The sequence below is a fragment of the Vibrio sp. 10N.222.49.C12 genome (genome assembly GCF_041475025.1).
GTDB classification, from domain to species: Bacteria; Pseudomonadota; Gammaproteobacteria; order Enterobacterales; family Vibrionaceae; genus Vibrio; species Vibrio crassostreae_C.
Genome location: NZ_JBFRVF010000024.1, coordinates 1 through 57,671 on the forward strand (window position 1 = coordinate 1; position 57,671 = coordinate 57,671).

At 44.3% G+C, this 57,671-nt stretch carries 46 protein-coding genes, 1 pseudogene and 1 other annotated feature (1 of these 48 running past the window's edge); of the genes and pseudogenes, 17 read left to right on the top strand and 30 right to left on the bottom strand.

Annotation, left to right across the window (positions count from 1 at the left end; translation table 11 throughout):
* Window positions 1-548: 548 nt before the first annotated feature.
* The 3 genes from clpB to rluD all read right to left on the bottom strand — a co-directional run bounded on the left by clpB (window position 549) and on the right by rluD (window position 4,982).
* On the bottom strand, window positions 549-3,122 hold the full coding sequence (gene clpB, locus AB4583_RS08295; RefSeq protein ID WP_017062851.1) for an ATP-dependent chaperone ClpB: 2,574 nt from the start codon (window positions 3,120-3,122) through the stop codon (window positions 549-551).
* A 142-nt stretch (window positions 3,123-3,264) separates the two neighbouring features.
* Complete coding sequence (pgeF, locus tag AB4583_RS08300) at window positions 3,265-4,005, bottom strand: peptidoglycan editing factor PgeF (RefSeq protein WP_065584732.1); 741 nt, start codon at window positions 4,003-4,005, stop codon at window positions 3,265-3,267.
* A 2-nt stretch (window positions 4,006-4,007) separates the two neighbouring features.
* A complete protein-coding gene (gene rluD, locus AB4583_RS08305) occupies window positions 4,008-4,982 on the bottom strand; it encodes a 23S rRNA pseudouridine(1911/1915/1917) synthase RluD (RefSeq protein WP_017059364.1) in 975 nt (324 codons plus the stop codon).
* Window positions 4,983-5,119: 137 nt separating this feature from the next.
* Here rluD and AB4583_RS08310 point away from each other — a divergent pair, with 137 nt between their 5' ends.
* The 6 genes and pseudogenes from AB4583_RS08310 to yjjX all read left to right on the top strand — a co-directional run bounded on the left by AB4583_RS08310 (window position 5,120) and on the right by yjjX (window position 12,826).
* The gene (locus AB4583_RS08310) at window positions 5,120-5,848 is read left to right on the top strand and encodes an outer membrane protein assembly factor BamD (RefSeq protein ID WP_017059363.1); all 729 of its coding nucleotides are present in this window, start codon (window positions 5,120-5,122) and stop codon (window positions 5,846-5,848) included.
* A gap of 141 nt (window positions 5,849-5,989) precedes the next feature.
* Window positions 5,990-7,414 carry a lytic transglycosylase F gene (locus AB4583_RS08315; protein ID WP_346393666.1) on the top strand — a complete coding sequence of 475 codons (1,425 nt, stop codon included), beginning with the start codon at window positions 5,990-5,992 and terminating at the stop codon, window positions 7,412-7,414.
* A gap of 424 nt (window positions 7,415-7,838) precedes the next feature.
* Window positions 7,839-8,174: a ribosome hibernation-promoting factor, HPF/YfiA family gene (gene hpf / locus AB4583_RS08320; RefSeq protein WP_004735034.1), complete on the top strand. Its 336-nt coding sequence runs from the start codon at window positions 7,839-7,841 to the stop codon at window positions 8,172-8,174.
* Window positions 8,175-8,284: 110 nt separating this feature from the next.
* Window positions 8,285-8,406, top strand: a sequence feature (Phe leader region).
* 12 nt (window positions 8,407-8,418) lie between these two features.
* A complete protein-coding gene (gene pheA / locus AB4583_RS08325) occupies window positions 8,419-9,594 on the top strand; it encodes a prephenate dehydratase (protein ID WP_017059361.1) in 1,176 nt (391 codons plus the stop codon).
* A gap of 333 nt (window positions 9,595-9,927) precedes the next feature.
* Window positions 9,928-12,342: pseudogene (locus tag AB4583_RS08330) on the top strand (putative bifunctional diguanylate cyclase/phosphodiesterase).
* Window positions 12,305-12,826, top strand: coding sequence for an inosine/xanthosine triphosphatase (gene yjjX / locus AB4583_RS08335; RefSeq protein WP_372117009.1), 522 nt, complete (start codon window positions 12,305-12,307; stop codon window positions 12,824-12,826). The pseudogene AB4583_RS08330 and the gene yjjX overlap by 38 nt, the downstream one beginning before the upstream one ends.
* 126 nt (window positions 12,827-12,952) lie before the next feature.
* Here the strand turns inward: yjjX and trpR are convergent, their stop codons facing one another.
* On the bottom strand, window positions 12,953-13,246 hold the full coding sequence (gene trpR / locus AB4583_RS08340) for a trp operon repressor (RefSeq protein ID WP_372117010.1): 294 nt from the start codon (window positions 13,244-13,246) through the stop codon (window positions 12,953-12,955).
* Between the two features lie 170 nt (window positions 13,247-13,416).
* A complete protein-coding gene (gene sltY / locus AB4583_RS08345) occupies window positions 13,417-15,366 on the bottom strand; it encodes a murein transglycosylase (protein WP_372117012.1) in 1,950 nt (649 codons plus the stop codon).
* A gap of 263 nt (window positions 15,367-15,629) precedes the next feature.
* Here sltY and ettA point away from each other — a divergent pair, with 263 nt between their 5' ends.
* The 3 genes from ettA to AB4583_RS08360 all read left to right on the top strand — a co-directional run bounded on the left by ettA (window position 15,630) and on the right by AB4583_RS08360 (window position 18,837).
* On the top strand, window positions 15,630-17,297 hold the full coding sequence (ettA, locus tag AB4583_RS08350) for an energy-dependent translational throttle protein EttA (RefSeq protein ID WP_017056147.1): 1,668 nt from the start codon (window positions 15,630-15,632) through the stop codon (window positions 17,295-17,297).
* A 90-nt stretch (window positions 17,298-17,387) separates the two neighbouring features.
* The gene (locus AB4583_RS08355; RefSeq protein ID WP_372117014.1) at window positions 17,388-17,756 is read left to right on the top strand and encodes a PilZ domain-containing protein; all 369 of its coding nucleotides are present in this window, start codon (window positions 17,388-17,390) and stop codon (window positions 17,754-17,756) included.
* A gap of 49 nt (window positions 17,757-17,805) precedes the next feature.
* Window positions 17,806-18,837, top strand: a complete 1,032-nt coding sequence (locus tag AB4583_RS08360; RefSeq protein ID WP_029235755.1) for a M23 family metallopeptidase — start codon at window positions 17,806-17,808, stop codon at window positions 18,835-18,837.
* A gap of 129 nt (window positions 18,838-18,966) precedes the next feature.
* On the opposite strand, the gene tyrA is transcribed toward AB4583_RS08360, so the two are convergent.
* The 3 genes from tyrA to nagZ all read right to left on the bottom strand — a co-directional run bounded on the left by tyrA (window position 18,967) and on the right by nagZ (window position 22,521).
* On the bottom strand, window positions 18,967-20,094 hold the full coding sequence (gene tyrA, locus AB4583_RS08365) for a bifunctional chorismate mutase/prephenate dehydrogenase (RefSeq protein WP_017062859.1): 1,128 nt from the start codon (window positions 20,092-20,094) through the stop codon (window positions 18,967-18,969).
* A gap of 117 nt (window positions 20,095-20,211) precedes the next feature.
* Window positions 20,212-21,285, bottom strand: coding sequence for a 3-deoxy-7-phosphoheptulonate synthase (locus AB4583_RS08370; RefSeq protein ID WP_017059354.1), 1,074 nt, complete (start codon window positions 21,283-21,285; stop codon window positions 20,212-20,214).
* A gap of 246 nt (window positions 21,286-21,531) precedes the next feature.
* Window positions 21,532-22,521: a beta-N-acetylhexosaminidase gene (gene nagZ / locus AB4583_RS08375; protein ID WP_372117015.1), complete on the bottom strand. Its 990-nt coding sequence runs from the start codon at window positions 22,519-22,521 to the stop codon at window positions 21,532-21,534.
* 121 nt (window positions 22,522-22,642) lie between these two features.
* Between nagZ and AB4583_RS08380 the strand changes: the two genes are divergently transcribed.
* Together AB4583_RS08380 and murQ are read left to right on the top strand one after the other, a co-directional pair.
* Window positions 22,643-23,758, top strand: a complete 1,116-nt coding sequence (locus AB4583_RS08380) for an anhydro-N-acetylmuramic acid kinase (protein WP_017070059.1) — start codon at window positions 22,643-22,645, stop codon at window positions 23,756-23,758.
* Window positions 23,759-23,803: 45 nt separating this feature from the next.
* Window positions 23,804-24,724, top strand: coding sequence for an N-acetylmuramic acid 6-phosphate etherase (gene murQ, locus AB4583_RS08385; protein WP_050651903.1), 921 nt, complete (start codon window positions 23,804-23,806; stop codon window positions 24,722-24,724).
* 117 nt (window positions 24,725-24,841) lie between these two features.
* On the opposite strand, the gene AB4583_RS08390 is transcribed toward murQ, so the two are convergent.
* Window positions 24,842-25,192, bottom strand: coding sequence for a DUF2799 domain-containing protein (locus tag AB4583_RS08390; RefSeq protein ID WP_017059350.1), 351 nt, complete (start codon window positions 25,190-25,192; stop codon window positions 24,842-24,844).
* A 354-nt stretch (window positions 25,193-25,546) separates the two neighbouring features.
* Between AB4583_RS08390 and AB4583_RS08395 the strand changes: the two genes are divergently transcribed.
* The 3 genes from AB4583_RS08395 to btsR all read left to right on the top strand — a co-directional run bounded on the left by AB4583_RS08395 (window position 25,547) and on the right by btsR (window position 29,809).
* Window positions 25,547-27,037 (top strand): carbon starvation protein A, encoded by a 1,491-nt coding sequence (locus AB4583_RS08395; protein WP_017062863.1) that lies wholly within the window; start codon window positions 25,547-25,549, stop codon window positions 27,035-27,037.
* Between the two features lie 264 nt (window positions 27,038-27,301).
* Window positions 27,302-28,972 carry a sensor histidine kinase gene (locus AB4583_RS08400; protein WP_017070062.1) on the top strand — a complete coding sequence of 557 codons (1,671 nt, stop codon included), beginning with the start codon at window positions 27,302-27,304 and terminating at the stop codon, window positions 28,970-28,972.
* 105 nt (window positions 28,973-29,077) lie between these two features.
* Window positions 29,078-29,809 carry a two-component system response regulator BtsR gene (gene btsR / locus AB4583_RS08405; protein WP_017070063.1) on the top strand — a complete coding sequence of 244 codons (732 nt, stop codon included), beginning with the start codon at window positions 29,078-29,080 and terminating at the stop codon, window positions 29,807-29,809.
* Between the two features lie 90 nt (window positions 29,810-29,899).
* Here btsR and ispH read toward each other — a convergent pair whose 3' ends face one another.
* From ispH to murJ, 6 genes are all read right to left on the bottom strand, one after another.
* Entirely contained in the window at window positions 29,900-30,856 is a 957-nt protein-coding gene (ispH, locus tag AB4583_RS08410; protein ID WP_171731860.1) for a 4-hydroxy-3-methylbut-2-enyl diphosphate reductase, read from the bottom strand.
* 156 nt (window positions 30,857-31,012) lie between these two features.
* A complete protein-coding gene (gene fkpB / locus AB4583_RS08415) occupies window positions 31,013-31,444 on the bottom strand; it encodes an FKBP-type peptidyl-prolyl cis-trans isomerase (RefSeq protein ID WP_004739519.1) in 432 nt (143 codons plus the stop codon).
* A 149-nt stretch (window positions 31,445-31,593) separates the two neighbouring features.
* Window positions 31,594-32,094 carry a signal peptidase II gene (lspA, locus tag AB4583_RS08420; protein WP_004739521.1) on the bottom strand — a complete coding sequence of 167 codons (501 nt, stop codon included), beginning with the start codon at window positions 32,092-32,094 and terminating at the stop codon, window positions 31,594-31,596.
* 157 nt (window positions 32,095-32,251) lie between these two features.
* Entirely contained in the window at window positions 32,252-35,128 is a 2,877-nt protein-coding gene (gene ileS, locus AB4583_RS08425; RefSeq protein ID WP_017059344.1) for an isoleucine--tRNA ligase, read from the bottom strand.
* A 63-nt stretch (window positions 35,129-35,191) separates the two neighbouring features.
* On the bottom strand, window positions 35,192-36,127 hold the full coding sequence (ribF, locus tag AB4583_RS08430) for a bifunctional riboflavin kinase/FAD synthetase (RefSeq protein ID WP_017062867.1): 936 nt from the start codon (window positions 36,125-36,127) through the stop codon (window positions 35,192-35,194).
* Between the two features lie 70 nt (window positions 36,128-36,197).
* Window positions 36,198-37,760: a murein biosynthesis integral membrane protein MurJ gene (murJ, locus tag AB4583_RS08435; protein WP_032545655.1), complete on the bottom strand. Its 1,563-nt coding sequence runs from the start codon at window positions 37,758-37,760 to the stop codon at window positions 36,198-36,200.
* A gap of 251 nt (window positions 37,761-38,011) precedes the next feature.
* Between murJ and rpsT the strand changes: the two genes are divergently transcribed.
* Window positions 38,012-38,272 (top strand): 30S ribosomal protein S20, encoded by a 261-nt coding sequence (gene rpsT, locus AB4583_RS08440; protein ID WP_004739529.1) that lies wholly within the window; start codon window positions 38,012-38,014, stop codon window positions 38,270-38,272.
* A gap of 277 nt (window positions 38,273-38,549) precedes the next feature.
* On the opposite strand, the gene AB4583_RS08445 is transcribed toward rpsT, so the two are convergent.
* Together AB4583_RS08445 and nhaR are read right to left on the bottom strand one after the other, a co-directional pair.
* Window positions 38,550-38,843 carry a metalloregulator ArsR/SmtB family transcription factor gene (locus AB4583_RS08445; RefSeq protein WP_004735028.1) on the bottom strand — a complete coding sequence of 98 codons (294 nt, stop codon included), beginning with the start codon at window positions 38,841-38,843 and terminating at the stop codon, window positions 38,550-38,552.
* Between the two features lie 100 nt (window positions 38,844-38,943).
* Window positions 38,944-39,834: a transcriptional activator NhaR gene (gene nhaR, locus AB4583_RS08450; protein WP_017070067.1), complete on the bottom strand. Its 891-nt coding sequence runs from the start codon at window positions 39,832-39,834 to the stop codon at window positions 38,944-38,946.
* 388 nt (window positions 39,835-40,222) lie between these two features.
* Between nhaR and AB4583_RS08455 the strand changes: the two genes are divergently transcribed.
* Window positions 40,223-41,368 carry a Na/Pi symporter gene (locus tag AB4583_RS08455; protein ID WP_017059340.1) on the top strand — a complete coding sequence of 382 codons (1,146 nt, stop codon included), beginning with the start codon at window positions 40,223-40,225 and terminating at the stop codon, window positions 41,366-41,368.
* Window positions 41,369-41,923: 555 nt separating this feature from the next.
* Here AB4583_RS08455 and AB4583_RS08460 read toward each other — a convergent pair.
* Genes AB4583_RS08460 through rppH form a run of 5 tightly spaced genes read right to left on the bottom strand, consistent with a single transcriptional unit; the run spans window position 41,924 to window position 47,234 of the window.
* Entirely contained in the window at window positions 41,924-42,775 is an 852-nt protein-coding gene (locus AB4583_RS08460) for a thymidylate synthase (protein ID WP_017059339.1), read from the bottom strand.
* A gap of 9 nt (window positions 42,776-42,784) precedes the next feature.
* The gene (gene lgt / locus AB4583_RS08465; protein WP_017059338.1) at window positions 42,785-43,606 is read right to left on the bottom strand and encodes a prolipoprotein diacylglyceryl transferase; all 822 of its coding nucleotides are present in this window, start codon (window positions 43,604-43,606) and stop codon (window positions 42,785-42,787) included.
* A gap of 57 nt (window positions 43,607-43,663) precedes the next feature.
* A complete protein-coding gene (locus AB4583_RS08470) occupies window positions 43,664-44,455 on the bottom strand; it encodes a sulfite exporter TauE/SafE family protein (protein WP_017059337.1) in 792 nt (263 codons plus the stop codon).
* 8 nt (window positions 44,456-44,463) lie between these two features.
* Window positions 44,464-46,713, bottom strand: coding sequence for a phosphoenolpyruvate--protein phosphotransferase (gene ptsP, locus AB4583_RS08475; RefSeq protein WP_017059336.1), 2,250 nt, complete (start codon window positions 46,711-46,713; stop codon window positions 44,464-44,466).
* Between the two features lie 2 nt (window positions 46,714-46,715).
* Entirely contained in the window at window positions 46,716-47,234 is a 519-nt protein-coding gene (gene rppH / locus AB4583_RS08480) for an RNA pyrophosphohydrolase (protein WP_017059335.1), read from the bottom strand.
* Between the two features lie 616 nt (window positions 47,235-47,850).
* On the opposite strand from rppH, the gene mutH reads away from it, so the two are divergent.
* Window positions 47,851-48,516 carry a DNA mismatch repair endonuclease MutH gene (mutH, locus tag AB4583_RS08485; RefSeq protein ID WP_032546406.1) on the top strand — a complete coding sequence of 222 codons (666 nt, stop codon included), beginning with the start codon at window positions 47,851-47,853 and terminating at the stop codon, window positions 48,514-48,516.
* Window positions 48,517-48,604: 88 nt separating this feature from the next.
* Here the strand turns inward: mutH and AB4583_RS08490 are convergent, their stop codons facing one another.
* The 8 genes from AB4583_RS08490 to xerD all read right to left on the bottom strand — a co-directional run.
* The gene (locus tag AB4583_RS08490) at window positions 48,605-48,916 is read right to left on the bottom strand and encodes a DUF6482 family protein (RefSeq protein ID WP_004735016.1); all 312 of its coding nucleotides are present in this window, start codon (window positions 48,914-48,916) and stop codon (window positions 48,605-48,607) included.
* 204 nt (window positions 48,917-49,120) lie between these two features.
* Entirely contained in the window at window positions 49,121-49,372 is a 252-nt protein-coding gene (locus AB4583_RS08495; RefSeq protein WP_008224444.1) for a hypothetical protein, read from the bottom strand.
* A gap of 567 nt (window positions 49,373-49,939) precedes the next feature.
* Window positions 49,940-51,274 (bottom strand): cyclic-di-GMP-binding transcriptional regulator VpsR, encoded by a 1,335-nt coding sequence (gene vpsR, locus AB4583_RS08500; RefSeq protein WP_017062873.1) that lies wholly within the window; start codon window positions 51,272-51,274, stop codon window positions 49,940-49,942.
* Between the two features lie 271 nt (window positions 51,275-51,545).
* Complete coding sequence (gene lysS / locus AB4583_RS08505) at window positions 51,546-53,078, bottom strand: lysine--tRNA ligase (RefSeq protein WP_372117017.1); 1,533 nt, start codon at window positions 53,076-53,078, stop codon at window positions 51,546-51,548.
* A 98-nt stretch (window positions 53,079-53,176) separates the two neighbouring features.
* Window positions 53,177-54,275, bottom strand: a protein-coding gene (prfB, locus tag AB4583_RS08510) for a peptide chain release factor 2 (protein WP_100208942.1) whose coding sequence is annotated in 2 segments (ribosomal slippage) — window positions 53,177-54,199 and window positions 54,201-54,275 — 1,098 coding nt in all. Because the reading frame shifts where the segments join, the coding sequence is not laid out codon by codon here.
* A 235-nt stretch (window positions 54,276-54,510) separates the two neighbouring features.
* Entirely contained in the window at window positions 54,511-56,247 is a 1,737-nt protein-coding gene (gene recJ, locus AB4583_RS08515) for a single-stranded-DNA-specific exonuclease RecJ (RefSeq protein ID WP_017059329.1), read from the bottom strand.
* An 80-nt stretch (window positions 56,248-56,327) separates the two neighbouring features.
* Entirely contained in the window at window positions 56,328-57,107 is a 780-nt protein-coding gene (locus AB4583_RS08520; protein WP_017062874.1) for a thioredoxin fold domain-containing protein, read from the bottom strand.
* A 26-nt stretch (window positions 57,108-57,133) separates the two neighbouring features.
* Window positions 57,134-57,671, bottom strand: partial view of a site-specific tyrosine recombinase XerD gene (gene xerD, locus AB4583_RS08525; RefSeq protein WP_017059327.1) — the 3' portion only. 377 nt of this gene lie beyond the right edge of the window; the window shows 538 of its 915 coding nt (coding positions 378-915); the start codon falls outside the window, past its right edge; its stop codon occupies window positions 57,134-57,136.

The window sequence follows — 57,671 nt, forward strand, 5'->3', positions numbered from 1 at the left end:
AACATGTAATTCTAAAGCTATTACCCCTCTCTTCTTAAATAAATAGGAACAGAATGGTAATGAATTGACTGTGCCGAATAACTACAAGTAGTTAAACGTATTGGTCACTCAGTTCATTGAAATCAATTTTGATTCCGAAGAATCTATTTTATCTAACGATAAAACGTTTTGATATTCATCAACGAGTGCCCACACAGATTGATAGGTTTAAATTGTTAAAGAGCTTTACTTGTTGAGCCTTCCTTTTAGTAAGGAGCCTCTCGAAGTGGACGGCCATTCTAGCGGATTAGATTCCAGTGTCAAACACTTTTTCCAGCTAATTTTTCAAAGCATCTTAAATGCTTATCACCGTCTTGTTACTCAGTTCAAACCGCTTGGTTATCCTTGGCAACGGAGGCGCATTATAGAGAGAATAATCCTTTGTACAAGGCTAAAAACGAAAAAAAGCCGCCACCGGCGACCGTTCGAACACTATTCACACAAAGCGTTTAAAATAGGTACGATTAAGCCTTAATTTCGGCCAATCGTACCTACCGTTCTTACTTCAACTATTGGTGAGCAATAATGCGGTCGTTGTTTACTAATAGCTGCACTTTCTTATCTGGATTAATTTTTCCTGCCAGTATCGCTTTCGCTAACGGGTTCTCGACACTTTGTTGAATCGCTCTTTTCAAAGGTCGTGCACCATATACTGGATCAAAACCAACTTGAGAAATTAACTTGAGTGCTTTATCCGAAACTTCAAGCTCATAACCATTGTCTTCCATTCTCTTCTTAAGGTGCTCAAGCTGAATAGCGGCTATCGACTGAATGTGCTCTTGACCCAATGGATGGAACACCACGCTTTCATCAACTCGGTTCAAAAACTCAGGACGGAAATGTTTACCTACCACTTCCATCACTTCATTCTTTATTCCTTGGTAGTCGAGCGTATTGAAGTTCTCTTGAATTCTCGAAGAGCCAAGGTTGGATGTCATGATCACTACCGTGTTTCTAAAATCGACTGTACGACCTTGTCCATCAGTTAAGCGTCCATCATCAAGCACCTGCAATAAGATATTGAAAACATCAGGATGCGCTTTCTCTACTTCATCTAGCAAAATCACTGAATAAGGCTTGCGACGCACTGCTTCTGTTAAGTAACCACCTTCTTCATATCCAACGTAACCCGGAGGAGCACCAACCAAACGAGCAACAGAGTGTTTCTCCATAAACTCAGACATGTCGATACGCACCATTGCATCGTCACTATCAAACATGAAGTTCGCGAGTGTTTTACACAACTCCGTTTTACCAACGCCAGTTGGACCAAGGAATAAGAAAGATCCAATCGGCTTGTTTGGATCAGATAAACCTGCACGGCTACGACGAATCGCATTCGATACCACTTCGACTGCTTCCGCTTGGCCAATAACTCGCTTATGTAGAACACCTTCCATGTTAAGAAGCTTCTCTTTCTCGGCTTCTAGCATTTTAGAAACAGGGATGCCTGTTTGCTTCGATAACACATCTGCAATTTCTGCATCCGTGACCTTATTACGCAGCAGTGTCATTTCTTGCATTTCAGCTTGAGTCGCAAGATCTAACTGCTTCTCTAATTCTGGGATTCGACCGTATTGCAATTCAGACATTCGGTTAAGATCACCAGCACGTCTCGCAAAATCCATATCCATACGAGCCTGTTCTAGCTCTGACTTGATGTGTTGCGTGCCTGAAAGCGCGGCTTTCTCTGCATTCCACACTTCTTCAAGCTCTGCGAAATCGCGTTCTTTGTCAGAAAGCTCTTCTTGTAATGTTCGAAGACGTTTTTCACTGGCTTCATCATTTTCATTGGTAAGAGCTTGCTGCTCGATCTTCAATTGAATGATTTTACGCTCGAGTTTATCTAGCGACTCCGGTTTTGAGTCGATCTGCATACGGATACTCGAAGCCGCTTCATCAATCAGATCAATCGCTTTATCCGGCAGTTGACGATCAGAAACGTATCGATGAGATAGTGTTGCTGCAGCCACGATTGCTGGGTCGGTAATTTCTACATGATGATGAAGTTCATAGCGCTCTTTCAAACCACGAAGAATCGCCACCGTGTCTTCAACCGTTGGTTCATCGACAAGCACTTTTTGGAAGCGGCGCTCTAACGCTGGATCTTTCTCTATGTATTGACGGTATTCATCAAGAGTCGTTGCGCCAACACAGTGGAGTTCACCACGAGCCAACGCTGGTTTTAGCATGTTACCGGCATCCATAGAGCCTTCACCTTTACCAGCGCCGACCATAGTATGAATTTCATCGATGAAGAGAATGATATTGCCCTCTTCTTTAGACAATTCATTGAGGACTGACTTCAAACGCTCTTCAAACTCACCACGATATTTAGCGCCAGCTACCAAAGCACCCATGTCTAATGAAAGTACGCGTCGGCCTCTTAAACCTTCTGGCACTTCATTGTTAATAATGCGCTGAGCCAAACCTTCAACGATAGCTGTCTTACCAACACCAGGTTCACCGATAATGACTGGGTTGTTCTTAGTACGACGCTGAAGTACTTGGATAGTACGGCGGATTTCGTCATCTCGGCCAATTACCGGATCCAGCTTGCCTTGCTCCGCTCTTTCAGTCAGATCGATGGTGAACTTCTCTAACGCTTGGCGTCGGTCTTCGGCATTTGGGTCATCAACTTTTTGACCGCCACGAACCTGCTCGATAGCTTGAGATAATTTTTGCTCAGTAAGACCTAGCTCTTTAAGCAGGTTACCTAAAGGGCCTTTATCTTCAATTGCGGCAAGTAGGAAGACTTCCGAAGAAATGTATGTGTCTTGACGCTTTTGTGCGACCTTGTCACATAGGTTAAACAAAGTACCCATTGCATTCGACAGTTGAACATCACCACCGATACCACTTACTTTCGGTACACGGTCTAATATTTCGCTTAGCTTTGAACGCAACTGAACCACATCAATATTCAACATGGTAAGCAATGGACGAATCGCACTACCATCTTGATTTAATAGCGACACCATTAGGTGTACAGGCTCTATATATTGGTGATCACGACCTAATGCGAGCGACTGAGCATCAGATATCGCAATTTGAAATTTACTAGTGAATCGATCGAGACGCATGCCAACCTTCCTACTCTTAGATATGTTTATCTTATGGTTAGAAGATGGATACGGTAACGCGGATTTTCAAGGGATAGGAATGAAGAATAGAGTTTATATAAAAATATAGTTGTGCTGGATGACTGGTTGCACTAGTTAAAGGTTACTCTAACCAAATAAAAGTAGCTTGGCGTCCAGTAATACCATCACGACGATAAGAATAGAACGCATCGGCATCAGCGAAGGTACATAGATTAGAGTCTGTCACAGAAGTTACACCAACTTTGTTCAGTCGTTGCGTTGCAAGCTGAGACATATTCGCTAGCCATTTGCCTGGTTCAGCTTTGGCTTCAAATGCGAGCTTAGCTTGAGAGTCAAAACTAACGAAAGCTTCCAACACATCATCGCCTACTTCAAAAGCTTGTTTGCCTATTGCAGGACCAAGCCAAGCAATGATCTTATTCTCTGAACCTAAGTTTGAAAACTTTGCGACGGCATTTTCAAGAATGCCACCAGCAAGACCACGCCAACCAGCATGAACTGCAGCAACTTGAGTGCCTTTGGTATCAGTAAGGATTACAGGTAAGCAATCGGCTGTCATCGCAGAACAAACAACATCTTTAGCTGTGGTAAATGCACCGTCAGCATCAAGAATATCTGCCGTAGGGTGTAAAACCGTAACGACATCTGTTGAGTGAGTTTGATGTAGCCATACCGGAGCGGCAGGCATATTAGCGTGTTGCTTGAGCCAGGCTCTGTTGTTTTCAACAAGCGAAGCATCATCCCCAACATGCGTACCTAGGTTTAATCCTTGATACGCACCAGTAGAAAAACCATCAAAACGTGTCGAAGCAAATGCTTTCACGTTTTTTGGTGCATTCCAGTTAGGGATGATCATCGACATGATTAAATGTCGTCTTCCAAGTTTTCGCGCGCATCAACACGTAACGCTTCAGCCATCACGACCATGTCATTTGGCACAGGAGCGTGGAACTCAACTTCTTCACCTGTAATTGGGTGAACAAATTTAAGCATAACGGCGTGCAGTGCTTGGCGATCAAAAGAACGAATCATGGTTGTTAGTTCTTCAGATGCACCTTTTGGAATACGAGCACGACCACCGTATGCAACGTCACCTAGCAGCGGATGCTGAAGGTATGACATGTGAACACGAATTTGGTGAGTACGACCCGTTTCTAGGCGTAGACGAATACGAGTATGCTCGCGGAAGTGCTCAGCAACACGGTAGTGAGTTACCGCTGGCTTTCCTAATTCATTTACATCCATCAAGGTACGCTTAGTTGCATGACGGCTAATGCCTTTCTCTACCACACCACCAGCGGTCATTTTGCCAATTGCAATTGCTTCATATTCACGAGTAATACGACGCTTAGCAAGAGCACGCACAAGACGAGTTTGAGCTGGAACCGTTTTAGCCACAACCATAAGACCTGTTGTGTCTTTATCAAGACGGTGCACAATACCTGCACGAGGCACTTCTGCAATCTGTGGGTAATGGAAAAGCAATGCGTTTAGTATGGTTCCATCCGGTGTGCCTGCGCCTGGGTGTACAACCAGATCGCGAGGCTTATTGATAACCAATAAGTCATCATCTTCGTAGACAATGTTTAGAGGAATATCTTGTGCTTCCCAGCGCTCTTCATCTGCAAGTTCAGCTTGCAAGATGATCTCTTCACCGCCCAAAACCTTAACGCGCGGCTTTGTAATAACTTCGCCATCCACTTGGATTTTGCCGTCAAGAAGCCACTCTTTAATGCGAGAGCGAGAAAAATCGGTAAATAGTTCAGCGACAGCTTGGTCTAAACGTTGACCTAACTGGCTGCTTTTTACTGTGTCTGTTAATGTGATCTGCTGAGCCATATCGAACTTTTTTAAAAACCGTGAGACTAATACCCATTAGTATGGATAAAATAGAATAATTGCATCATTGTATCTGTTACTGGTTAGAAAGTAACGGAAGCTTACGAAATATTTAATTCAAGGAATCGACGCCTGACATGAAACACCTTACTTTATCGGGTCTATTAGCCGTATCACTCTTGGTTGGTTGTTCAAGTAGTGAAGAGATAGTGCCAGATGTACCACCATCGGTTCTCTACTCTGACGCTCAAGAATCACTGCAGAGCGGTAGCTGGCTTTCAGCAATAGAAAAGCTAGAAGCCCTAGACTCACGTTACCCATTCGGCGCCTATTCTGAGCAAGTACAGCTCGATCTGATTTACGCTTACTACAAAAATGATGACTTGGCACTTGGCCTCGCTACCATTTCACGTTTCCTACGTTTGAACCCAACGCATGAGAAACAAGACTGGGTTCTTTACATGCGCGGCTTAACGCACATGGCGCAAGACCGAAACTTCATGCACGATATTTTTAATATCGACCGTAGTGACCGAGATCCTGAACCAGTGAAACTTGCGTTTGCTGACTTCAAGCGACTACTCGAACGTTTCCCTAGTAGCCCTTATGCTGAAGATGCACAAAAACGCATGTTCGCACTTAAGAACCGCCTAGCAGAGTATGACTTAGCAACCGCTGATTTCTACCTACGCCGCGAAGCTTGGATTGCTGCGATCAACAGAACGCAAGAGCTGCAAAAAACTTACCCAGACACCATTGCTGCGCGTAAGTCTTTAGATATCCAGCTAAAAGCTTATCAACAACTCGGCCTAGATGACGCTGTGTTAAGAACAGAAAAGTTGATTGAGTTAAACCCACTACCTTAATCAAACCTCTTACATCTCAATCCTAAAAGCGCGCTAATTTACTAGCGCGCTTTTTTTTCATCTACATATCGCAAACTTGATGGATCGCATAATACACGGTATCTTCAAAAGATAACTTTTAACAAAACATCAACATGGAGTGTGGATGTGAGTAGGTTGTTATTATTTATCTGGATATCGCTATTTAGCCACTTATCCTACGCATTAGAACTGTCTCCATTAAGCAATAAGCCTTACATGGGTGACTTGGATGTGCTCAAAACCAAAGGAACGGTTAGAGTGCTAGTGTCTGCCGATCTTGGTTTCTATTACATCGAGGATGGCAAGCCAAAAGGCATCGTGGCAGAAATGCTCTACCACTTTGAGAAAAGCCTTCGTAAGAAACATCCCTATCTCAATGTTCAAATCATCCCCGTGCAACGAGATGATCTACTTCCCTCTTTAGAGTCTGGCTATGGTGATGTCGCTGTCGCTAACCTAACGATCACCGATAAACGATTACGAACCATCGATTTTTCGGATCCGATGATTAAAGATGGTAAAGAACTCATTATCACAGGGAAAAAGGCCGAACCTATCACCGAAATCAAGCAATTGAGTGGCAAAGAGGTGTGGATACGAGCAAGCTCGAGTTACTTCGAGAGTGTACAAAGAGTTAATAAGGAGCTTAACGAGCTAGGTTTACCACCACTGCATGTCCACTTTATCGAGGAGTCATTACAAGACTACGAGCTGATAGAACTGGTTAACCAAGGTTATATACAAGGCACAATTCTGGATAACCATAAAGCCAAGCTCTGGATCGATGTAATGGAAAACATTCAAGTCCATAACGACTTACCTTTACGAGAAAATGGTCGTATTGCTTGGGCTTTAAGAAAAGACAGCCCTCAACTGAAGAAAGAGATAAACAAATACGTCAAGACCGCACGAACAGGCACCCTGCTTGGGAATGTCATCTACCAGAAATACATCGACAATACTCGCTGGTTAGGCCGAGCACTCAACCCCAATAAAGTAGACCGAGTAGCTAAACTCTCAGATGTCTTTGAAAAGTATTCGAGCAAGTATGAATTTGATCCTTTGATGATGTCAGCTCAAGGTTTCCAAGAATCAGGACTGGATCAGAGCCGGATTTCTCATCGCGGGGCTATTGGTGTGATGCAGGTATTACCGAGTACCGCCAAAGATAAAAACGTCAACATCAAGAACATCCATAAGGTGGATAACAACATCCATGCGGGTGTGAAGTATATGCGCTTTATCAAAGACCGATATTTTGACGACCCGGCAATATCACCCGACAATCAAATCTACTTTACCTTGGCTTCTTACAACGCTGGTCCTGCTAAGATCAGAAAGATGAGGAGCATTGCCAAGCAGAAAGGTTACAACCCAAACATCTGGTTTAAAAACGTAGAAATCATCACTCGCAAATACGTGAGTAAAGAACCCGTAACCTATGTTGCCAACATCAATCGTTACTTCGTAATCTATAAACAATTACAAGCTATCAATGCTATCCGAGAGGACGGCACAGCGAGATTACTGAACACTAACGACTAGGATCGCCTCCATCCCAGAGCTGGGGAGCCAAAGGTATTAGGTAAAGCTAAAAAACACAAAAGCCGCATAAGAATACTTATGCGGCTTTTGTTTATCTAATTCTGAAGAAGCTTATGTAGCGACCTATATTACAAGACCTATATCACAAAACACTATTGAGTAAATTTCAATCAAGCACTTTCCATAGGCTGTAGGACGCCCCTAAAAACTGATTTAATTTTTAGCGAAGCCTTGCCTCCAAGTTATCGTTTTTCATAAGGATAACAAGCATTTTTCGCCAAAAAGATACTAAGACTTGCGTAAGATCACATTTGATTTTAATGCTTATCCCACCCAACCAAAACAAGATCTAGATCACATTCTTTATTCCTGAAAGTCGTAATCTGAAGTTAACCCATGAGGGATACAACAGAGGAAAACTTCTATGAAAATGAACATCACTGGTAAAAACATCGACATTACCTCTGCAATCCGTGATCACATAGAAAGCAAATTTAAAAAGCTAGATAAATGGCAAGTAGACATCATTGGCTGCCAAGCGAGCTTTAGCGAAGAACCAAACAAGAAGAAGAAATTTGAAGCGGTACTAACCGTACCAAAAGGCCAACTTGTTGCTTCATCCATCCATGACGACCTCTACGTAGCGATCAACGAAGTAGAACAAAAACTAGAGCGTCAACTCAACAAGCTACGCCATAAACCAGAAGCGCGCCGCGCTGAAAAGCCTGAAATCGAAGAGCTAGAAGCTGAAGTAGAATAAGGAAAGAGAACAGATTAAAAAATAGCGCCTCAGGGCGCTATTTTTTTGCTTGACGCTCGTAGCTCGCTTGCTTATTGTGTTTAAACATTCATAAAACAATCACTTTTTATGCACACTCAATCTTTGTTTATTTTTGACTTCTTTTTTCTTCCGTAAATCGGAGGCTAAGTCGTTTTAGAAAAACAAGTCAAAAACGAACAAGAAGCCTCCCACACTAGGGAGGCTTTTTTATAAGGACACATTTATGACTGACCGCTCAATTTCACTGGATGATATCCGCCTTCGTCTTAATGATTTAGACGACGAACTCCTGAAGTTACTTTCAGAGCGTCGCAAGCTAAGTATCGAAGTCGCTAAAAGCAAAGTAGAGACATCAAAACCAGTTCGTGATGCAGTACGAGAACAACAACTATTAGTTAAGCTGATCAACAACGGCAAAGATAAATACGAACTTGATGCGCAGTACATTACCAAGCTGTTTCACACCATCATCGAAGATTCCGTTTTACTACAACAGTCATACTTACAAAACCTAGCGAACCCGCAAAGCCGTAAACCATTGGCTCGCGTTGCATTCTTAGGTTCTAAGGGATCGTATTCTCACCTTGCGAGCCGCGAATACTTCAGCCGCAAGAATATGGAATTGATTGAGCTGAACTGTAATCACTTCAAAGAAGTCGCATCAACAGTAGAGTCTGGCCATGCCGACTACGGTGTCCTGCCGATTGAGAACACCAGTTCAGGGTCAATTAACGAGGTCTACGACCTGTTACAGCATACGACTCTATACATTGTTGGCGAACTTTCTCAACCGATTGAGCACTGCCTTGTTGCTAAAAGTGATATCCGTTTAGAAGACATCAAAACACTCTACTCGCACCCACAACCTCATCAACAATGCAGTGAGTTCTTGAGCCGCCTTAAGGGTGTCAACCTTGAGTCTTGCGCAAGCACCGCTGATGCAATGAAAAAAGTTAAAGAATTGGGTGGTAATGACGTAGCTGCTATTGGTAATGCATCGAGCGGTAAGCTTTATGGACTACAGCCAATCCAGAGCAATATTGCAAACCAAACAGAGAACCACACTCGTTTCATCGTTGTGGCGCGTAAGCCTGTTGAAGTATCGACTCAAATACCAGCGAAAACAACGCTCATCATGTCGACATCTCAAGAGGCGGGTTCTTTGGTAGAAACACTACTGATCCTGCAACGCTTAGGCATCAACATGACTAAGCTAGAATCTCGTCCTATCATGGGTAACCCTTGGGAAGAGATGTTCTATGTCGATTTAGAGGCGCATCTGGATTCAGATAATATGCAACAAGCGATAACGGAACTAACAGCCATTACTCGCCACCTTAAAGTGTTGGGTTGCTACCCAAGTGAGAACATCAAAGCGACTCAAGTTAAGTTGTCATAGCTGAAAGTGAGTATCAGCTTTTAGCTAACATAAGTATTTGGCCTACAGCAGGCCAAATACTTAAATCACCCTCTAGTCGAGTACTATTCTCGCTAAGAAAACTCACCCTAGCATGCCTGAAACACAATTCACTTGTTTCGCACATTCGGCACGCTTACTCTCTCCACTACTTGAGCCTTTCTAACAAAAACTCATTAGTGGCTTTTTTTATCAATAAAGACAAAACCTTACCCCCTTCACAGGAAATCATCGAACTACGTATAATTAATAGCGAGTAAGCATTAAGTAACATAAACTTATGCGCTTAATTTATAAATAGTGTTGTCATTAACTATGAAGCTAAGTACTAAAATCTTACTACTAATAGCCCCTGTGATACTGATCAGTACCGCGGCTTCTAGCTATATTATTTATTCGACGCAAAAAAGCAGTTTCATCAAACGCGAAGACAACGCACTTCAACTGAACATGGAAAAACTAGCCGGATACTTTCGCCAATCTCGTTCGTTCCTCAATAGCTACTCTTACACCTTGACCCAGAGTGATATGGTGAAGCGTTATTTTCTCACTGATCAAAATCTATCTCGCGATCTTGAACTGGTCAGTAATCTTCGAGAAGCCATTCATTTCCTGCAAGATGACGATGAAAGCTATACAGGTTTAGCGCTTCTTAATGGTGATCGAAAACTGCGTTATTACGCGGATAATAGCAATGACTCACGCACTCAGATTGACAGTAAGATATTGGAGTATGTTGACCTGCACTATCAAGACACCTTAGCAACATCGAGTACCAACTATATTCAAAACTCCCAAGGCGAAGGGATGTTGGTTCACTATGACAAGGTAGATAGAAAAGCGATTTTCCCAACCGTTAACAATCAACCCGACGATGTGTTCTTTGTTGTTGTCTCTGTCTCTCTCGACAAATTTAATGCGCTGAGAAAACAGATAGAGTTCGACTACCAAACCAGTTTATTCTTCACATCCATAGCGGTTTCTTTGGAAAATGATGTCACCCACTCAGTCAAGCTTGCTCCAGAACTGTACGCCACGGTCGACCCGGCGCAATTCCTGTTGGAAAACAAGCTCGATTCGATTTGGAACAAGCTGAGTTTGTCGTTTGCACTGTCTGCGTTTGTGACTGTCGCTCTGCTACTCATGCTTCTGTCTCGCACTGTGATTACTCCAATAACACGGCTCGATCGACAGCTACAGCAAGTCGAAAAAAAACAACGTAAGAACATTGAACGCTTAGGCACTCGTGATGAACTTGGCCGCTTATCACAGCGTTTTTATGACATGTACCAAGAGCTAGACAACACCTACCAGCAAACCAAGCTCTTGGCCGAAAATGATCAGTTAACCCAAATAGCCAATAGGCATCAGTTTCAAACCTTCGTTCAGCAATCGTTGCCAAAACCGAGTTCGAATACCGAAACCTGGGTTCTCTATTTTGACTTGGACAACTTCAAGTTTGTGAACGACAAATACGGGCATCAAATCGGCGACTCGATTCTGGTTTCTTTTGCTCAGCGTATTTCAGATATTTGTCGTCATTATAAAGAGGAATTCGACGCTCATTGTATGCCAGCCCGACTTTCTGGAGACGAGTTCGTTGTCTACATTAACGCTCCTAGTCACCGAGGAAATGTCGCGCATCGATTCTCGAACGATTTGCTCACTCCACTGCAAAAAGGCTTTGTCACCGAATCAGGCAGCTTTCCGATCACGGTCAGTATTGGTATTGCGACCTACCCTAATGATGGCAACTCAATCGAGAAGCTTCTGTCCAACGCGGATACCGCGATGTACCAAGCCAAGCGTGCCGGTAAAAACCAATTTGCTGACTATTCACGGGATTTAGACAAAGCCATTCAGCGCCAAGCAGATATTGAACGTGCGCTTAGAGGTAAGAACTTTGATGAAGAGTTTAAACTCGTTTACATGCCATATATGGATGCTGCAGGGCACCACGTAATTGGAGTTGAAGTTCTGCTACGTTGGGAGTCAGAACAGCTTGGTACAGTAGCTCCCAATGAGTTTATTCCAATTGCTGAGCAAACAGGGCTGTTCGAACTCGTCGATCGCTGGGTTATCGAGAATGCCTTTGCTTCTTTCCATCAGCTTCAGGCTCAATTTGATCACTCAATTCAGCTGTCCATCAACCTATCTTCGGCCGGGATAGAGACTACGCACCTCGCAGATTTCATTGAACAACATGCCAAGATTAATGGCATTCCACCAAGCTTGATTGATTTTGAAATCACCGAGACCTTCTATTCAAATTCGCATGGCTTTCCGCTACTCAACGAACTCGCTCGAATGGGCTACCGATTAGCTATTGATGATTTTGGTTCGGGCTATACATCCATCACTCAATTGGTTGAGTACCCGACGCAAAAAATCAAATTGGATAAAGGTTTCTTGGAAGCCTTGATCGAAACAGATAATCAGAACATAGTTAAACCCGTGATCGGACTGTGTCACGCTCAAGGTAAAACCGTGACTGCTGAAGGTATCGAAACCAAAGAGATGCACCAATGGCTACAAGACGCGCATTGCGACATGCTGCAAGGCTTCTACTTTGGTAAACCTATGCCTCTTAATGAGCTAAATGATTGGTATCACGAACACCAACAGCGATTTAAACACCAACAGAACGATTAACACGTACCAACTGAATCAAACGACTATAAGAATCGAATACATGAAATCTGTCATCATCGCCTCGCTAAATCCCGCTAAGATCAATGCTGTCAAAAGTGCTTTTGTCTCTGCGTTTCCCAACACCGAGTTTGAGTTCACAGGTGTAAGTGTGCCAAGTGGTGTTGCCGATCAGCCTATGAGTAATGATGAGACCTATCAAGGTGCAGTGAACCGTGTACACAATGCGACACAACAGCAGCCTAATGCGGATTTCTATGTCGGGTTAGAAGCGGGAATCGAAGGCGGTGTCACCTTTGCATGGATGGTGATTGAATCAAATGGTCAACGTGGAGAATCTCGCTCGGCAAGCCTGATGCTGCCACCAGCCGTTCTGGAGAAGCTAGAGTACGCTAACGAACTCGGGGATGTGATGGATGAAGTATTTGGTACTGACAATATCAAGCAAAAAGGTGGAGCAATTGGTTTACTGACACATAACCAGCTTTCACGTAGCTCGGTCTATCATCAAGCGTTAATCTTAGCCCTGATCCCATTTGTGAACCCTGAACATTTCCCAGCTTAACCAATGAATGCTTCTCAAGCTCTCTAGCAGTTCGATTGCAAGCTCTAGAAACTAAAAAACGCTAACTATCCGTTAGCGTTTTTTCAATTCGCACTCTCACTATTCAGTGATAGCTTAAGCCCAGTATTACTTAAGCAGCAGATCGGCAATAACCGCTTTCTCTTGTTCTGATTTTGCCTTGAGCTCATTAGAGCCTCTGGTGATGGTTGCCACGCCGACTCCCAACATCTGGCTTACTTGTCTTTGAGACATTTCACCTTTTATTAGCTCACAAAAAATATTAATTCGAGCAACCAGAGCATCTCGCTCATCGGGCGTCATCATCATGGTCAACAACAGTTCATGCTGATCTTTCTCAACCGCTGTCTTAACTAAATCCATGAGTTGTTGCCAGTTATCATATTCAGGTTGTGATGCCATATCTCTACACTTACTTTTAAATTCAGACTTTAAAGAGTCGCTTATCGATTGAAAGCGTTTACCACTTTATACCGAAATACTTGATGTGATCCAATGTAAAAAGGCAGTAAGCGGAAATGGTTCGCACTCACTGCCTTCGATTGTCACTCAGTTTCAGGTCTTATCGACCTTTAATATTTAGTTTTCACCTCATGGGGAGCCAAAAACTCACCCTGTTCACCCAAGATGTCTCGGTAATAAGTCTCAAACATTAAGATGTTCTGAACGTAACCGCGTGTCTCTTTGAACGGAATCATCTCAATGAAAGCGAAGGCATCAAGCTTTTCATCACTACGAGAACGCCACTGTTTCACACGGCTTGGACCTGCGTTGTAGGCAGCAAAAGCAAAGATACGGTTGTTGTCATATTGAGAGAGCAAGCCATCTAAGTAGTGACTGCCAATTTCGATATTCTTGCCGACATCGTAAAGATCATCGCTACCATTGTACTTAATCTTGTGCTTGTTCGCCGTGTATTGCGCTGTCTTTGGCATAATTTGCATAACACCGCGAGCACCAACAGGAGAACGAGCTTCAGAGTCCATCGCACTCTCTTGTCTTGCTAGAGACATCAAGGTGATTGGGTCAATATCATGCTTCTCTGCGTAGAAGTTAAACCACCACTTATGAGCGACCGGGAAACGCAATGCAATGTTATCCCACATTTTCGCTGAAATACTCGCAATCACAGTGAAGTGATTCCAACGCTGTGTTGCAGCGTAAGCGGCTAGCATCTCTTTTTGCTCTTTATCTGCATTGGTCAGTAGCCAGCGCCATTCACTTTTGGCTGCGGCAATTTTATCGCGAGTGATAAGTTCATCGATACGAGTCAGCGAAGTACTAAAAGGCTTCACTGTTTCTGGGTTGTATTTCAACGTAGAGGTTGGATATTGAATCGGTTTACCTAACTGCTTTGCCGCCGCAACACTGTAGAAATTACGCTGACCTAAAATATCAGACAGACGTTGGTTCCCCTTTTCAGTATCACCTGTTGATATTTCAGCCCGGCCTAACCAGTATTGCCAGCGCAATGACGCTTGGTGCTTGTCGTCCAAGCGGGCAATCCACTCTTTCAATCCAGTCCAATCGGCATGCTGAATAGCCAAACGGGCACGACGTTCCAACAAGACTTGCTTCGACGAACTCGCCAACATCTCGTCTCGCCACTCCATCAACTCTTCAGAATCGGTATTAATTAATCGGAAAGTCAGGTAATCAGCGAGCTCTTGAGATTTCTCTTCAGAAAACTTCTGGGCCTTGATGACATCATCAAATACTTCTTGGGCACTGCTAGCCGATTTTCTTGCTAGCTTCTTAAAAGCAAACTCCGTTTGAGCTTGATAAAACTCATTGGCTGGATGTTTCTTAGCGAATGTGAGCACATTTTCAGGCTTGTTGTATAACGCCTTCATCTGCTTAGCTTGAGCAATTGACTCATCATGATCCAATTGCTTGATCAGATAGGTCATCAGCTTACCGTTACGCCCTTCAAACGCTAATAGCATACGATCTAAAATCAGCTCATCGGTTCTTAAGCCTGCTTGATCCCAGCTTTTAAATAAAGGGTCGCAAGCGTCATCAACCCCATCACCGCTCAACCAAAGCTGCTTCGCCCCTTTAAAAGCCAATTCTTGATTACCTTGCTCATAGTTCGCTCGGTAATAAATGCATTGGTACTTTTCACCCACTGGCTCTTTGGTCTGAAACTCAAGGATGGTTTGCCACTGTTTTCTAGAAGCGAGCGCATCTAGATATGGTGCTCGCATACGATTAGAAAATGGCAGTGCTTTGTTCTCTTCAATAAACGCATCCACTTCTGCCGGAGTGCGATCACCTAAGCCAACAAGAAAAGCACGATAATCGGTGTAAGGCGTGAGAGGGTATGTTTGAATTTTGCTGCGCAGTGTTGAATAAGCTTTTAGATCACGGTTGTCTAAAACCTCTTGCGCTCTATCATAAACATCACGCTGCATTTCTAGCTCTGAGGCATTGCCAGCCATAGCCATTGGAGCCAGTGAAAATGAAGACAAAACTACTGATGCAGCCACAGCAATTTTCGTATTACCAATGCGGAAAAACATTCGCTCTTTCCTTAGTGCGTGTATGAATACGTGAAGTCTATTTACGCCCGACATCACATCAAATGTAAAGGATTTGAGTGTAAATATTATTAATATTTAACACTTCGCCTCAGAAGCTTATTAAATATAGTTTTAATGACCAATGTGACAATAATAGGTAAGGATTCGTTCAAGAATGGCTTTTCTATCCTAGGAGTAACATCTTTGAGGATATTGGTATAAAATAGCAGACAATTTTGAACAATAATTAGGATCGATCGGCAATGGCTGAATACGTATATACCATGTCTCGGGTGAGCAAAACTGTTCCACCTAAGCGTCAAATTCTTAAAGACATTTCTCTTAGCTTTTTTCCTGGCGCTAAAATCGGTGTTTTGGGTCTAAATGGTTCAGGTAAATCTACCCTACTACGTATCATGGCTGGTATTGATACTGATATTGATGGTGAAGCACGTGCACAACAAGGTCTTAAAGTAGGTTACCTACCGCAAGAACCTGTACTAGACGAATCAAAAACGGTTCGTGAAATCGTAGAAGAAGCGGTTTCTGATGTTGCAGACGCACTTAAGCGTATCGATGCAGTTTACGCAGCTTACGCAGAACCAGATGCAGATTTCGATGCACTTGCTAAAGAGCAAGGCGAACTAGAAGCACTGATTCAAGCAAAAGACGGTCACAACTTAGAGACAGCTCTAGAGCGTGCTGCTGATGCACTTCGTCTTCCAGAGTGGGATGCGAAAATTGAATTCCTATCAGGTGGTGAGCGTCGTCGTGTTGCTATCTGTCGTCTACTTCTTGAAAAGCCAGACATGCTGCTTCTTGATGAACCAACCAACCACTTGGATGCAGAATCAGTAGCATGGCTTGAGCACTTCCTTGTTGATTACAGTGGTACTGTTGTGGCGATTACCCACGACCGTTACTTCCTAGACAACGCAGCTGGCTGGATTCTAGAACTTGACCGTGGTGAAGGTATCCCATGGGAAGGTAACTACACGTCTTGGCTAGAGCAAAAAGACGAGCGTCTTAAGCAAGAAAAAGCGGGCGAAAGCGCACGTCAAAAGACAATCGAAAAAGAACTTGAATGGGTTCGTCAAAACCCTAAAGGCCGTCAAGCTAAGTCTAAAGCTCGTATGGCTCGTTTTGAAGAATTGACAACTGGCCAATACCAGAAGCGTAACGAAACCAACGAACTGTTCATCCCGCCAGGTGAGCGTCTAGGTGATAAAGTTCTTGAAGTGAACAACCTGACTAAATCGTTTGGTGATCGCGTTCTTATCGACGACCTATCGTTCAGCATGCCTAAGGGCGCAATCGTCGGTATCGTTGGTGCCAACGGTGCAGGTAAATCAACACTATTCAAGATGCTAAGCGGTGCAGAACAGCCAGATTCAGGTACAGTTGAACTAGGCGAAACCGTTAAGCTTGCTTCTGTTGATCAGTTCCGTGACAGCATGGACGACACTAAGACAGTATTCCAAGAGATCTCTGAAGGCGCTGATATCATTAAGATCAACAACTTCGAAATCCCTGCGCGTGCTTACTGTTCTCGTTTCAACTTTAAAGGCAACGACCAACAGAAGATCATCGGTGAGCTTTCTGGTGGTGAGCGTAACCGTGTTCACTTAGCGAAACTGCTAAAAGCGGGCGGTAACGTACTGCTACTCGATGAGCCTACCAACGACCTTGACGTTGAAACGCTACGTGCTCTTGAAGAAGCACTGCTTGAATTCCCTGGCTGTGCAATGGTTATCTCGCATGACCGTTGGTTCCTTGACCGTATTGCGACCCATATCTTAGACTACCGTGATGAAGGTCAAGTTAACTTCTACGAAGGTAACTATACTGAGTACACTGAGTGGCTTAAGCAGACTCTAGGCGCACAAGCGGCAGAACCGCACCGTATCAAGTACAAGCGTATAGCTAAGTAAATAAGCTTGTATTTTGAACAAAGGCCGCGATAATAGCGGCCTTTGATATATCTGGCTTACGTGTAATGCATCGATATAGAGAGATTACTTATGGTTGAAAGACGTCAATTTTCACGAGTTATTTATCAAGTCCCTACTGAGATCTCACAAGGACAAGTAAATATATCAGGCTCAGTGCAAGACTTATCACTCCATGGTTTACTCATTCAATGCAATGAATCAAAACAACTTAGCCATGATGTCCCTGTTCAAGTGAGCTTTAAGCTCGAAAACAGTGATATCAATATTCAGTTAGAAGCAACGATAGTCTCTACCATCAATACCTCAATGCGTTTACGCATAGAGCATTTAGATATTGATAGTATCAGCCACCTTAAGCGCCTTGTTGAGCTTAATGTTGGTGACGATGACCTGCTTTATAGAGAGATTGAACACCTTACCGACTTAGGCAAGGAATAATATCTCCATTACCCTTTTTCTATTAGAAGCATTTAGTTAATACAGAACCATGTCTAAAAAAGTGTCCATTACTATTCCCTCTAGTCAGGGGGAACAGACGTTTTACTTCGGTCGAAAAGCCGTACTCTTATGCATGACAACCCTGCTCTCAGTACCGATGTTGATTGGTGGTGCAACCTACATGCACCTTGAGAGTAAAAACAAGCTAGCTGCACAAGCCGGTGATGCACAACAGTTAATTGAAACTCTGATTGTTGAAAAAGAGCAGACCGAGTTCTTATACGCGGAACAAGTTGAAACCAACCACAACCTATCTCAAGCCTTAACTGAGAAAGAAGGTACGATTCAATTACTGGGTAAGCGTGTATTCGATGTGGAATCCGTTCTAGGCCTGGCTGATGAAGAGTTACACACCGATGAGGTTTCACTAGAAGACCGTATTGATGCTGCAGCCGTCGATTCCGCGGTAAGAGCTACCATGTTCCGCTTAATTCCTAATGATAGTCCGATGGCTTATCAACGCATCTCGTCTTCATACGGTCACCGTACTAACCCAATTACAGGCAAACGCCACAACCATACTGGTATCGACCTTACTTGTAAGCGTGGTGAAGATATCTTAGCACCGGCAGATGGTGTGATTGAAACCGTACGCCCAAGCAAGAAAGGCTTTGGTAACTTTATCACCATGCGCCATTCATTTGGCTTCATGAGCTCTTACGCGCATCTGCAAAAATTCAAAGTTCGCAGCGGTCAGTTTGTCAGTAAAGGTGATGTGATTGCGAGCTGTGGTAACTCAGGTAACTCAACTGGGCCACATCTGCATTATGAAGTACGCTTCCTTGGTCGCTCATTGAACCCTCAATACTTGATGGATTGGACACCAGAAAACTTCAATTACGTGTTTGAGAAAGAGAAAAAGGTGAAATGGGGTCCACTCGTTCAGCTGATTGATAACGTGGTTCGCTTGCAGATCAACCTAACTAACGTGCCTTACATCAGTTCAACTATCGACACAGTATCCAGCGATGATAACCGAGTCTCGAACGAGAATAACAAAGAGCCTATCGTGACTAACTAGGTTTTTTCGTTTGGCCCATGATGATCCAAATGCATTTCGCCTACTATAGGCCAGATGCAATATCGGCATTCAACACAAACAAAAAGAGCGACCAAATGGTCGCTCTTTTTTATTTTTCAAACCACACTATTAACCGCGATGAATCGAGTCATGTGCTTGTTTTAACAGGCTTTGGCTCTCTTGTAAAAATTGTTGTGAGTAGTCACCAAACCAATCACTCACTTGGTTGAAGCTCTCAACAAACTTAGCCTTATCTTTGCCATCTAGGATTTCTAACGCTTCTCCGAAACAGCTATGGAAGCGTCGAATCATCTCTATATTCTCATCCGAAGACAGAATGATATCACCGTACAAGTTCGGGTCTTGAGCAAATAGACGACCAACCATCGCAATCTCAAGTCGGTAGATTGGTGAGCTTAGCTTCAGAAGCTGATCAATATTCGGGTTCTCTTTACTCAGGTGTAAGCCGTAAGCAAAAGAGGTGAAGTGACGAAGTGCTTGAATCAAGGTCATGCCGTGATCGTGTTCAGCTGCATCCATCTGGCAAAGGCTCGCGCCCCAAATACCAAATTGATTCAGTAGCCATTGGTAGCTCTCAGAACCACGACCATCACTGTAAACAATCACCTGCTTAGCAAGGCTTGGAACATCAGGACCAAACATTGGGTGCAATCCAACCACTGGGCCTTGGTGCATGTTCATCATTGCTTGCAGCGGTTTAGATTTAATTGACGTCAAATCACATAGAATACAATCACTTGGTAGATTACCTAGCTTCGCAATCACACCTTCAGTTAAGTGAATTGGAACAGTCACAACCACAAGTCCTGCATTATCCAAGATTTCATCGGCTGTATCCCAATCTTGGCTGCCAAGGACTTTCACTTCGTAGCCAGACAGTTTGAACATACGACCAAACAAGCCACCAAGTTGACCATTACCACCAACGATCACCACTGAACGTAACTCTGGGTTAAGACACTTAAAGCCAGAATCTTTCTCACTGGCATAAGACTCACGCATAGTACGACGCAAAATATCTTCGATTAACTGTGGTGGAACCCCTATTTTCTCGGCTTCTTGACGACGAGATGCCAGCATCGCAGCTTCACGTTCTGGTACATAAATAGGTAAACCATGTTCACTTTTTACTTCGCCTACTTTCTCTACTAGAGCAAGGCGTTGAGCCAGTAAATCCAACATTTGTTTATCGACAGCATCGATTTGGTCGCGTAATTCGTTCAGTTCAACGGCCATTTTATTCCTTACTAATCTATAAGCCCGTGCCAATCTATCATCCCACAATCACGTAGGTTCGCTAGCAACAGATCTTAAAATGCCCCATTAGATGAGGCACTTAAATTTAAACTCTGACTAACCTTTCAAGCGGTTCTCTAAGAACGGGACTAATTCCGTATGTGCATGTTTTAATAGTGCCTCAGTTGAATCCCAATTGATACACGCGTCGGTAATAGAAACGCCGTATTTCATCTCATTGAGAGGTATATCCGAAGATTGATTTCCTTCGTTAATATGGCTTTCAATCATCAGGCCGATAATCGACTTGTTGCCTTCACGAATTTGGTGAATCACATCTTCTGCAACTAAAGGTTGGCGACGGAAATCTTTACGAGAGTTCGCGTGGCTACAGTCGACCATTAGCGCGGCCTCTAAGCCAGATTTACCCAGCTCTTGCTCACATTCGTGTACCGATACTGAATCGTAGTTCGTCTGCTTACCGCCACGTAAAATCACGTGACCATTTGGGTTACCTTGCGTTGTTAGTAGTGCAACCTGACCTTCGCGGCTGATACCCATGAAACGGTGGCTAGAAGAAGCCGCCTGCATTGCGTTGATTGCAGTGCCTAGGTTGCCATCGGTGCCGTTTTTAAAACCGATTGGCATTGAAAGACCACTTGCCATCTCACGGTGAGTTTGAGATTCAGTCGTACGAGCGCCAATAGCCGCCCAGCTGAAGGTATCTGCTAGGTATTGCGGGCTAATTGGGTCTAATGCTTCAGTCGCTAGTGGGATTTCCATCTCAGCGAGTTCAACAAGTAGTTCACGACCAACATGCAGACCATGCTCAATATCGAAAGTGCCGTCTAGATGTGGGTCATTGATCAAACCTTTCCAACCGACAGTGGTACGAGGTTTCTCAAAGTAAACACGCATAACAATATACAGTTGATCGCTAAGTTGCTCAGATAAGGCTTTTAGGCGTTTCGCGTACTCTTTCGCAGCTTCAATGTCATGGATAGAACATGGGCCACATACAACAAGCATGCGATGATCTTTCTTATGAATGATGTTTGCGATAGTTTGACGAGACTCTTGAATGAAACGACGAGCATTATCACTCAAAGGCAGTTTTGCTTTTAACTCCTCAGGAGTAATCAGTACCTGTTCGTCGATGATATTGACATTGCTTAATTCACTTTTCTGCATAACTCAACCTGTATATTTATTTTTACACCCAACATTTCCATTTGGGCTAACAATCTTTAAAAACACAATAACAGCTAAAAAAACGATTGCAAGTGTAAACAATAAAAAACATTAACTGTAAATTTTATCTTACACATTGAATTTAGCTCACTCTAAGAGATAAATAGGTTTAAACCATGGATCACACATACAAAAAAGGCGATATTTATCATATCGCCTTATCTAAAATTATTATGTGTTTATTTATCACTCACTGCCTAGCATTCGCTTAATCGTCTCTGAGGTCTCTTTCCACCTAGCATCCGAGTGAAGTGTCGACAAATCAAAGCTGTGTTTTTTAAGCAATGAGTTGGCTAAAGGCACCTCTTGAATCGCTAAGTTATCCAGAGCTTCAATTTGTGCATCTCGTTTATTACACATCAACACCATGTCACAACCTGCATTCAAGGCCGCTTTCGCTCTGTCGGCTGGTCCGCCCATAATGGCAGCGCCTTCCATCGTTAAATCGTCAGAGAATACCAAGCCTTTAAACCCAAGCTGCTGCTTCAATACTTTCTGTAGCCAATACTGTGAACCACTCGCAGGTTGATCATCATAGTGAGAGAAAACCACGTGAGCTGGCATCATGGCATCCAATATTCCAGCTTCAATTTGCGCCTTGAAGATTGCCATATCTGTTTCGAAGATGTCGTCTCTAGGGTCATATGGCGTCTCTAAGTGTGAGTCAGCAATCACGCCACCATGTCCAGGGAAGTGCTTGCCTGTCGTCGCCATGCCAACCGACTTCATGCCTTTGATGAAAGCGCTGCTATGACGAACAATGGTATCAATATCTTCACCAAACGCTCGGCTACCAATCGCTTTACACTCGTGGCCTTTGTCTAATACTGGCGCAAAGCTCAGATCGATATCGTGGGCAATCAATTCTGCCGCCATCAACCAACCCGCTTGTTCTGCTAACTGTTCGCCATTATTCTTAGTCGCGAATTCTTGAGCAGCTGGGATAATTGAAAAGCCATCGCGGAAGCGCTGAACTCGACCACCTTCTTGATCGACACCAATCAAAATAGGACGTTTCGCTACCTTGCGAATTTCTTTGTTTAACGCCGATAACTGTTTGCTATCGTGGTAGTTTCGAGCAAATAAGATGAGACCACCAACAGTTGGGTGCTCTAAAATTTCTTTGTCTTCCGCAGTCAGTTCGTAGCCTGCAACATCAACCCACAACGGTCCCATATTTATCCCTTATTAAACCTAATTTCATAAACTTCCCGAGGTTATTCTCTTTAAATTTGCTTTACAATGTTTTTAAACCAATCTGTGGAAGACTTTAAGAATGCAGTGCAAGAGCTTAGGAATGGATCATAAAGAACTGTATATCGGTGTGATGTCAGGGACGAGTATGGACGGTGTTGATACGGCCTTAGTGTCGATTGAAGATACGCGTATCACATTGCTTGCTCATGATGAGTTCCCAATGCCTGACGACCTCAAAGCGCGTCTGCTTGAAGTTTGTATTGGTCAGAAAACCGATTTGATTGCCATTGGCGAACTCGACCACCAGCTTGGCCATCTGTTTGCTGATGCGGTTCTGCAACTTCTCGAAAAGTCAGGTACACCTGCATCTTCTGTGACTGCGATTGGCAATCATGGTCAAACGGTATTCCACCAGCCAAGCGGCGAATCTCCATTTACCATGCAGTTGGGTGATGCCAACATCATTGCCGCTAAAACACAGATTCAAACGGTTGCCGATTTCAGGCGTAAAGACATGGCATTAGGCGGACAAGGTGCACCATTAGTCCCTGCCTTCCACCATACTATTTTCCAGCCACAAGACAGCTCAGTTGTAGTGTTGAATATTGGTGGTATCTCGAATATTTCAGTGCTGCGCCCTAATCAGCCAACGCTTGGTTATGATACAGGCCCGGGCAATATGTTGATGGACGCTTGGGTTGATAAACACACGGGCGATAAGTTTGACCGTGATGCCCAATTTGCGCTTAAAGGTCAGCTCAATCAAGCCTTTCTCGAACAGTTGTTAAATGAATCTTATCTATCTCAAATACCACCGAAAAGTACTGGTAGAGAACTGTTTAATCTACCGTGGCTAGAGCAACAATTAACAGAATTTAAAGATCTTGCAGCAGAAGATGTTCAGCGCACACTTTGTGAATACACCGCATTGACGATAGCCAATGAAGTGGAGACTTATCGCTTGGGTGACCAGCCTGCACTGTATGTGTGTGGCGGTGGTACACGAAATCCATTGTTGATGAAGAGGCTGTCTGAACTGCTTCCAAGTTGGGAGGTTGACTCAACCACCAGTAAAGGCGTGGACGCCGATTACATGGAAGCGATGGCTTTTGCGTGGCTTGCTCAACGTCATATTCATCAACTGCCAAGCAATTTACCAGAAGTGACTGGCGCAAGCAGAGCGGCCTCTCTAGGCGTTCTCTATCGTGCTGACTAAACAACTTTAGAACCATCATTTTAGAATCACCATTTAAGGACCATTATGAGTAACGACGCTCTCATATCAGCGCTCTCGCACCTCGTTTCGGAGGGGAGAAACCCTGACACTATGGATATTGATCTGCTCACCTCTCTCGAAGTGGTTGAAAAGATTAACCAACAAGACAAGCAAGTCCCACTGGCGATTGAAGCGGAACTGCCACAGATCGCGAAAGCGGTCGATAAAATTGCTCATGCCTTTCAAAACGGTGGTCGACTGATTTATATGGGCGCAGGCACCAGTGGTCGATTAGGTGTGTTAGACGCCTCAGAATGCCCACCGACTTTCGGTGTTTCGGACAAAATGGTTATCGGCTTAATTGCAGGCGGACCAGAGGCGATTTTAAAAGCCAAAGAAGGTGCAGAAGACTCGCTAACTCTCGGCATTGAAGATCTGAAAGCGATTCAGTTTTCAGAAAATGATGTCGTGGTAGGTATTGCTGCGAGCGGTCGCACACCTTACGTGATTGGTGCACTCAACTATGCCAATCAGCTTGGCGCAGTAACGGTTGCATTATCTTGTAACCCTGACTCTCCAATTGCTGAAATCGCTCAAATCGCAATTAGCCCGGTGGTTGGCCCAGAAGCATTGACTGGTTCAACACGACTCAAATCAGGTACAGCACAAAAGCTGGTGCTTAATATGCTGACCACTGCCAGCATGATTCGCATTGGTAAGAGCTACCAAAACCTTATGGTCGACGTAAAAGCGACCAATGAAAAGTTGGTTGCCCGCGCCGCTCGTATCGTTATCCAAGCAACGGAGTGCGATAAAGCACTGGCGGTGTCGACACTTAAAGCGACTGATTACGATGTGAAGTTATCTATTTTGATGATTCTAACAGGGCTAGATTTAGAGTTAGCCAAGGCTCAGCTTGATAAGCAAAATGGCTTCTTGAGAAAAGCCGTCGAGAATAATCAGTAATCTTAATTTGGCTTGTAGCTTCTCATTTAGACAGCTACTTCAACGACATACAAAAAGACCAGCACACACGCGGTACTGGTCTTTTTTTAGTTTTAATTTTTTATGGCTAGCTTGGGCTTAATAGTCGTTTGAGAACTCGTCCCAGCCGCGTTGCCATTCCATACGGAAACGTTGAGCGTCTTCCGTACCAGAACACACGCCTTCATACACCTGACCAGATAAACCAATCTGATAAGCATGGTTCGGATTACAATATTCAGTCACACCTAGGTGATAACCTTCTGTGTAACTCGCTTGATCGACTGCGCCAAGCTCAGTCATCTCTGAATACGAACGCTGAGTGTGGCCTTTGATACCATCACGATAGCCAATCTCTTGCCAATTGCCTTCAGCTGCTAAATCTTGAACATTGGCGCTGCATCCTGCAAGGCTAAATGCCACGGCGAATAGTACGATTATTTTTTTCATTTCAATCCTTTATATTGTTACTTCACCACTTTCTGACGAAGCGCTGCCTTTGTGGTGATTCTCCACTGAACGCCTATCGATGTCCACTTATTGTCTAATGTTCGCCACTTTAGGTTCATTCCGACCACTCAGAATCAATAGTCGCCGTTAAGCCAACTCAAACAACCTCTCTATAGAGCTAATAGGCCTCTCGATAGAAATATCGGCCACTCAGCACAGTGAACAAACCACTAAATCAGTTATAACACCGCTAAATTGGCTATTCGACCACTCACTCTCGTAGCGGAAGTTTCTTCTCATCGACTCCTTTAATATACACCCTGACTTAATTAATACATTCAGGGATAACAAATTATGATGTGGTTTCTTACCTGTGTCGCAGCACTCATTGGTGGCTACTTTATTTACGGTACCTTTATCGAGAAGATTTTCGGTATCAATGAAAAACGCCAAACACCTGCTCACACTAAGCAAGATGGCGTGGACTACGTTCCAATGTCGACACCAAAGGTTTACCTAGTTCAGCTGCTTAACATCGCAGGTGTAGGTCCAATCTTCGGCCCTATCATGGGTGCCCTTTATGGTCCAGCAGCAATGCTTTGGATCGTTCTAGGTTGTATCTTCGCAGGTGCAGTACACGACTACTTCTCAGGTATGTTATCTATCCGTAATGGCGGAGCTTCGGTTCCAACCATCACTGGACGTTACCTAGGCAATGGCGCAAAACACTTTATGAACATCTTTGCCATTGTTCTACTGCTTCTTGTTGGTGTGGTATTCGTATCTGCTCCAGCAGGTATGATCACTAACCTAGTGAACGACCAAACTGATTTCGCGATGTCTGCAACTACGATGGTTGTTATCATTTTTGCTTACTACATCATCGCAACGATTGTCCCTGTCGATAAAATCATTGGTCGCTTCTACCCACTGTTCGGTGCACTGCTTATCTTTATGTCTGTTGGCCTAATCACTGCGATTGGTCTATCTGACGAACACCAAATCATGGGGGGCTTTGAGATCAGCGACATGTTCACCAACATGAACCCGAATGACCTACCACTTTGGCCTGCTCTCTTCATCACTATCGCATGTGGTGCTATCTCTGGCTTCCACGCCACTCAGTCTCCTCTGATGGCGCGTTGTATGGAAAACGAGAAGAACGGTCGCTTCGTATTCTACGGCGCAATGATTGGTGAAGGCATCATCGCTCTAATCTGGTGTGCACTTGCTCTGTCTTTCTTCGGTTCGGTTGAGTCTCTGTCTGACGCAATTGCAAACGGCGGCCCAGGTAACGTAGTATACAGCGCTTCATTTGGTCTACTGGGTGTATTTGGCGGTATCCTTGCTTTCCTTGGCGTGGTTATCCTACCAATCACTTCTGGTGACACAGCGTTCCGTTCAAGCCGTCTTATCCTTGCTGAATACTTCAACATGGAACAGAAAACACTGCGTAACCGTCTACTAATGGCGTTACCACTGTTCGTTATCGGTGGCATCCTGACTCAAGTTGATTTCGGTATCATCTGGCGCTACTTCGGTTTTGCTAACCAATCAACAGCCGTAATGATGCTGTGGACAGCTTCAGCTTACCTACTTCGCCACAACAAACTGCACTGGGTAACAACAGTTCCAGCTATCTTCATGACGTCTGTGTGTATCACATTCATCCTGAACAACAGCCAACTGGGCTTCGGTCTACCAATGCAAATCTCAACCATCATTGGTGTGGTGAGTGCGCTAGGTGTTGCGGCTTACGTTATTAAAATTTCAAAAGGCAAAGGCGATATCGACCTAGCTGATGAAGAAGAGAAAGAAGCAAAAGGCGTTACCAAAACAGCCTAGTTCTTTAAGGCTCTTGGGAACAAGAGACCAATCTTCATAGAAAGAGATAAAAGAACAGCCAAACACAACTTCGCTTGCTCCCGTAATCACTCAGTGATTCGTGGAACCTAAGACTAAAGCCCGTCCACTGTGATGGGCTTTATTGTTTGTAGGCGTTAGTGCTTTCAACTCTGGGAAGCGAATATAGGCTACTAAAACACAAGCAAAGCTACCGTTACCAAGCAATGAGCTTTACACTTAACAAGCGTCTCAATAGGTGAAAATATGGAACTCATTCTCTCTCTGCTGCAACAAACCTGCGTCTACTTAGTGATTGCTTACATGCTGAGTAAAACCCCACTGATTCTCCCTTTGTTGAGCATCTCTTCACGCTTAGGCCATAAGATCAGCTGCTACGTTCTGTTCTCCCTATTCTGTATTATGGGCACCTATTTCGGACTGCAAATCAATGATGCCATCGCCAACACGCGAGCGATGGGCGCGGTAATGGGCGGTTTGTTTGGTGGTCCTGTAGTTGGCTTTGCGGTCGGCTTTACTGGCGGGATTCATCGCTATTCATTGGGTGGATTTACGGACTTAGCTTGTGCTATCTCAACGACAGCAGAAGGCTTGATTGGTGGCCTGCTGCATGTGTACTTAGTCAGAAAGAACAAAGCCAGTCAGCTGTTTAATCCGCTGGTAGTGTTCTCTGTCACCCTATTTGCAGAAATTATTCAAATGTTGATTCTGCTCGCAGTCGCCAAACCCTTCGAACAATCCTATGCTCTGGTCTCCGATATTGCGGCGCCAATGATCATCGCTAACTCGGTCGGTGCAGCACTGTTCATGAGCATCATCCAAGACAGAAAAACCATCTTCGAAAAGTACTCGGCTACCTTCTCACGCCGCGCACTGACCATTGCCGAACGTTCGGTGGGTATTTTGCATGGTGGGTTCAATTCCGATAACGCACAAAAAATCGTACGTATCGTTTATGAAGAGACCAACGTAGGAGCGGTAGCGATTACCGACCGAGAGAAAATCCTCGCGTTCGTTGGTATTGGTGATGAACACCATATTCCGAACACCCCGATTTCATCGCAAAGCACGCTCACTTCGATGGAACAGAACGACATCATCTACCTTGATGGCAAAGAGAACCCATACCAATGCTCCTTGTCGCAGGATTGTAAATTGGGTTCTGCGTTGATTATTCCATTGCGCGCGGGTAACGAAGTGGTCGGCACCATCAAGCTCTATGAGCCAAAGCTGAAACTATTCTCAACTATCAATATGTCGATGGGTGAAGGTATCGCTCAACTACTGTCGAGCCAGATCCTATTTAGCAACTACCAGCAGCAGCAAACGCTACTGACACAAGCAGAAATCAAACTGCTGCACGCTCAAGTGAACCCGCACTTCTTGTTCAATGCGCTTAATACTATCAGCGCAGTAACACGTCGTGACCCAGATAAAGCTCGAGAGTTGATTCAACACCTGTCTCACTTCTTTAGAAGCAACCTAAAGCAGAACATCAACACCGTGAAGCTCAAAGACGAACTGGCACACGTCAACGCTTACCTGACCATAGAGAAAGCACGCTTTACCGATCGACTAGAAGTGGAATGGGATATCGACCCGCAGTTATATGAATCTCAATTGCCGAGCTTTACCCTGCAACCGCTGGTAGAAAACGCCATCAAACATGGTATTTCGAACATGTTGGAAGGTGGCACAGTAAAGATCTACAGCGAACCTTTCGGAGGTGGATTCAAACTGATCGTCGAAGACAATGCAGGCAACTATCAGAAACCATCTCAAGATCATGTCGGATTAGGTATGGAGATTGTTGATAAACGACTCACTAATTTCTTTGGACAAGACTCAGCACTAAAAATAGAATCTCAACCACAGCAATTTACTCGAATGAGCTTTATCATACCTATACTAAAATAACGGTCTTTTCGGAGACGGATCGCTCCGAGTTGAAACATTTAGAAGCAGACATTTAAAAGATAAGCGTGAACCAAGCAGGGATAGAACCAAGATGAAGATTGTAGGATGTTAAAGGCACTAGTTATCGATGATGAGCTTTTTGCTCGCGAAGAACTGATTGAGCTGCTGACCGAAACCGGAGAAGTGGAAATCATAGGCCAAGCGAGTAACGCGATCGAAGGACTGAAACAGATCAACCTACTCAAGCCTGATGTCGTGTATTTGGATATCCAAATGCCGCAGGTTACTGGGATTGAGCTGTTAAGCATGCTTGACCCAGATACCATGCCCTACGTGGTATTCGTCACCGCCTACGACCAATATGCGATTCAAGCCTTTGAAGATAACGCTTTTGATTACCTACTTAAGCCAGTCGAGCCTTGTCGATTAAACAAGAGCGTTTGTCGCCTGAATAAGGTCATCAAACAAAATCAGAAAGCACCAGAACAGAACATCTCAGCGATTGCTCCCTGTCACTTAGAGCAAATCCCATGTATTGGTCATAACCGCATTGTGATCATGGCAAGCCAAACGGTAGAGTGCGCCTATTCCGATATCAGTGGTGTGCATGTTCGTAGCTCATCGCAAACCGCAACCTCACAGTTAACACTAAAGATCTTGGAAGAAAAGACCGATTTGATCCGCTGTCATCGACAGTATTTGATCAACATAAAATCGATCCAAGAGATCAAACTGCTAGAAAATGGATTAGCAGAGATCATTACCCTGACTGGCTTTGAAGTCCCGGTGAGTCGTCGTTATTTAAAGACTTTAAAAGAGCAACTCGGTCTCCAGTAACGCGTTAGAATTAGACGCCTTGTTCCAAAGCACGATCAAAAAAGCCAACGCATCAACGTTGGCTTTTTACTGTTTAAGAATCGATAGAAATTAGTCGACTTGTTTAATCTGTAGCTCTTTTGGTACTTCGAAGAACATATTCTCTTCACGACCTTGAATCTCTTCAACGTCAGTAGCACCAAGCTCGCGAATTCGATCTAAGATTTGATTTACCAGCTCTTCAGGAGCAGATGCACCCGCCGTTACACCGATTTTCTTCTTGCCTTCAACCCATTCTGTTTGAATGTCTTCAGGGCAATCCGTTAGGTAACCAGGTGTGCCTAGTTTTTCAGCCAGCTCTTTCAAGCGTGTTGAGTTCGATGAGTTCTTAGAACCAACCACAATCACAACGTCAACATCGTTTGCCATCTCACGAACAGCGTCTTGACGGTTTTGAGTCGCGTAACAGATGTCGTCTTTACGAGGGCCTTGAATCTCAGGGAATACACGACGTAGCTCTTCGATTACATCAGCGGTTTCATCAACAGACAAGGTAGTTTGGCTAACATAGTGCAGGTTAGTTGGATCGTTCACCACTAGGTTTTGCACGTCCTCTGGTCTCTCAACCAAGTACATACCACCTGTTTGGCTCGCGTATTGACCCATAGTACCTTCAACTTCAGGGTGACCTGCGTGACCAATCAGTACCACTTCCATATGTTTGCGGCTCGCACGAGCCACTTCCATATGAACTTTAGTTACCAAAGGACACGTTGCATCGAATACCGTTAGCTCGCGCTCTTTCGCTTCTTTACGAACCGCTTGAGACACGCCGTGAGCAGAGAAGATCACGATGTTATCGTCTGGCACTTCGCTAAGTTCTTCGACAAAAATAGCACCGCGTTGTTTTAGCCCCTCAACAACAAAGCGGTTGTGTACCACTTCATGACGAACGTAGATCGGTGGCTGGTACATTTCGAGTGCGCGCTCGACAATGCTGATCGCACGATCAACACCGGCACAAAAGCCACGAGGGTTAGCTAACATTATTTTCATTTCATTGCTCATCATTTATCGCGGTACTAAGGTTGTTTCTATAGAGTTCGCCGTCGGCGAGGCTCGCATTCTACAGTGAAGCGCCTAGACAGTGAAGCTCTGGGTAACATCACTGCTGTAAGGCTATCTTGTTCTAGCGTGAAGACAGCTATTCTAACGTTCAGAGAGCTAGTCGACAGCTAAGATATTGACGTCAAACGTAACATCTTGGCCTGCAAGTGGGTGATTAAAATCAACCGTCACTGAATCGCCAGCGATCTCAGTGATAATACCTGGGATTTCCATGCCGTCTGGACCAGAAAATGCCATGATAGTGCCCACTTCAACCTCAGAGTCGCCAACAAATTTAGCACGGTCCATGTGATGGATATGATCTGGATTCGGCATACCAAATGCATCTTCCGCTTTCAGGTCGATAGACTTTTCAGTACCGGCTTCAAGCCCAAGTAAGCACGCTTCAAAGTTCTCGCTTAGGCTACCATCTCCCATCACGAACTTCGCCGGTTTGCCCATATTTTCGGTGCTATCGGCAACTGAACCATCCTTCATCTTAATCGTAAAATGTAGGGTTACTGCTGAATCATTTTTAATTGCTGCCACGTTACTTTCCTTAGACTTCTTTATTATTTGAGGATGCATTTTGCTTTGCTTCCTTGTTGACTGAAGCATAAAAAAAAGCGCCACCGGAATCAACCGACAGCGCTTAGGGCTATTCTATTCTGTGAGTCATAGACTGACTTTGAAGCAAGCTATTTGCTTTCGTCTTTCTTACGGAAACCATCTAAGATGATCATCGCAGCACCGATACAGATTCCCATATCCGCTAAGTTAAATGCAGGCCAGTGGTAAGTGCCCCAGTAGAAGTCTAAGTAATCGACAACAAAGCCATGTACGACTCGGTCAAACACATTACCTACTGCACCACCAATGATGATCGCATAAGCAATGTTATTCCACTTCTCTGTTGCTGGTAGTTTGCTCATCCAGTACGTCAGCATACCTGTTACCGCAAATGCGATACCCGTAAATAACCAACGCTGCCAACCACTTTGATCACTCAAGAAGCTAAACGCTGCACCGTAGTTATGCACGTACAAAAAGTTAAAGAATGGCAGCACCTCAATACGGTTTGCCCAACCATAACCCATATTGTCCATGACAAAGAGTTTAATGCCGATATCAGCCAAGAAGACCAATAGAGCCAGCCATAACCAACGTACACCGGATTGTTTTAACGAAACTTCACTCATTTCTATTCCTAGTATTTACGAAGTTGGTATTCATTGTTAGTCACCTTACGTGACCTTGATTACCAACTTGGTTAAACACATTTCCTATAACTAAAAATAACCCCAGTTGATACTGGGGCTATGATTTTTACAAAAAGTTCAGTCTTTCTCTGAGTCGTTATGCGAACTTACGCACTTCGCCTTCACCGTCGATGTTCGACACACAACGACCACAAACTTTCTCGTGACCTTCGATAGTGCCTACATCTGGAGTGTGGTGCCAGCAACGGTCACACTTCTCAGCTTCAGTAGCCGCAACTTCAACGAATAGACCAGCAACGTCTGTCGCTTGCGCTGCATCAGACTTCTCGCTCAGTGGCTTAACAACAGCTGCAGAGGTGATAAGTACGAAACGTAGCTCATCTTCTAGCTTGTTGATTTTAGCCGCTAGTGCATCGTCAGCGTATAGAGTAACTTCAGCTTGCAGTGCACCACCGATCGTTTTCTCTTTACGAGCATCTTCAAGAAGCTTGTTCACTGCGCCACGAACAGACTGGATTTCAGTCCAGAATTCGTTGCTTAGCTCTTCGCCTTCTGCAAGACCAAATAGACCTTCGAACCACTCACCTGTGAATACGAACGTGTCGCGCTGCTCTCCAGTTGGTAAAGAGCTTGGCATTTCGTTCCAAATTTCATCTGCAGTGAACGACATGATAGGTGCCATCCAACGAACTAGAGCTTCTACGATGTAGTAAAGCGCCGTTTGACAGCTACGTTGAGCATGGCTGCCCTGCTTCGCTGTGTACTGACGGTCTTTGATTACGTCTAGGTAGAAAGAACCCATTTCGATAGAACAGAACTGCATTAGACGTTGAGTCACACCGTGAGTGTTGTACTCGCCGTATGCTTTAACAATCTCTTCTTGTGCAGCTTGAGCACGGCCAACAGCCCAGCGATCAAGTGCAACCATCTCTTCAGCAGGAACTAGGTCAGTTTCAGGGTTGAAACCGTTCAAGTTCGCTAGGAAGAAACGAGCCGTGTTACGAATACGACGGTAAGCATCCGCTGAACGCTTCAGGATTTCATCAGAAACCGCAACTTCACCCGTGTAGTCTGTAGAAGCAACCCATAGACGCAGGATATCTGCACCTAGCTTGTTGGTTACGTCTTTAGGAGCAACAACGTTACCGATAGATTTAGACATCTTACGGCCGTTACCATCCACTACGAAACCGTGCGTTAGTACTTGCTTGTACGGTGCTTCGTCTTTCATCGCGATAGATGAAATTAGAGAAGACTGGAACCAGCCACGGTGTTGGTCTGAACCTTCAAGGTAAAGATCAGCACTGTGAGTGCGCTCTTCGTTCGGGAAGTTGTACTCTTCACGAGAATCAACAACAGAGAAGTGCGTAACACCTGAGTCGAACCATACGTCTAACGTATCCATTACTTTTTCGTACTTATCAGCGTCTTCTGCGCCCATAAGTTCAGCAGCGTCTACATCCCACCAAGCTTGAATGCCTTTCTCTTCAACTAGCTTCGCAACTTTTTCAATAAGCGCTGGGCTTTCTGGGTGAAGTTCTGCTGTTTCTTTATGAACAAACAAAGCAATTGGCACACCCCAAGTACGTTGACGAGAGATACACCACTCAGGACGACCTTCAACCATGCCTTCGATACGGCTTTGACCCCATTCAGGCAACCACTCAACACTCTTGATTGACTCTAGTGCTTTAGCACGTAGGCCAGCTTGATCCATAGAGATGAACCATTGTGGTGTTGCGCGGAAGATGATTGGAGTTTTGTGTCTCCAACAGTGTGGGTAGCTGTGCTCGTAAGCGTGGTGATGCAGAAGTGCACCTTTCTCTTTTAGAACTTCTAAAACAGAGTCGTTCGCTTTGAATACGTGCTGACCAGCAAATAGCTCTGTATCTGGCAGGTAAACGCCGTTAGAACCAACTGGGTTAGCGATTTCTAGGTTGTACTTTTTACCAACCACGAAATCTTCTTGACCGTGACCAGGCGCAGTGTGAACCACACCAGTACCTGAATCTGTTGTTACGTGATCGCCAAGAACTGCAGGAACAGTAAAGTCGTAGAACGGGTGGTTGAACTGAGAAAGCTCAAGATCAGCACCTGTAGCAAAACCAAGGTTGTGGAAGTGCTCGATACCTGCACGATCCATTACGTCTTTTGCTAGTTCAGAAGCAACAACGATACGTTGAGCAGGCTGGTCGCCATTCGCTTCAACTTGGATAAGCACGTATTCAAGATCATCACGTAGACATACTGCGCGGTTAGCAGGCAGAGTCCATGGTGTTGTTGTCCAGATAACGATAGAAATTTCGCCTTGACCCGCATGACCTTCAGCTAGAGTAAATTTCTCTAGAAGCGCCGCTTCGTCAGCTGCTGTAAATTTCACATCGATAGATGGAGAAACTTTATCTTTGTATTCAACTTCAGCTTCAGCCAGAGCAGAACCACAATCAGTACACCAGTGAACGGGTTTGAAACCTTTAAGAAGGTGACCTTTGTCTGCGATTTTGCCAAGAGAACGAATGATGTTCGCTTCTGTGCCAAAATCCATAGTGCGATAAGGTTTGTCCCACTCGCCCATGATGCCAAGACGTTTGAAGCTCTCTTTCTGACCTTCAACTTGACCCGCAGCGTACTTTCGACACTCTTCGCGGAATTCAGCCGCCGAAATCTTCTGACCAGGCTTACCTTTCTTCTTCTCAACCATTAGCTCGATTGGAAGACCGTGACAGTCCCAACCAGGGATGTACGGTGCATCAAAACCAGAAAGGGTCTTAGATTTGATAATAATGTCTTTAAGAATCTTATTCAGCGCGTGGCCAATGTGAATATCGCCGTTCGCGTATGGAGGGCCATCATGCAGTACGAAAGATTTTTTACCTTTCTTTGCCTTACGGATTTCGCCGTAAAGATCTTCTTTGTACCAACGCTTCAGCATTTCTGGCTCACGATTTGCCAGATTGCCGCGCATTGGGAACCCTGTTTCTGGTAAGTTCAGGGTATCTTTATAATCACTCATCGATTCTTAATTCCGTTATATTGGGCGAAGTTAGACATTATGTTAATCGGTGGAATCATCCGATTAATTCTTTAGCTGAAGCAGCCACACCCTTGCGGCTTCAGCATCCAATTCTATTTGATTCTTTAGTGCGTCGAACGATTCAAATTTTATCTCGTCGCGCAGTTTGTGCAAAAGTCGTACTTCTAACTGTTTACCATATAAATTGGCTTTAAAGTCAAAAAAATGCACTTCCAATTGCTGCCTTACCCCATTAACTGTTGGTCGTTGTCCAATATTAGCAACGCCACCGACAGGAACACCGTCGATATCCAAAGCTTCAACAACATACACTCCCGATACAGGAGAAACACAACGCTTTAATGGAATATTAGCGGTAGGGAAACCTATAGTTCTCCCTAGTTTTCGACCATGGGACACTCGACCACTAATACTGTAATCACGTCCTAACATGGTAGCACTTGCAGCCAAGTCATCGACCGCTAATGCATTTCGTATCTCAGTACTGCTTACTCGTAATTGGTTTAAGCAATAGCTTTGGGTGCTGACCACCTCAAAACCGTACTTCTCGCCCGCCTCTTTGAGCATAGCGAAATTACCGGTACGACCTTTACCAAAGCAAAAATCGTCACCAACCACCAAGAACTTCACACCAAGCTTATCAACCAAAAGATCCTTAATGAATGCTTCCGCGGATAAACTTGCAAAATACTGATTAAAATTAACACACAATAAGCGACTGATATCTAGCTTACTCAGTTGCACGTATTTGTCTCGTAAACGAGTTAAACGTGCTGGCGCTCTATCTCGGGCAAACAGCTCCATAGGCTGCGGTTCAAACGTCATAACAACAGAAGGTAGCCCTAATGCTGCAGCTTGTTTAGAAACCTGACTCAAAACCTCTTGATGTCCTAAATGAACACCATCGAAGTTACCTATGGTTAATACACAGCCATGATGCTGCGCTTTAATATTGTGTATACCTCGGATCAGTTCCATTATGATCAGCTAAAACCTGTTATTTGCATCATTTATTGTGTGAAACCGACGGATTATATACTAATCAGTATTAATCTGTCGCTGCTTTTAAATGTTTTACTCGGATACCTAAAATCAGTACCGAAACAATATAAACAAAGCCACCAAGTCCAATCAAGCCAGTTAATGTCAGCGCTCTCTGGCTAAAGCTCCATTCAAGCCAATGTTGCATATTATCCAGCTGCCATAAAATAGCCGCTACCATCACCACACCTGAGATAATTAATTTGGCACTGAACAACAAGGTTGTCTTAGTTAATTGATACACACCCGCAAGGTGCAATCCTCGATATAACAAGGCCATATTCACAAAGGCAGACAGTGCCGTCGCAATCGCCAAACCCACATAGCCATAAAAATAAGCAAAGATCGCGTTAAACACCATATTGGTCACCATAGCGATAATGCCGTACTTAACCGGTGTTTTGGTATCTTGGCGAGAGTAATAGCCCGGAGCTAAAACTTTAATCAGCATGAAATTAAGCAAGCCTGATGCGTAAGCTACCAATGACATCGATGCTTGCTGTACATCGTGTGGAGAGAACTCACCACGCATAAATAGCACCATCAACATGGGTTTAGCTAAAACGATAAGACCTAACATCGCAGGAATACCAAGCAGCAACACCATGCGCACGCCCCAATCCATGGTATGTGCGAACCCTTCCCCTTGAGCATCTACGTGTTTACGAGACAAAGCAGGAAGAATCACAGTCGCAATCGCGATACCGAATAAACCGAGAGGAAATTCAAGCAGTCGGTCTGAGTAGTACAACCAACTGATAGAGCCTGTTGCGAGGAAGCTGGCAATAAAGGTATCAAACAATAAGTTGATTTGGCTGACCGATACACCGAACAGAGCAGGGATCATTAATGTGCGGATCTTAACCACACCCGGGTCTCTCCATCCCCACTTCGGCTTAACCAACACACCCGCTTTGATCAAGAAAGGCATTTGGAAAAGGAATTGGACTAAGCCACCAAGAAACACACCAATAGCCAAACCAATTTCTGGTTGTTCTAAATTAGGTGAGATAAACCATGCAGCGCCTATGATCATCACGTTCAAGAACACAGGAGTAAAAGAAGAGACCGCAAATTTACCTAATGTATTAAGAATGGCACCAGATAAAGCGACGAAGGTGATAAACCATAAATAAGGAAAGGTAATCTTGAGCATAAAGCTCGCTAGCTCAAATTTGGGTGCTGATGGGCCATCATTTAGCCAGTCGATAAACCAACCCGCACCAAACATCGCGGTGATCACGCCAGAGCCCAATACCCCGATGACGGTGACAATAGAAACTAAAACCCCGAGCGTCCCCGACACCTTAGCAATTAAATCTCGTGTCTTATCTTTATCACCTGCGGCGTGATATTCCGTTAATACAGGAACAAACGCTTGAGAAAACGCACCTTCTGCAAAAAGTCGACGTAAGAAATTAGGAATTTTATTAGCGAAGAAAAATACGTCGGCACTCGCTCCTGCCCCCATCAAATTTGCTACTACTACATCACGTACTAGCCCCAATACACGGGAAACAAAAGTCATTGCGCTGACAATCAGGCCTGACTTTAATAGTCGTTTACTCACAGAAACCTCTGACACTGGTTGATTACTTTCAAGCGAGGATAAATACTATCCTGTCCTAAGAAGCATATTTATTAGCATTGGTCTAAAAATGCTGTTAGAATCCCCGCCATCTTAACCGCGATGACCTTTCCATACCAAAGTTTGTTTGGCTACGATTGGTTTTTGCACAAATCATTTGACAATTAAGCGCTAATGAGGGATAGTCCTCGCCCTTAAATTGTCACCGAACTAAGTTTTTGGGAGTTAGACCCTTGGCAAACAGTAAATCTGCTAAGAAGCGCGCTATCCAAGCTGAGAAACGTCGCCAGCACAATGCTAGCCGTCGTTCTATGATGCGCACTTACATGAAAAAGACTATCGCAGCTATCGCAGCTGGTGATAAAGAAGCTGCAACTGCTGCTCTTGTAGAAGTTACACCACTTCTTGACCGTATGGCGACTAAAGGCCTTATTCATAAGAATAAAGCTGCACGTCATAAGTCTCGTTTCGCTGCTGCAATCAAAGCTCTTTAATAGAAATTTGATTACAACGCAAAACGAAAAAAACCGGCCTAGGCCGGTTTTTTTATATCTAAATTTTGAGTAACGCTTTTATTTTACGTGCTAACAGCCGTTTTTCTGACCGATAAACAATTTAAGCAGATAGATAAAACAAACAATCAGAAAAATAAATAGAGAAGCAAATTGGTACGTAGATAGATAGGTAAACACTAACGTTCAATGTGAAATGCTAACACTTCCTTGTGTCATTCTATCGCTGATAAGAAATCCCCCTCCCACCAGCAATAAGCTACTTGCAGTAAATACCATGCAGTAGGTTAATCATCGCTTTTACTTCTTCACTACTCAATGTGTAATACACAGTTTGAGCTTCTTTGCGAGTTTCGACCAAACCATCTCTTCTCAACCAAGCAAGATGTTGAGATAAAGCAGACTGACTCAGTTCCAACTTGCCACACAACTCCCCAACCGACAGTTCAGTGCCATGTAATAGGCACAAAATCTGTAAGCGACGCTCGTTAGCCATGGCTTTGAGTAGAATCACAGCTTGTGCTGAGTTCTTCTCCATCTCTTTTAAGTTCATAGTTTGGCTCCCTACAACCTTTACGCCAACTACGGGCTATCAGTATTTCCGGCATATTGCGGAGTTATGATAATCGATATCAATTCATTAACAAACTATCTCACTCGAACAATTTGCTAAAATCTGCGTCACATACGTTTTTTACTGCTGGATGTTGGATCATCCTCTCAGCAAATATGACGTAGTACTCCTCTTTTAACTCTTCAATACCGCCTAATAGTTGCAGTGATGTGTCGTCTTCCACTTCAGACATATAAAGCGTCGGTGCTAAAAATATTACGTCATGATGGTAACGAGCAAAAGCCTTCATCAATGCGGCATCATCAAACTCACCTAAAATATCTGGCTTAAGCCCTTGTCTATCAAACCATTGCAGCACTTTACGACCCATTGAGGTTCGGCTGCCAGGGATCAAAAGCTTTCTTTGCTCCAATACAGCAGGGAAATTAACCCCTTCAACCTGACCTGAACTAAAAAAGCTCATTCCACTCTCACCCAGCTTTTTACTGAACAGGCCCGGGCTTTGACTAGAGTCCACCGGACAGTCAGACAAAATCATATCGAGCTTATGTTGAGAGAGTTGCTCAAGTAGCATTTCATGGGTCGATTCAAAACAGCGCAAGTGAATGCTGTTATCTGGAGGGATGGTCGACATCAGTATCTTACTGACGAGTCTTTTAGAGAGCGCATCCGCGACGCCAACATCAAACAGAATATTGGAGTGCTGGCTGTAATTCACGATGTCCAGCATCTCGTAACTCAGGCCAAACATACGATCGGCATATTTAAAGACCAGTTGCCCAAGCTCTGTAGGCTCAACACTTCGGCCATTACGCTTGGTCAACTTGCCATCCATGCGTTCTTCTAAGGCTTTTATCTGCCCCGTTACCGTTTGTGGTGTTAGGAATAGGGCTTCTGCAGCTTTAGTAACAGAGCCTTGCTTGCAAACCATCCAGAAGTAATACAGATGGTTGTAGTTGAGATGCGACATAGATGTGCCGTAATAAAAGAGTAGATACCCTTTATATCAAATATGACACCGCCACTCAACAAACTCGAAAAAACCTAACCAAACATAGATTTACCACTTATTTTTTCGAAGTGTCTGATTTCATAATGTAATATTTCATCGATTATTTTCAATTTTTTTCTAACTTTTAAGATCTATATCACCTATAGAATTTCCATTAAAAAACAATTTAAAACAACAACTTAAAACAACCACATTAGCAATTGGAATATTTAAAGAGTAAATCATCACAAAAAAGTCGCACCTAAACCAAAATGTAATATTACTGAAATATTTCCCCTCTAACATCACGCTCAGATTAAACAAACAGACCAAACACAGACTTAAACGGTCCAATGGAGAAAACATTATGAACCAAGCTACTACTGCAGCAGCGCCTATCTCGAGCACTACTCGTTGGCTACGCTGGGCTAACTTGGCATTCATGCTTTACCTACTATTACTTTCAGTTTCAATGGTTGGTACAGGCTTCAAATGGGCAACAGGCGAGCAAGCAAAGGTTCTTTTCGAATTTGCTTCACACCCAGTTGCAGGCTTAATGATTGGTTTAGTAGCAACAGCGCTTATTCAATCATCAAGTACAGTTACTTCAATTATCGTTGGCCTTGTGGCAGGTGGTTTACCTGTTGAGCTAGCAATTCCTATGATCATGGGTGCTAACATTGGTACTACGGTAACCAATACGCTAGTTAGCCTTGGTCACGTTCGTTGTAAAGAAGAGTTCAAACGTGCATTCGCAAGTGCGACAATCCACGACTTCTTTAACCTATTAGCCGTTGCTATCTTCCTACCACTAGAGATGGCGTTTGGAATTCTAGAGAAAATTTCTCACTGGTTAGTATCACCGATGCTAGCAACAGGTGATATGAGCATGGGTGGTCTTAACTTCATCAAGCCAATCACTAAGCCTGTTGTAAGTGCGATTAAAGAACCACTATCAACGTTTGGCGACACTGTTGGCGGCATCATGCTTATCGCTCTAGGTATCGCAACTATCTTCGTAGCTATTACTGTAATGGGTAAGCTGATGAAGAGCCTAATGGTTGGTCGTGCTCGTGAGATTCTAAAGAACGCAATCGGTCGTGGTCCAATCCACGGTATCGCTTCTGGCTCTATCGTGACTATCCTTGTTCAGTCTTCTTCTACGACAACAAGCTTGATGGTTCCACTAGTAGGTTCAGGTGTTCTTAAAGTACGTGACGTTTACCCATTCACTCTGGGTGCAAACATCGGTACATGTATTACGGCTCTACTTGCAGCTACAGCAGTGTCTGGTGAGTTCGCAGTATTCGCACTACAAATTGCTCTAGTACACTTGGTGTTCAACATCATGTCAACGGTATTCATCTTCGGTATCCCGTTCCTACGTGAACTTCCAGTTAAAGCGGCAGACATGATTTCAGACATGGCTGTGAAGAACAAAGCTGTAGTGGCTGGTTACCTTGTTGCGGTATTCCTTGTACTGCCTGGTAGCGTGTTAGCTCTTACCGCTTAATAGCAAAATAAACATCGCTTATAGCAAAGCCCGCTACCTCCTAGGTTGCGGGCTTTTTCTTTTTAAGAGCAGATACGGGATTCGGGTAAACGAGTAACGAAGAGCTAAAATCAAATTCGAGATATGAGTAAGCTTGTGACAAGAGCTGAAACTGATACGATATAAGAGTAAATCGGTAAGGTAAGCATTACTCACCAAAGAAGTCCGTTCTAGCTCTTCATATCCCGCATCTCGTTTACCCGCATCTATATATTTCCGTCATTCCCTACAGCGAGGAACGAGCGTGATAGGGAATCCCACAAACACACCACGAAAGAGACTCCCAACTCCTTCCTTCGTCAGTCTAGGGAATGATGAATCGAAAAAAGATTCGAGATGCGTGTAAGCGAGTATCGAAGAGACAGAGCCAATGCGCGTTGAGAGTATACGAGTAACATAAAGCATCACACAGCATATGATTTCTCTGCTCTTCGAATCTCGATTACTCGTCACTGTAACTTAGATACAAAAAAGGCTGCACAGAGGCAGCCTTTCAATCAAACAAAGCGAGTGAGATTAAACCGAGAATGGGTACTTAATCGCTTCGTGGCATTCGTAACCTTCAACCCAGAAGTCATCCATCGTTACCCATGTTTCCAAATCTTCTAGAGACTTAATCTGAGGATTGATATGGAATGTTGGGCCAGCTAACGGCTCACGCTTTAACTGGATATCACGCATAGGTGCAAGTTGATCTTCGTAAATATGAGCATTTACTAGCTTATGGTAAGCCACGCCAGCTTTCTTACCCGTGATTTGCGCCATGATAGCTAGGAAGACATACACTTGAACCATGTTGAAGTTCAGGCCTAGGGGTACATCGCAAGAGCGCTGAGTGCTGTTTAGGTACAGAGTATCACCAAGTAGTGAGAAGTGATGGCTGTACATACACGGACGCAAACATCCCATGTGGAACTCACCTGGGTTGTAGAAGTTTAAGATCTCGCCGCGGTCATCAATACCGTTAGTTAGATCATCAACAATCTTCTTCAGTTGGTCGATATGACCGCCGTCAGGTTTTGCCCATGCACGTCCTTGAACGCCATAAACACGGCCCATGTCATCTTCACCCTTGCGGTAAGGGTTATTCAGCCATGCTTCATTCAGGTTAGAATTCGCATCCCAAGTTTTAGTCCCTAGCTTACGAAAATCTTCAGCATTGTCGTAACCACGGATATAGCCAAGCAGCTCAGCAACTGCGGCTTTCCAAAAACTCTTACGCGTTGTTACCAGTGGGAATTGGTTATTACCAACATCATATTCAAGGTCAGCATTGATCACGGTTAGGCAACGCTTGCCCGTGCGTTCATTTTCAATCCAAGTACCGTCATCAACGATACGCTGACAGAGATCTAAATACTGTTTCACACCAATTCCTTACTTCGTTTGTTGTGGTAATTCGTCTTTGTAGTGACCACGCTTGTATGCCCACACCATCATCAGCACACCGATGATAACCATTGGCAGTGACAAAATTTGTCCCATAGAGATAAATCCACCGAACAAACCTAGGTGAGCATCAGGTTCACGTACGTATTCTACTAAGAAGCGGAATGTACCATATCCAGCTAGGAATAACCCTGATACAGAACCAAGAGGACGCGGCTTTTTGATAAACCAGTTCAAGATGAAGAACAGCACGATACCTTCAAGCGCCATCTCGTAAAGTTGAGATGGGTGACGAGGAAGTGGACCACCGTTAGGGAACACAATCGCCCATGGCACATCAGTCACACGGCCCCAAAGCTCGCTGTTCATGAAGTTACCTAGACGGCCCATACCTAAACCAAATGGGACGAGTGGTGCAATCATGTCTGCCACGCCAAAGAAGGTGCGACCATTCTTTTTCGCATACCAGAACATTGCGGTGATAACACCCAGCAAGCCACCGTGGAAAGACATACCGCCAGTCCATACCTTAAATAGGTACAGTGGGTCTGCTAGGAAAAGGTCAAAGTTGTAGAAAAGTACGTAGCCAATACGACCACCCAACACCACACCTAGAAAGCCAGCAAACAGTAAGTCTGATACTTGCTCTCGAGTCCAACCACTACCCGGTTGATCAGCTCGGCGATTTGCTAACCAAAGAGCAAACATAAAACCGACAAGGTACATTAGGCCGTACCAACGAACTGAGATTGGTCCTAGTTCAATAAGAACAGGATCGATATTTGGGAATTCGATAAAACCCTGAGACATACTTGGCTCTCTATCTAAATTGATTAACGGTTAGCTCAATGACTAACAGAAAAGACACTACAGCAGCATTGTGGCTGCTATAAACATTAAAAATACCGCAAAGAATTTCTTCAGCACAGGGGTTGGCAATTGAGTGGCCAGTTTCGCACCCACTCGAGTGGTCAAAACTGAGGTACAAGATATCGCGATCAAAGCCGGTAGATAAACATAACCCAAGCTATACGCAGGAAGATCATCGACAGAAGATCCATGCCAAATGAAACCTAGCATTCCCGAAATCGCGATAACACAACCGCATACCGAAGATGAGCCGACGGCTTTACGCATTTCCACACCGTGATGGTTAAGGAAAGGTACCGATAAAGACCCACCGCCAATGCCCGCTAAGCTTGATACCAAACCAATCCCGCCGCCACACAACACGGTTTTAGCTGAACCCGGCATCGATTTTTGGCTCTTGGAGCGAATCGACAATAGCATTTGCAACGCCAACACCAAAACAATCACACCAAAGACTTTTGGTAAGTATTGAGCTGGAATTACATCGGCCACGAAAGAGCCGAGGAAGCCGCCTATCACCACACCTGGCATCAACCATTTAACGACAAACATCTCTACGTTACCCAACTTTAGATGGTTAATCGCAGACGATCCCGACGTAACGATGATGGTTGATAGCGAAGTAGCCAATGCCATTTGCATCGCAAACTCTTGGGGGATACCCGCTTTAGGAAGCAAAAACAGTAAGGCAGGAACAACCAGCAAACCACCACCAATGCCTAGCAAGCCTGCTAAAACACCAACAATAGCACCAAGGCCCGCTAACAAGCCTATCAGTTCATATGACACGTTAAATCCTATTTTTTACCTGCTCGAATGAAGCCTGTAAATTCACGCTCTTCGAAATAGTTCAGCATCATACTATAGATGTCACTACCATACGGTTTTGAAAGTGCCTTATTTGCCAAATCCTGTAATTCAGCCAAGTTCGACTGACGAATCAAATATTTGGTTCTTGCGACATTCGAGGTATTCATACTTAACGTCTCATACCCCAATCCAATCAATAGCAGCGCGCCCATCGGGTCACCGGCTAACTCGCCACAAATACAAACAGGTAATTGATATTGCTTACAAGTATCATGAATTTGTTTTAATGCCATGATCACCGCAGGGTGCATTGATTCATAGACATCGGATACTCGTGAATTGTTCCGATCAACCGCTAATAAATATTGGGTTAAGTCGTTGGTACCGACTGAAACAAAGTCGACCTTATGCGCAATCAGCGGCAGTATGTACAGCATGGATGGCACTTCAATCATGATACCAACGCGAGGCATACGCACTCGGTTATCAAGCTCATGCACTTCATCATACGCTTGTTCAATCAACTGTAGCGCGTCATCCAACTCCTGTGCACCAGAGATCATCGGCAGCAAAATACTCAAGTTATGGCTTTCACAGCTCGCACGTAGCATGGCACGTAACTGAATAATAAAGATGTCAGGATGATCGAGCGTAAACCGAATACCACGCCAACCAAGGAATGGATTGTCCTCTTCGATAGGAAAATACGGTAAGGCCTTATCACCACCGATATCGAGTGTACGCATCACCACTTGTTTCTCTGGGTAGCTTGCCAGTACAGAACGATACTGCTTGAATTGTTCATCCTCTGACGGGAATCTTTGCTGCAACAAGAAAGAAATTTCAGTTCGATACAGCCCTACGCCATCAACGCCTTGGTTGATAGCGATGTTAGTGTCTGCACTTAAACCCGCATTAAGCAGAATCTCGACTTGCTTGTTGTCTTGCGTTTTTGCCGGTAGGTACAGCTCGCGATTGACCATAGAGGAGAGCTCACTCTCTTCTAGAATCAGCCCTCGATACTCTTTGAGCAGGCTTTTAGTCGGCTCAATAAAGATCTCACCGCTATACCCATCAACAATCGCTCGCTTGCCATTAGCTTGAGCTAGGTTGAGGTTTACCCCCATGACGGAAGGTATGCCAAGCGCTCGAGATAAAATCGCTGCGTGCGAGTTCGCCGCCCCTTCCAAGGAAATCACCGCTAAGAGCTTTTCTTTGGGAATAGACGCTAATACCGAAGCGGTTAACTCACGAACCACTAGGATAATCGGCTTATCTAACGTGCGAAGTTCATGTTCAGAGTTGTGGAGGAAATAGAGCAGCCTTTGTCCGAGCTCTCGGATGTCTTGTGCTCTCTCACGAAGATACACGTCCGACATACGAGCAAAGCGATTAGAATAACTCTCTACAACCTGTCTTAGTGCCCAATCGGCTTTATCGCCTTTCTGGATTTGGCTTTTTAGATCCTTACGCAGCATAGGATCGTTGAGTAAGTGAGTAAACAGGTCAAAGATCGCCAACGCATCTTTATTGATTTCGCTATCTAAGCGCTTTCGCATGCGCTTAAAGTCATTGAGGGCGTTTTCAACCGCTACCGCCAACAACTCATGCTCTCTCTCTATATTGAGCGTCGAAGCAGGATAAACATCGGTGAGTTCAGGCTGAGTGTTGTCCCACCATAAGTCACCAATCGCCACGCCCGATGAAGCTGCAATACCTTTAGTAGCCGGTAGCTTCTGTTGCTCTAACAGCCAATGGCCTTGAGTTTGGGCGTGCGCCACAATAACGGCAAGTTGTGCAGAGAGCGTGACAAGGAAGGATTCTTCCATCTCACTAAATAAACGTGGGGTCTTCTGTTGAATGACCAATACACCGAGCACTTGCTTGCGGTGGATAATCGGAGTACCGAGAAAAGAGTGATAGACGTTTTCTCCAAGCTCTGGAAAAAACTTATAAGCAGGGTGAGCAGACGCTTGTGCAAGGTTGATAGGTTCAGCACTTCTTTTAACAAGGCCAACCAGACCTTCGTCAAAACCAATGTGAATGCTATTGCCTTTGAAGATCAGGCCTTGAGTTGCCATCAACTCAAGGCGCTGCATATCATTATTTGCCAAATACACGGTGCAACATTCCGTCTGCATCGCACTGCATGTCTCTTTAACCAAAATATCAAGAGCCGTCGACACATCTTCAACTCTTGATACGTGTTCAACTATTTCCCTTAGTTGACTGAGCATGCTTAACCTCTACGCAATTTGCGCTTTCCTTTTATTTTTCGCTCTTTAAACGGCATTGCTAAAGATGCGAACTCTTTCATCGCTCGACGGTAAACATCTCGCTTGAAAGAAACAACTTGTCGAACTGGGTACCAGTAACTCACCCAACGCCAACCATCAAACTCAGGTGTACTTCCACGCTGCATATTGATATGCGATTCATCGCAATCTAAGCGCAAAAGGAACCACTTCTGTTTTTGTCCAATACAGACAGGTTTAGAATCCCACCGAACCAGTCGTTTGGGTAGCTTGTAGCGTAACCAATGACGACTTGTCGCGACGATCTTTACATCCTTTTTAGTAAGGCCAACCTCTTCATACAACTCGCGGTACATTGCCTGTTCCGGAGTCTCACCTTCATCTATTCCCCCTTGAGGGAATTGCCATGAATGTTGCCCGTATCGTTTAGCCCAGAAGACCTGACCATGGTTGTTACAGATTACAATACCAACATTTAATCGGTAACCATCGCCATCTATCACTGGCCAACCTCTATCTAAATTTTTAATTACTCTGATTTTTCCACATATCCCCAATCGGAGCAAACTTAGTGACGTGATAAGCGCTATATTTATGAATAATAACTAGGAATATGGATAAGTTTTGCTCAAATTCTAGTTACCCACACAATAGTGAGACATAGACCACATTTATTCACCTTTTCTGTGAATAACTATGTGAAGAATTACCCGCAATCGTTTTTTTTAATCCATAGATTCATCAACACCAAAAACAACAAATCAGTCAAAATAATTTTATTATTATATAAATCAGTAAATTAAAATAACATTCTAGTTTTAAAAAACATTAGAAATGTAAAAGATCTTTCAGAAACCTGACATGGTTAAAGATCAACCACTCCGATGTTTATCCACACTACTAAGTGAAAGATTCATTTTGAACCCCATTTGGCAAGCATTTTATCCACCATAAACCCCTGTTTATTTATCCACTAAATTAATATTTCAATTAATTACCTTTATGTCCTGTGGATAACCCTGAGTTTGATCCCTTCTCTCGCAAGGAGATCATTTCTTAACCAGTCGTCATTTGGTGATAACTTCTGATAAAATCATTTTTTTGATCATGCCTTTTATTATGAAACCAGAACCACAAACACAACAAGAGCTGTTAGAGCGCGCGTATGCCATCGCCGGAATGACCTTTAAAGAGCTCGCTGACGAAGCTGAGATGGTGATGCCAAACGACCTTAAGCGTGATAAAGGCTGGGTTGGGCAGCTATTGGAATGGCACTTGGGTGCACCTGCAGGCAGTAAGCCAGAACAAGATTTTGCCAAGCTCGGTATCGAGCTAAAAAGCATTCCGATTAGCTACTCTGGCAAGCCACTCGAAACCACCTTTGTGTGTGTTGCTCCTTTGATGGGTGTGCAAGGCATAACTTGGGAAACCAGCCACGTTCGAAACAAGCTGTCTAAGGTGTTGTGGATCCCTGTCGAGGGAGAAAGAGAGATCCCGCTAGCAGAGAGGCATGTAGGATCCCCATTATTATGGACACCTAGCCAAGCTGAAGACGAACTCTTGAAGCGAGATTGGGAAGAACTGATGGAGTTGATCGTTTTAGGCAATGTTGAACAGATAACAGCAAGACACGGTGAAGCACTGCATTTACGTCCGAAGGCTGCTAACAGTCGTGTGTTAACGGAAGCTTACGGTGCAAGCGGAAAACCTATCAAAACTAAACCACGTGGTTTCTATCTGCGAACTCAATTCACCCATAAATTACTGACAACACATTACGCATAGATCGTTTAATCGAGCCTCGATAGCCAAAACTATCAGTGCGTTAAAAAACAGTCTGGAATTAGAATCAATATCTCGCTACCAACGCCTCTTAATGAGGTTTGAGCGCCAGTTCAATATCACAGTAGCTTTGGCTTGGCTCATTACCAAACTCATCATAGGCGTTGTGTAAGCGAAGATACGCCTTTTCAAAGCCGAGCCGGAGTAACTCCTCTTTCACTTGATCCAAGGATCCAAAGTGAAGCGGCTCGCCGTCTTGCTTTACCGGTTCTAGCTTATGTTTGTACTCCACCGCCAATAGATATTCTGAAATATCAGAACAGCCAATAACGTACACTTTGGGTGTTTGATAAGAGTCTTTGTGCTCTCCATGTAACCACATGTCTAACTGATGCTTTTGCATAACCGGCCTCCCTTGCTCTCTATAGCTTAGTAGAACTCTATTTCTTTACTAGGGCACGTTGATTTTTCTCGATTAAAAAAACAAAAAAGAGAAGCCAATGCTTCTCTTTTTTGTCCAGTTCTAGTTCAAAAGCGCTCACTTTTGACACCTAACTATCACCGTCAATGATTTAGGGGGTTGAAAGGTGCGATCAACCCCGAAAGATTACGTCGGTATTCGCGCGCTAAGAACACGACGAAGATGACGAACGCGACGTTCAATGGTGACAACTTCAGGCTCAGAGAAACCAATTGGACGACCATCGGCTTCAAGGCCAATATCTCTTAGCAAATGAGTGTTGTGCCAAGGTAGGTCTAGTGAACTACGACGTACTTTTCGCTGCCATTCCCGCTCTTCACGACGAAGATCGGCACGGATAAGGACTGTTGCTAATTTTAAATATACTGAGTGACGCATAATAACTCTCCAGTTGTTGAGTCAACTGAGGAAAAATAGCGTGTTAGATAGTATGAGGGCTTCTCACTTAGCTGCTATTTTTCCGCAGCCAAATAAGGATACGGATCTATTAGTTAGGTTTATCTTGGGTGTTTCGATCGGCTATGGCTGATGTGAGTGACATATCAGTCACCATGTCAGTACACGGATCAAACGACGCGCAAATATGCTGTATAAAATCGAAATGTTTCATTTGCGCCTCCAAGCTAACTAAAAAATCCAAAAAAAATGGGGAAGTAAAAGCAGACAAGTCTTTGTTAAATCGTTGCTTTAACGGTTAAAGTCTAACCAAGTGAGTATATTATTCAACCGCTAATTGATTAACATTTTTAAAACAATGCATTCGCCTGAAATATTAGTTGCATATTCATTTACATATAACATATTCACTATGATTATATAAAATCACAGCATATCTCTCTTAGGGTCTAACTAGAAAACAACGGACTACCCTTCAGAAACAAAAAAGCCACGTAGATACGTGGCCTTTAATTTACGGTGACTGAATAAAGTCATGTAGAGAAGAGTCTAAACAACACCTTCAGAGATTAGGCTGTGTTTATTCAGCAAGCGGTACATCGTCGCTCGTGATACACCGAGCTCCTTAGCCGCCAATGAAACCTGACCACCGTAAGATTCCAATACAATCAGTAACGCATCGCGCTCTGAGCGCTCTCGAATACTCTTCAAGCTTCGGCGTTCATCATTCTGTTTTGGTAAATCCAGTTGGTGATCCTCAATGATCACAGCATCAGACATCAACACAACACGCTTAATCTGATTCATCAGCTCACGCACATTTCCAGGCCAATGGTATCGATTCATCGAACGGATAGCATCGTCTGAGAAGCTCTTCGCTTGAGCATTAAACTCTTTCGAGTACTCACGCAGAAAATGATTCGCCAGTACTGAAATATCGCTCACACGTTCTTTTAAGCTTGGAACATGAATACGCAGAACATTGATATAGTGATAAAGCTCTTCATTGAAGTCGCCCTCGATCAACGCCTTCTCGATATCAGAGGAGTTCGCGGCCAGAATACGCACATCAACGGATTTAGGTCCATTCGCAGTTTCAATCTTACCTTCTTGTAGAAAGCGCAACAGGTTCAGTTGTTGATTGCGTGGCATCGCTAAAACATCATTAAGCAAGATGGTTCCGCCATCGGCTTCTTCCAACATACAAGGCGCAGTCGCTGACTGTGCTGATATGCCAAACACCTCGGCCTCTATTCTCATTTCAGACAAGGCACGACAGTTAACCGTTAAAAATGGTTTCTGTGCTCGCGACGAATTTTGATGAATCGAGCGTGCAATCGTCTCTTTACCAGCCCCACTCTCGCCATAAATCAAGATACTGACATCAGTCGGCCCAATACGCTTTACTTGGTCTCTCAAGCGCTTCACGGCCACAGAATCGCCTAGCAGTCCCATGTTGTTATTGATGCCGTAGTTTGGCCATACCTTCTGCTCAAGCTTAAGCATACCCAGTTGGTGACCAATGGTACTCAGCAATTGAGCATCTGGGATAGGTGCCGTGAAAAAGTCGATACAGAAGTTGACGATAAACTGGCAGATCGTATCAGAGCTTAATTGAGATTCACGGATAAAGGCGAGCCATCTCACCTGCTTGTTATTGCTCACAAGGTTAGCAATACCGTTGAGACTGAACTCATCATGACTAAGATCGACAATACCAATACATGGGCCAATATCAGCAATCAAGGCATCGGCTTTTCGTAAATCTGCACACTGGGTACACTGCCAACCCACTTGTTCTAACACTGATAACCAGGGTTCGTACGCACCACCAACGACGATAAGAGAACCTGGTAAGGAATCCATCTTAAATTGAGTTCCCATCCTTCTTCCTTATTCTATTTTTATTTAAATCAGACTAATACGAGTCACTGCTTCATCGTTCGACAAAATGCCGCGAGAGCGTATTCAGCGCAGAGACGTATAGTAGTGAGACTATCTTAGATTTTATGTCTCAATAGTAAGACTATGTCAGAAATAACGATTTTTCGAATCAAGAGTGCGGTACAGACTAGGTTTTGAAGCCCCAAAACAGAAAAAGCCACCCGAAGGTGGCTTTTTAATTACATAGGCTGTTACGCCCTATAAACGAGAATTACGCCTGTGGACGCATTGCCGGGAACAAGATCACGTCACGGATTGTGTGCGTGTTTGTAAATAGCATTGCTAGACGGTCGATACCGATACCTTGACCCGCTGTTGGCGGTAGGCCGTGCTCTAGTGCAGTAATGTAGTCTGCATCGTAGTACATCGCTTCGTCATCACCCGCGTCTTTCGCGTTAACTTGCGCTTTGAAACGCTCGTCTTGGTCTTGTGCATCGTTAAGCTCAGAGAAACCATTCGCAACTTCACGGCCACCGATGAAGAACTCAAAACGGTCTGTGAAGAACGGGTTGTCATCGCTACGACGAGCTAGAGGAGAGATGTCCGCTGGGTAGCCAGTGATGAACGTTGGTTGAATTAGCTGAGGCTCAGCCGTTTCACCAAAGATCTCTTCTAGAAGCTGACCACATGTCCAGAACGTTTCTACGTCTACGTGTACAGATTTTGCGATAGCAACCATCTTTTCACGGTCTTGTAGGTCTGCTTCTGTTAGCGCTTGAATCTCAGCGTGCTCAGGGTTGTAGTGTTTGATTGCATCGAACATGCTCATGCGAGCGTAAGTGCCACCGAACTCAACCATTTCGTCACCGTAAGGCATAGAAGTAGAACCAAGAACGTCCATTGCTGCCGTGCTTAGCATCTCTTCTGTCAGATCCATAAGGTCTTTGTAGTCAGAGTACGCTTGGTAGAATTCCATCATTGTGAATTCTGGGTTGTGACGTGGAGATAGACCTTCGTTACGGAAGTTACGGTTGATCTCGAATACACGGTCAAAACCACCCACCACTAGACGCTTAAGGTAAAGCTCTGGTGCAACACGTAGGTACATGTCGATGTCTAGTGCATTGTGATGAGTGATGAACGGACGTGCAGTTGCGCCACCCGGGATCACGTGCATCATTGGCGTTTCAACTTCTAGGTAGCCTTTCGCGCTCATGAAGTTACGGATTGAAGATACAAGCTTAGAACGCACGATGAATGCATTACGAGAATCTTCGTTCACGATTAGGTCAACGTAACGCTGACGGTAACGCATCTCTTGGTCAGTTAGACCGTGGAACTTCTCTGGTAGAGGACGAAGTGCTTTAGTCAGCAATTCAAACTCTTCCATGTTCACGTAAAGGTCGCCTTTACCTGATTTGTGAAGCGCACCTTTAACACCGATGATGTCACCGATATCTAGGCCTTGGTACTTCTCTTTCAGTACTTTTTGAACGTCTTTCGCTGCGTATGCTTGGATACGACCAGAAGTTTCTTGAATCGCAAGGAATGGACCACGCTTCGCCATAACACGACCAGCGATCGCAACGATGTGGTTAAGCTCTTCTAGCTCTTCCTTAGTCTTCTCACCGAATTCCGCTTGAAGATCGCCAGCTAGGTGCTCACGACGGAAGTCATTTGGGTGACCGTTAGCTTTGCAGTTTTGGCGGATGTGATCCAGCTTGCTGCGGCGCTCAGCGATTAGTTTGTTCTCTTCAGGTGAAGAAGCTTCTTGTGCGTTTTCGTTTTGAACAGCATCAGTCATTAGAGATGTACCCTGCTTTTAAAATTTGGACCGCTATATTTTTGTAAATATAGGCATTTTTACCAATATTATTGGTAAAGCTTAATAGTTGATAAAGCTTACAGACCTGATTTCAGGCTAGCTTCAATAAACTTGTCTAAGTCACCGTCAAGAACCGCTTGAGTATTACGGTTTTCGATGCCGGTGCGTAAATCTTTGATACGAGAATCATCCAGCACGTAAGAGCGGATTTGACTGCCCCAACCGATGTCTGATTTCGTCTCTTCGCTCGCTTGTTTTTCAGCATTTTGTTTTTGAATCTCAAGTTCAAAAAGCTTAGCACGTAGCTGCTTCATCGCTTGATCTTTGTTCTTATGCTGCGAACGGTCATTCTGACACTGAACCACAGTGTTAGTCGGAACGTGAGTAATACGTACCGCTGATTCCGTGGTGTTTACGTGCTGACCACCAGCGCCAGAGGCACGGTATACGTCAATACGTAGGTCAGAAGGATTAATGTCGATCGTAATGTTGTCATCAATCTCAGGATAGATAAACGCAGATGCAAATGAAGTATGACGACGACCACTTGAATCAAATGGTGACTTACGAACTAGACGGTGAACACCAGTCTCTGTGCGTAACCAACCGTAAGCATACTCACCAGAAATACGTACCGTTGCGCCTTTAAGGCCAGCAACATCACCATCCGACACTTCGATAACTTCAGTCTTGAAGCCTTTCGAATCTGCCCAACGTAAGTACATGCGCAACATCATTGAAGTCCAGTCTTGAGCTTCTGTACCGCCCGAACCTGACTGTAAATCGATGTAGCAATCTGATGCATCGTGATCACCAGAGAACATACGACGGAATTCCAGCTTCTCTAGCTTAGCTTCAAGCTCGGCCAGTTCTGGTTCAATTTCATCGAACGTTTCTTGATCTTCTTCTTCAACCGCAAGCTCTAATAGGCCATCAACATCCTCAACACCTTGGTCAAGTTGGTCGATCGTTTCTACTACCGCTTCCAATGCAGAACGTTCTTTACCTAGCGCTTGAGCACGCTCAGGTTCGTTCCATACATCCGGTTGTTCTAATTCTGCGTTTACTTCTTCTAGACGCTCTTTCTTAGCGTCATAGTCAAAGATACCCCCTCAGGATATTTGTGCGCTCAGACACATCCTGCAGACGGTTTTTTATAGGATTGATTTCAAACATTTTAGCTCATCATTTATGAGTAGAATTTAACCGAAGAATTGTACTCAAAAGTGTGACGGAGATACAGAATTTTTTAGAGTGGTGAACCAAGATTCAACAACTTAATGGGATATAAAATTGACAGGCATAAAAAACACGTAAATTTTGTAAGGGCAGGAAGGAAAACAAGCCCTGTTTTTGAACAGAGCTTGTTGAATTTGGCACTATATGATGAGCATTATTGAGCCCAAAATCACTATTTGGCTTCGATATGATCAATCATCAGCTGCAACGATTGGTTGCCGCGAAATTCGTTGATATCGAGCTTAAATGCAAGATGAACGGTTTTTACTGATGCATCAGGCCAGCGACGTAGGTCGACGTTAAAGGCAATACCGTCAATCATCACATTGGTTGGGTGGCCTTTGTAGAGCGGCTCAAGCATCAGCTTAAGGTGCTTTTCACCCACCAGCTTTTGGTGCAGCACTTTAAACTCACCATCGAAGATTGGCTCAGGGAAAGCTTGTCCCCACGGGCCACCTGAACGCAGCGTTTCAGCGGTGTGCATCGAGAACTCTTCTGGTAACAGCTCACCATCAGACAAGATAATGCCCTTCAGTGCTGTTTCTCCAAGTTCATTCTTCACCACATCATTGAACAGCTTGCTGAAGCGTTCAAAGTCCTTTTCCATGATGGTTAAACCAGCCGCCATTGCGTGGCCACCAAATTTAAGAATCAAGCCAGGGTTTTGAGTATCAATTCGGTCCAATGCATCACGCATGTGCAGACCCGGAATTGAACGACATGAACCTTTGATACTGCCTTCGCCGCCATCTGCAAACGCAATCACTGGGCGGTGGTATTTGTCTTTGATACGCGAAGCCAAAATACCAATCACACCTTGGTGCCAATCACGTTGGAATAGTGCCAAGCCAGAAGGTAGGTCGTCTTTACCAAATTCAAGGCGCTCACAAAAAGCCATCGCTTCTTGCTTCATGCCCTCTTCGATCTCTTTACGTGTTTGGTTCAAGCCATCTAACTCACTCGCCATTCGACGAGCCGCATGGATGTTGTTACTCATTAGCAGCTCAACACCAAAAGACATGTCGTCTAATCGACCAGCTGCATTGATACGAGGACCAAGAGCAAAGCCAAAGTCAGACGCCACCAAACGCTTAGCGTCTCGCTTAGCAATTTCGATCAAGGCTTGAATGCCCGGACGAGCTTTACCCGCACGAATACGTTGCAAACCTTGATGAACTAAAATTCGGTTGTTTTCATCGAGTGGAACCACGTCGGCAACCGTACCCAGCGCCACAAGGTCAATCAGTTCCATCAACTTAGGTTCTGTCATGCCGCGCTCTGCAAACCAACCCAATTTACGCATGTGAACACACAATGCCATCATCAGGTAAAAAGCGACACCAACCCCCGCTAGGGCTTTCGAAGGAAAAGCACAACTTTCAAGGTTTGGGTTAACCATAGCATCGACCATTGGCAGTTCATTGCCCGGCAAGTGATGATCGGTAACCAGAACCTCTAGCCCTTTCTCTTTAGCAAAGCGAACACCTTCAATTGAAGATACACCGTTGTCGACCGTCATGATCACTTCAGCACCAAGCTCGATTGCCTGTTCAACAACCTCAGGGCTCAAGCCATAACCATCTTCAAAACGGTTTGGTACCAGATAGTCGACGTTAGAGCTGCCGAGCATACGTAACGCTAAAACAGACAGCGCCGAGCTGGTCGCGCCATCGGCATCAAAGTCACCAACAATGATGATGCGTTTTTGCTGCTGAATAGCTTTGAACAACAGCTCAACCGCAGCATCAATGCCGCCCAGTTTTTGATAAGAGTGCAAGCCTTTCGCTGCTGTCTCTAGTTGGTCGGCACTGTCGATTCCACGACTCACATAAATGCGCTTTAACAAGTCAGGTAAGTGAGCAGGTAAGACTGAAATGTCGACCTCAGGACGGCGTTGGATCTCTATCATATAAAAATGGGCCCGATATCAATCAGGCCACTCCTTAAATCAAAAACATGGGGGATAAATTGGCAATACAGAAAACGAGATTATTGCTCTAAACGTTGAAGAAGTTGTGCTGGCGGTAAGTAACCACTCACCAACTCACCACTTGCTAGCACGATAGCCGGTGTTCCATTGATGCCAAGCTCACGACCCAGTTGGTATTGTTTAGCAATGATCTGCTTTTGCTCTGCTAGGTCTTTACCAGACGCTGGCATTTGACGGTTTACTTTAGCGTCATGCATCGCTGTTTTTGGATCATCTGACGCCCAGATTGCTGCCATTTGATCGGCAACTTGCCCTGTCGCACCTTGGCGTGGGTAAGCCATGTAACGAACGGTGATACCCAAATCGTTGTAGCCTTGCATTTGGCTGTGCAGACGAACACAGTAGCCGCACGTAATGTCAGTAAATACCGTCACAACATACTTTTCGTTATCGGCTTTGTATTCAATAACCGTATCCGACATCGCTGCCACTTTTTCAGCATTCAGCGGAGCTTGACGCTCAGCCAAAACATCACTGAACTTTCCGTTTTCATCCAAAGAGTAAAGTGTACCGGCTAGAAAGTGATCGCCCTCTGGAGAAGAAAAGATAATGCCGCTGTTGGTTTGAACTTCTAAAAGACCATCGATATCCGAAGGCACAATCTTATCGACCTTAATACCGATTTTTTCAAAACGCTTAGTTAACGCAGCTGTATCAATAGCTTGAGCTGGAGCAGCTTCTACGGCTGTTGATGTTGTTTCTACTTTCGCTTCTGATGCATTACATGCAGTAATCATAAGAGGAAGCGCTAGTAGAGGAAGACGGCGTAATACGCTCATTAAGTTCACCTTAAAAATAAATGGATTTAAGCACGTGGGTGATGCTGCGCGTGAATTTGCTTCAGCCTTTCAGTCGCCACGTGAGTATAAATTTGGGTTGTCGATAAGTCACTATGCCCAAGTAACATCTGTACGACCCTGAGATCTGCGCCATAGTTCAGTAAATGCGTCGCAAAAGCGTGTCTCAATACGTGTGGTGACAACAGCTCTGTATCGATCCCAGCGACGACCGAGTAGTGCTTAATACGATACCAGAACGTCTGACGGGTCATTTGCTTGGCGCGTTTACTCGGAAAAACCACATCAGAACTGTTTTCGCCAAGTAGATGTGGACGACCTTGTTCAATAAAAGTCTCTATCCAATCCACCGCATTTTCGCCCATTGGTACTAAGCGCTCTTTGCCACCCTTACCAATAACACGCACCACGCCCTGTCTTAGGCTGATGTTTTCCATCGTCAAGCTAACCAGTTCTGTCACACGCAAACCGGTTGCATAGAGTAACTCAAGCATCGCCTTATCGCGAAGCTCAATCGGATCGTTCGGATCTGGCGCATCGAGCAAA

What these genes read in the sequence shown, in the direction of transcription:
- hpf (WP_004735034.1), top strand. Translation starts at nt 7,839, where the DNA reads ATGAAAATGAACATCACTGGTAAAAACATCGACATTACCTCTGCAATC.
- btsR (WP_017070063.1), top strand. Translation starts at nt 29,078, where the DNA reads ATGTTAAAGGCACTAGTTATCGATGATGAGCTTTTTGCTCGCGAAGAA.
- pgeF (WP_065584732.1), bottom strand. Translation starts at nt 4,005, where the DNA reads ATGTCGATGATCATCCCTAACTGGAATGCACCAAAAAACGTGAAAGCA.
- recJ (WP_017059329.1), bottom strand. Translation starts at nt 56,247, where the DNA reads ATGATAGAGATCCAACGCCGTCCTGAGGTCGACATTTCAGTCTTACCT.
- AB4583_RS08390 (WP_017059350.1), bottom strand. Translation starts at nt 25,192, where the DNA reads ATGAAAAAAATAATCGTACTATTCGCCGTGGCATTTAGCCTTGCAGGA.
- AB4583_RS08520 (WP_017062874.1), bottom strand. Translation starts at nt 57,107, where the DNA reads ATGAGCGTATTACGCCGTCTTCCTCTACTAGCGCTTCCTCTTATGATT.
- sltY (WP_372117012.1), bottom strand. Translation starts at nt 15,366, where the DNA reads ATGTTTTTCCGCATTGGTAATACGAAAATTGCTGTGGCTGCATCAGTA.
- AB4583_RS08455 (WP_017059340.1), top strand. Translation starts at nt 40,223, where the DNA reads ATGAACCAAGCTACTACTGCAGCAGCGCCTATCTCGAGCACTACTCGT.
- nagZ (WP_372117015.1), bottom strand. Translation starts at nt 22,521, where the DNA reads ATGGGACCGTTGTGGGTTGATGTTGCAGGCTACGAACTGACTGCGGAA.
- AB4583_RS08355 (WP_372117014.1), top strand. Translation starts at nt 17,388, where the DNA reads ATGGTTGAAAGACGTCAATTTTCACGAGTTATTTATCAAGTCCCTACT.
- clpB (WP_017062851.1), bottom strand. Translation starts at nt 3,122, where the DNA reads ATGCGTCTCGATCGATTCACTAGTAAATTTCAAATTGCGATATCTGAT.
- pheA (WP_017059361.1), top strand. Translation starts at nt 8,419, where the DNA reads ATGACTGACCGCTCAATTTCACTGGATGATATCCGCCTTCGTCTTAAT.
- vpsR (WP_017062873.1), bottom strand. Translation starts at nt 51,274, where the DNA reads ATGGGAACTCAATTTAAGATGGATTCCTTACCAGGTTCTCTTATCGTC.
- lgt (WP_017059338.1), bottom strand. Translation starts at nt 43,606, where the DNA reads ATGTCTCAGGGTTTTATCGAATTCCCAAATATCGATCCTGTTCTTATT.
- ribF (WP_017062867.1), bottom strand. Translation starts at nt 36,127, where the DNA reads ATGGAACTGATCCGAGGTATACACAATATTAAAGCGCAGCATCATGGC.
- ettA (WP_017056147.1), top strand. Translation starts at nt 15,630, where the DNA reads ATGGCTGAATACGTATATACCATGTCTCGGGTGAGCAAAACTGTTCCA.
- AB4583_RS08400 (WP_017070062.1), top strand. Translation starts at nt 27,302, where the DNA reads ATGGAACTCATTCTCTCTCTGCTGCAACAAACCTGCGTCTACTTAGTG.
- AB4583_RS08395 (WP_017062863.1), top strand. Translation starts at nt 25,547, where the DNA reads ATGATGTGGTTTCTTACCTGTGTCGCAGCACTCATTGGTGGCTACTTT.
- AB4583_RS08370 (WP_017059354.1), bottom strand. Translation starts at nt 21,285, where the DNA reads ATGCAGAAAAGTGAATTAAGCAATGTCAATATCATCGACGAACAGGTA.
- trpR (WP_372117010.1), bottom strand. Translation starts at nt 13,246, where the DNA reads ATGGCATCACAACCTGAATATGATAACTGGCAACAACTCATGGATTTA.
- lysS (WP_372117017.1), bottom strand. Translation starts at nt 53,078, where the DNA reads ATGACTGATGCTGTTCAAAACGAAAACGCACAAGAAGCTTCTTCACCT.
- AB4583_RS08445 (WP_004735028.1), bottom strand. Translation starts at nt 38,843, where the DNA reads ATGAACTTAAAAGAGATGGAGAAGAACTCAGCACAAGCTGTGATTCTA.
- AB4583_RS08360 (WP_029235755.1), top strand. Translation starts at nt 17,806, where the DNA reads ATGTCTAAAAAAGTGTCCATTACTATTCCCTCTAGTCAGGGGGAACAG.
- ispH (WP_171731860.1), bottom strand. Translation starts at nt 30,856, where the DNA reads ATGAGCAATGAAATGAAAATAATGTTAGCTAACCCTCGTGGCTTTTGT.
- ptsP (WP_017059336.1), bottom strand. Translation starts at nt 46,713, where the DNA reads ATGCTCAGTCAACTAAGGGAAATAGTTGAACACGTATCAAGAGTTGAA.
- yjjX (WP_372117009.1), top strand. Translation starts at nt 12,305, where the DNA reads ATGAAATCTGTCATCATCGCCTCGCTAAATCCCGCTAAGATCAATGCT.
- AB4583_RS08380 (WP_017070059.1), top strand. Translation starts at nt 22,643, where the DNA reads ATGGATCATAAAGAACTGTATATCGGTGTGATGTCAGGGACGAGTATG.
- murQ (WP_050651903.1), top strand. Translation starts at nt 23,804, where the DNA reads ATGAGTAACGACGCTCTCATATCAGCGCTCTCGCACCTCGTTTCGGAG.
- tyrA (WP_017062859.1), bottom strand. Translation starts at nt 20,094, where the DNA reads ATGGCCGTTGAACTGAACGAATTACGCGACCAAATCGATGCTGTCGAT.
- AB4583_RS08495 (WP_008224444.1), bottom strand. Translation starts at nt 49,372, where the DNA reads ATGCGTCACTCAGTATATTTAAAATTAGCAACAGTCCTTATCCGTGCC.
- rluD (WP_017059364.1), bottom strand. Translation starts at nt 4,982, where the DNA reads ATGGCTCAGCAGATCACATTAACAGACACAGTAAAAAGCAGCCAGTTA.
- ileS (WP_017059344.1), bottom strand. Translation starts at nt 35,128, where the DNA reads ATGAGTGATTATAAAGATACCCTGAACTTACCAGAAACAGGGTTCCCA.
- AB4583_RS08490 (WP_004735016.1), bottom strand. Translation starts at nt 48,916, where the DNA reads ATGCAAAAGCATCAGTTAGACATGTGGTTACATGGAGAGCACAAAGAC.
- AB4583_RS08310 (WP_017059363.1), top strand. Translation starts at nt 5,120, where the DNA reads ATGAAACACCTTACTTTATCGGGTCTATTAGCCGTATCACTCTTGGTT.
- mutH (WP_032546406.1), top strand. Translation starts at nt 47,851, where the DNA reads ATGAAACCAGAACCACAAACACAACAAGAGCTGTTAGAGCGCGCGTAT.
- nhaR (WP_017070067.1), bottom strand. Translation starts at nt 39,834, where the DNA reads ATGTCGCATCTCAACTACAACCATCTGTATTACTTCTGGATGGTTTGC.
- lspA (WP_004739521.1), bottom strand. Translation starts at nt 32,094, where the DNA reads ATGAGTGAAGTTTCGTTAAAACAATCCGGTGTACGTTGGTTATGGCTG.